Raw genomic sequence first — 56374 nt, 5'->3', positions numbered from 1 at the left:
GCAGGGCGAGGAGGAGCCCGGTGGGCAGGCCGGTGCCGACGGTGGCCGTCATCAGGGACGGCGCGAACGCGGACAGCACCAGGAACAGCACGAAGTAGCCGAGCGCGGTGAGCGTGGCCACGCGCCGCTGGCGGCGGTAGGCGCCGCGCAGGATCCGCAGGTCGCTGTGGTGCCCGAGGGGGGTGCGGTGGTCCGTCCGGCGCGGGGCGGGCGCAGGCGGGGGCGGCGGCTGCCAGGGGTAGGTCAGGTCGTGCGGATACGGGTCGTGGGACATCCCGTACTCCTTGCAGGCTCGGGTCCATGGCGCTGGACGGCAGGGAGGCTGGGGGGTGTGAGGTGACGCACGTTACTTGGCAGTAGCCGGATAGCGAAGGCTTTTCACCAAACTGGTCGGTCGGTACGTGCGGAGTCTTCACAAATGGACCTGACCTGCGGTGTCGCCCGCGCCGACGGTCCCGTTTCGGGTGCTGCCGGCCCGTCAGTCGCCCGGTTCCCGCAGCACCGGGAACCGCCGCGGGGCCACGCACAGCAGAACGACGAACGCCAGTGCGGCGGCGCCCGCAGCGCCCAGATACACGGCGTGCACGGCGCTCGCGACGGCGTGCCGGATCGCCTCGTGCGCCGTCCCCGCCTCCGCCGCCCCCGCGTCCAGCGCGCGCGTGACGGAGTCCAGGTCGCCCGCGCCGCCCAGCCGGGCCGCCAGCACCCCGTTGGCCACCGCGCCGAACACGGCGGCGCCGACGGTCTGCCCGGTCTGCCGGCAGAACAGCACCGACGCGGTCGCCGTCCCGCGCTCCGACCAGCCCACCGTCGACTGCACCCCGACGATCAGCGGCAGTTGGAACAGCCCGAGGGCCGCCCCGAATCTCGTGCCCCTTGCATCCATCTGCCGCGGGACAGCTTCGCATCCGGGGCCCGTCCCCGGGGAGGGTTGACCCTCACGCGACGGCAGGGTGGAGCCTTACGGAGCGGCGGGGTGGAGACACCCCGAGAGGATCTCCACCTGTCGGTGGAGGCCCCCTAGGGGTTCCTCCGTACTACGGCTCGGGGAGGGTTCGTACCGCCGGAGGAGGAGAACGGCCCGCCCCCGTCCATAACCTGGCATCAGGCCGCTGGGGGGCGGCCAACCCCTCCGGCGGAGGGTGGGGTTAACCCCCCGAGAAGAGGGGTCCCGGCACCAGCGCGCCGGACCCCCTCCCGCCGACAGACTCTTCGACGTAGCGCTTCCCGCTACGCACCGGCTTCCCACTGAGGAGACTTACCGTGACTTCGGCTGTGACCATTCCCAGGCACGGGGGCACTGGAGGGCGTACGGCCGTCGCCGCGCGGGCGCGGCAGGTCGTCAAGGCGTACGGGTCCGGAGAGACCCGCGTCGTCGCGCTCGACCATGTCGACGTGGACATCGCGCGGGGGCAGTTCACCGCGATCATGGGCCCCTCCGGGTCCGGAAAGTCCACCCTGATGCACTGCCTCGCCGGACTCGACACCGTCACGTCCGGGGAGATCTATCTCGACGAGACCGAGATCACCGGGCTGAAGGACAAGAAGCTCACCCGGCTGCGCCGGGACCGGATCGGGTTCATCTTCCAGGCGTTCAACCTGCTGCCGACGCTGAACGCGCTCGAGAACATCACGCTCCCCATGGACATCGCGGGCCGCAAGCCCGACAAGGAGTGGCTCGACCGGGTCGTGGAGACCGTCGGACTCGCCGGGCGGCTCAAGCACCGCCCCACCCAGCTCTCCGGCGGCCAGCAGCAGCGCGTCGCCGTGGCCCGCGCCCTGGCGGCCCGCCCCGAGATCATCTTCGGCGACGAGCCCACCGGCAACCTCGACTCCCGCGCCGGCGCCGAGGTCCTGGGCTTCCTGCGCCGTTCCGTCGACGAGCTGGGCCAGACCATCGTCATGGTCACCCACGACCCGGTGGCCGCCTCGTACGCGGACCGGGTGCTGTACCTCGCCGACGGCCGGATCGTGGACGAGATGTTCAAGCCCACCGCGGACACCGTCCTGGACCGCATGAAGGACTTCGACGCCCGGGGGCGCACGTCATGACCGTCATGAAGACCTCGATGCGCAACTTCTTCGCGCACAAGGGGCGCATGGCCCTCTCGGCCGTCGCCGTCCTGCTCTCGGTGGCGTTCGTGTGCGGGACGCTGGTGTTCACCGACACGATGAACACCACCTTCGACAAGCTCTTCGCCGCCACCTCCTCCGACGTCACGGTGAGCGCCGAGGGCGCCTCCGACACCGGTGAGACGACCTCCGGCAACGGCAAGCCGCCGGCCATGCCCGCCGCCGTCCTGGACGAGGTCCGCGGGGCGCGGGGTGTGAAGTCGGCGGAGGGCAGCGTGTTCTCCAGCGCGGTGACCGTCGTCGACGCCGACAAGGACAACCTGTCGCCGTCCAGCGGCGCGCCCACCATCGTCGGGAGCTGGAACGCCAACGAGGCCCGCACCATGAAGGTGACCTCGGGCGCGGCCCCCGAGGGCGCCGGCCAGATCATGGTCGACGCGGACACCGCCGACAAGCACGACCTCAAGATCGGCGACGAGATCGGCGTGATCACCGCGGTCGGCACCCACACCGCGAAGATCTCCGGCATCGCCACCTTCACCGTCACCAACCCCGGCGCCGCGATCTTCTACCTGGACACCCCGACCGCCCAGCGGGCGCTGGTCGGCGAGCCCGACGTCTACACCAACGTCAACGTCACCGCCGCGGCCGGCGTCAGCGACGACCAGCTCAAGAAGAACGTCACGGCCGCGATCGGCGCCGACTACAAGGTGCAGACCGCCAAGGAGACCGCCGACGCCAACCGCGAGGAGGTGGGCGACTTCCTCAACGTCATGAAGTACGCGATGCTCGGCTTCGCCGGGATCGCCTTCCTCGTCGGCATCTTCCTGATCATCAACACCTTCTCGATGCTGGTCGCCCAGCGCACCCGCGAGATCGGTCTGATGCGCGCCATCGGCTCCAGCCGCCGCCAGGTCAACCGCTCGGTCCTCGCCGAGGCCCTCCTCCTGGGCTTCGTCGGCTCGGTCCTCGGCATCGGCGCGGGCGTCGGCCTCGCGATCGGCCTCATGAAGCTCATGGGCATGACCGGCATGAACCTGTCCACCGACGATCTGACGGTGGCCTGGACGACCCCGGTGATCGGCCTGGTCCTCGGCGTCGTCGTCACGGTCCTCGCCGCCTATCTGCCTGCCCGCCGGGCCGGCAAGATCTCCCCGATGGCCGCCCTGCGCGACGCCGGTGCCCCGGCCGACGCCAAGGCGAGCGCCGTACGGGCCGTGCTCGGCCTGCTCCTCACCGGCGCCGGCGGCTTCGGCCTCTACCTGGCGGCCGCCGCGGACAAGGCGAGCGAGGGCTCGCTCTGGCTGGGCCTGGGGGTCGTCCTGACCCTGATCGGCTTCGTCGTCGTCGGCCCGCTGCTCGCCGGCGGAGTCGTCCGGGTGCTGGGCGCCGTCCTGCTGCGGGCCTTCGGCCCCGTCGGCCGGATGGCCGAGCGCAACGCCCTGCGCAACCCGCGCCGCACCGGTGCCACCGGCGCCGCCCTGATGATCGGCCTCGCGCTGGTCGCCTGCCTGTCGGTCGTCGGCTCGTCCATGGTCGCCTCCGCGACCGAGCAACTGGACAAGACCGTCGGCACCGACTTCATCATCCAGAGCGACCAGGGCAAGCCGATCAACTCGCAGGCCGTGCAGGCCGTCAAGGACGCGCCCGGGGTGGAGCGGGTCACCGAGTACAAGATCCTCGACGCCGATCTGACCACCCCCGACGGCAAGACGTCGAAGACGCAGAGCATCAGCGCCGCCGACCCGAGCTACGCCACGGACCTGCGCACCGAGACGGTCGCCGGCAAGCTCGCCGACGCCTACCGCCCCGACTCGATGTCCGTCCCCGAGGGCTTCGCCCGGGACCACGGCATCAAGGTCGGCTCGAAGGTCGACGTGGCCTTCAAGGACGGCACCACCGGCGCGCTCACCGTCCGCGCGATCACCAGTGACGACGTCGTGATCGACAAGGGCTCGATGTACGCCTCCATCGCGACGGCCGCGACGTACGTACCGGCCGACAAGATGCCGCTCGACCTGCTGGTCTTCGCCTCCGCCAAGGAGGGGCAGCAGGACGCCGCGTACACCTCCCTGAAGGCGGCGCTGCACGACTACCCGCAGTACGTCGTGCGCGACCAGACCGACTACAAGGAGGCGCTCAAGGACCAGATCGGCCAGCTCCTGAACCTGATCTACGGCCTCCTGGCCCTGGCGATCGTGGTCGCGGTCCTCGGTGTGGTGAACACGCTGGCCCTCTCGGTGGTCGAGCGCACCCGGGAGATCGGTCTGATGCGGGCCATCGGTCTCTCCCGCCGCCAGCTCCGCCGCATGATCCGCATGGAGTCGGTCGTCATCGCCCTCTTCGGCGCCCTCCTCGGCCTCGGCCTGGGCATCGGCTGGGGCGCCACCGCCCAGCAGCTCCTCGCCCTGGAGGGGCTGAAGGTCCTGGAGATCCCCTGGCCGACGATCACGGGCGTCTTCGTCGCCTCGGCCTTCGTGGGCCTGTTCGCGGCCCTGATCCCGGCGTTCCGCGCGGGCCGCATGAACGTCCTCAACGCGATCGCTACGGAGTAGCGGGGGCGCGGGGGACACGGGTTGGGGGGCACGGTCCCGGGGAGCCGGGGACCGAGCCTCCGCAACCCGGGGAACCGGCCCGGCGCCGAGAAGCCACGGGGGTGCTTCTCGGCGCCGGGCGCTTTCGTGTGTGGGCGTGTGCTGCTTTCGGGCGTCCGGGGCCCCCTTGTGCGGCCGGTGCCGCAGCCCTTCGTGCGGCCGGTGCCGTCCGGGTGTCGTGGGCGGGTGGTGCGGCGGGTCTGGGATGGACGGCCCGGCCCGGGTTCGCCGTGCCTCCGGGGCCCTGCGCGCGTCCGGGGCCGTCTGCGTGCTCGCGGGTCCGGACGCGCCCGGCCCGCCCGGTGCCGTCCGCGTGGCCGGGGCGGTGTGCCGCAGGCTCCGGGTGGCGGTGCCGTCCGGTGGCCCGGGGACTGCGAGGGCCGCTCCCCGTGCCCCGCTCGTCCCGGCGTTGTCCACAGCCCCGGCGAACCGCTCCGCCCCGTCGTACTCTGGACACCCCCGGCCCGTGACACGCGTCGGGCCCTTCGCGTTGCCCACCCAGGTCCCCGGTACGCCCGCCCCTCCCGGGCGCGCGTGCCCCGGGCCGCCGGACGGAAAGCCCCACATGAGCCTGCACGGTCTGCTCGACGCCGTCGTCGAGGACAGCGCCCTCGCGGAAGCGATCCCCGCGGCCGCGGACGGCAACCGCATGCACGTCGACCTGGTCGGACCCCCGGCGGCCCGTCCCTTCGCGATCGCCGCGCTGGCCCGCGAGACCGGCCGTACGGTCCTCGCGGTCACCGCCACCGGCCGCGAGGCGGAGGACCTGGCCGCCGCCCTGCGCTCCCTGCTGCCCGCGGACGGCGTCGTCGAGTACCCGTCCTGGGAGACGCTCCCGCACGAGCGCCTCAGCCCCCGCAGCGACACCGTCGGCCGCCGCCTCGCCGTCCTGCGCCGCCTGGCCCACCCCCGCTCCGACGACCCCGAGACCGGCCCGGTGTCGGTCGTCGTCGCGCCGGTGCGGTCCGTGCTCCAGCCGCAGGTGAAGGGCCTGGGCGACCTGGAACCCGTCGCCCTGCGCACCGGTCAGCAGGCCGACCTGAACGAGACGGTCGAGGCGCTCGCGGCGGCCGCGTACGCGCGCGTGGAGCTGGTCGAGAAGCGCGGCGAGTTCGCCGTACGCGGCGGCATCCTGGACGTGTTCCCGCCCACCGAGGAACACCCCCTGCGCGTCGAGTTCTGGGGCGACGACGTCGAGGAGATCCGCTACTTCAAGGTGGCCGACCAGCGCTCCCTGGAGGTCGCCGAACACGGCCTGTGGGCCCCGCCCTGCCGTGAACTCCTGTTGACGGAAGACGTCCGCACGCGTGCGCGTGCCCTCGCCGAGGACCACCCCGAGCTGGGCGAGCTGCTCGGCAGGATCGCCGAGGGGATCGCCGTCGAGGGCATGGAGTCCCTGGCGCCGGTCCTGGTCGACGACATGGAGCTGCTGATCGACGTCCTGCCGAAGGGCGCGATGGCCGTCGTCTGCGACCCGGAGCGGGTCCGCACGCGCGCCGCCGACCTGGTGGCCACCTCGCAGGAGTTCCTCCAGGCGTCCTGGGCGGCCACCGCGGGCGGCGGCGAGGCGCCCATCGACGTCGACGCGGCCTCCCTGTGGTCCCTCGCCGACGTCCGCGACCGCGCGCGCGAGCTGGACATGATGTGGTGGTCGGTGTCGCCGTTCGCCGCCGACCTGGAACTGGAGGCGGACACCCTCCAGTTCGGCATGCACGCCCCCGACACCTACCGCGGCGACACCGCCAAGGCCCTCGCCGACACCAAGGGCTGGCTCGCCGACGGCTGGCGCGTCGTGTTCGTCACCGAGGCCCACGGCCCGGCCGCCCGCACCGTCGAGGTGCTCGGCGGCGAGGGCGTCGCCGCCCGGCTGCACACCGACCTCACCGAGATCACCCCCGCGGTCGTGCACGTGGCGTGCGGCTCGATCGACTACGGCTTCGTCGACCCCGCGCTGCGGCTCGTCGTCCTCACCGAGACCGACCTGTCGGGCCAGAAGGCGGCCGGCAAGGACGGCGCCCGGATGCCGGCCCGCCGCAGGAAGACCATCGACCCGCTCACCCTGGAGACGGGCGACTACATCGTCCACGAACAGCACGGTGTGGGCCGCTACATCGAGATGGTGCAGCGCACGGTGCAGGGCGCCACGCGCGAGTACCTGGTCGTGGAGTACGCCCCCGCCAAGCGCGGCCAGCCGGGCGACCGGCTGTACATCCCGACCGACCAGCTCGAACAGATCACCAAGTACGTCGGCGGTGAGGCCCCCACCCTGCACCGGCTGGGCGGCGCCGACTGGACCAAGACCAAGGCCCGCGCGAAGAAGGCGGTCAAGGAGATCGCCGCCGACCTCATCAAGCTCTACAGCGCCCGGATGGCCGCCCCCGGCCACGCCTTCGGCACCGACACCCCGTGGCAGCGCGAGCTGGAGGACGCCTTCCCGTACGCCGAGACCCCGGACCAGCTCACCACCATCGCCGAGGTCAAGGACGACATGGAGAAGACGGTTCCGATGGACCGTCTGATCTGCGGCGACGTCGGCTACGGCAAGACGGAGATCGCGGTCCGCGCCGCCTTCAAGGCCGTCCAGGACGGCAAGCAGGTGGCCGTCCTGGTCCCCACCACGCTGCTCGTGCAGCAGCACTTCGGCACCTTCAGCGAGCGGTACGCGCAGTTCCCGGTCAACGTGCGCGCCCTGTCCCGTTTCCAGACCGACGCGGAGGCCAAGGCCACCCTGGAGGGCCTGCGCGAGGGCTCCGTGGACATCGTCATCGGCACCCACCGGCTGTTCTCCTCGGAGACCAAGTTCAAGGACCTCGGCCTGGTCATCGTCGACGAGGAACAGCGCTTCGGCGTCGAGCACAAGGAGCAGCTCAAGAAGCTCCGCGCCAACGTCGACGTCCTCACCATGTCCGCCACCCCGATCCCGCGCACCCTGGAGATGGCGGTGACGGGCATCCGCGAGATGTCCACGATCACCACGCCCCCGGAGGAGCGCCACCCGGTGCTCACCTTCGTCGGACCGTACGAGCAGAAGCAGATCGGTGCCGCCGTCCGCCGTGAACTGCTGCGCGAGGGCCAGGTCTTCTACATCCACAACCGGGTCGAGTCGATCGACCGGGCGGCGGCGCGGCTGCGCGAGATCGTGCCCGAGGCGCGGATCGCCACCGCCCACGGCCAGATGTCGGAGACCGCGCTCGAACAGGTCGTCGTCGACTTCTGGGAGAAGAAGTTCGACGTGCTCGTCTCGACGACGATCGTCGAGTCCGGCATCGACATCTCCAACGCCAACACCCTGATCGTGGAGCGCGGCGACACCTTCGGCCTGTCCCAGTTGCACCAGTTGCGCGGCCGGGTCGGCCGGGGCCGCGAGCGCGGCTACGCGTACTTCCTGTACCCGCCGGAGAAGCCGCTGACGGAGACCGCCCACGAACGGCTCGCGACCATCGCCCAGCACACCGAGATGGGCGCCGGCATGTACGTGGCGATGAAGGACCTGGAGATCCGCGGCGCGGGCAACCTCCTGGGCGGCGAGCAGTCCGGCCATATCGCGGGCGTCGGCTTCGACCTGTACGTCCGGATGGTCGGCGAGGCCGTCGCGGACTACCGGCGCCAGTTGGAGACCGGCGGGATCGAGGAGGAGCCGCCGCTGGAGGTCAAGATCGAGCTGCCCGTCGACGCGCACGTCCCGCACGACTACGCGCCCGGCGAGCGGCTGCGGCTCCAGGCGTACCGCTCCATCGCCTCCGCCAACTCGGAGGACGACATCAAGGCGGTGCGCGAGGAACTCGTGGACCGCTACGGCAAGTTGCCCGAGCCGGTGGAGAACCTGCTGCTGGTGGCCGGGCTGCGGATGCTGGCGCGGGCCTGCGGGGTCGGCGAGGTCGTCCTCCAGGGCACCAACATCCGCTTCGCGCCGGTGGAGTTGCGCGAGTCGCAGGAGCTGCGGCTCAAGCGGCTCTACCCCGGGTCCGTCATCAAGCCGGCGGTCCACCAGGTGCTGGTGCCCCGCCCGAAGACCGCGAAGGTCGGCGGCAAGCCGCTGGTCGGGCGGGAACTGCTGGGCTGGGTGGGGGAGTTCTTGACGTCGGTCGTGTCATAGGGGGTTCCTCAGGTTCCTCCCCCGAGGAGGGCGGAGGTCAGAGCGGCCGGAACAGCAGGCCGGTCAGGGTCTCGAAGACCTCCTCGGGGGCGCGGTCGCCCACCAGGTCGTCGAGGTTGTGGCTGAGCAGGAGCGTGGCGAAGCCGTGCGCCACGGACCAGGCAGCGATGCCGGTGAGGCGGGCGTCCCGGGCATCCCGGGCGTCCTCGGCGCCCTGGGCCTCCTGGGTGGTCTCCGTGCCCTCGGCCGTGTGGTGGCGGGCCTGCGCGACGACGGTCCGCAGGGCGTCGGCGGACAGGGCGCGGGCCGTGGTCAGTTCGAGGTCGTCGGCGCGCAGCAGGCTGGGCGTGAACATGACCTGGAAGTGGGCGGGGTGCTCGCGGGCGAAGCGGACGTAGCGCACGCCCGCCTCCTTCAGGTCCGCCGACTCCTTCGTCGCGGCCGCGAGCAGGCCGAAGCCCTCCGCCGCGATGGCCGTCAGCAGACCGGTGCGGTCCCGGAAGTGGTGGGCGGGCGCCGCGTGCGAGACACCGGCGCGGCGGGCGAGGTCGCGCAGGCTGAGCGCGGCGGGGCCGTCGGCGGCGATGACGTCGAGCGCGGCGGTGAGGATGGCGCGGCGCAGATCGCCGTGGTGGTACGGGCTCATGGCAGCAGCCTACGTCGAATCTAGGCATTGACAAGTTCGGCGTCGGCGGGCAATCTTGTCAGTGTCAAGTTGTGCGAGGCGTTCACGGAACGGAACAGGGGGAGCAGTCATGTCGGACACCGGGATCACCGGAACCGCCCGGCCCGTCGAAGCCGCTCAGGCGCGGCGCCTCTGGCATCTGCTGGAGCCGCTCCACGCGGTGCTGTACTACGCGCCGGAGGTCTTCGAGGAGGCGGGCGGGCTGGGCCTGTCGACCGAGGAGCGCTGGTGGAGCTACTTTCCGCTGCGCGCCGCGCCGTTGGGCCCGGTGGGCGCCGAGGCGGTGACGTCCGCGTTCTACAGCTTCGCGCCCGCCATGGTCGCCCGGTACGTCGACGCCGGGCGGAAGGTCACCACCCCCGAGGCCGCCCTGGAGGCCAGGCTGCGCGGCATGGACCGCGCCTACCGCAGCCTCTTCGGCGACCGCGTCGACAGTCCGGATCTGGCGGAGGCCGCCGCCCTCGCCCGGCGGGCCGCCGAGGCCGCGCGGACGGCCGGCCGCCCGCTCGCCGCGGCCAACGCCGCGCTGGACTGGCCGACCGCACCTCACCTCCAGCTCTGGCACGCGGCGACGATCCTGCGCGAGCACCGGGGGGACGGCCATCTCGCCGCCCTGCTCACCGCCGGACTCGATCCCGTCGAGGCGCTGGTGTCCTTCGCGGCGATAGGCGCCGCGCCCGTCGAGCGCTTCGAGAGCCGCGGCTGGACTCCCGCCGAGTGGGCGGCCGCCCGTGACCGCCTGGCCGCCCGGGGACTCGTCGAGGCGGATGGTACGGCGACGGAGGCGGGCCGTGAGCTGCGCCGCCGCGTCGAACAGGACACCGACCGCCTCGCCCTCGGCCCCTGGCAGGCGCTCGGCGCGGAGGGCGGCGAGCGGCTCGCCACGCTCCTCGGCGACTACTGGGTCGCGGTCCTCGGCTCCGGCCTGCTGCCCTCCGAGACGACGCTGGGCATCGGCAAGGTCTGAGCGCGGGTGCCCCTGTGCCCCTGTGTTCGGGTGCCCCTGTGCCCCTGTGTCCGGTACCCGGGCGTCCGGGCATGAGGGAAGCCGCCCGCGGGAGGTGGGCTGCGCGGACGGCTTCTCTGGTGCGGGCGTCGTTCCCGTTGAGTCTCCGACGGCTACTGCTGCTCGGGCCGATCGGGCCGTTCGCGGTCCATGCCGAGCGCACCTTCTGCCCGCTGCTGCGCGTCATCGACCTGGGACTCGTACTTGCCGCCCGTCTTCTCGTTGACCTTCTGTTCCGCGGTGTCCGACATGTCCTTGGCCTTGTCGTGGTGGCGGAACTTGTCGAAGATGCCCATCCAGAGCTCCTTCCCGAGGTGACTCACCACCGACGATATTCCTGACCTGAGGCAGATGCCCACTTCTGGGGTTTTGGTCTGGACCTCCTGTCCGCCTCCGGACGCCCCCTCGCTACGGTGTGGGGATCCGCGTCCGGTGTGGATCCCCGTCCGCCGGGGAAGCCGCCCTGGGCGGGGCGAGGAGCGGGTGGGCAAGGGGAGGGGCGCGTGAGGCGTCGACAGGGTGGGACGGCGGCGGCCGTCGCGTTGATGTGCGCCGTGGCCATGGGGTCCGTGGCCGGGTGCGACGAGCTTTCCGAATCAGGTGTGGGCTCCGGGGCCGGCACCGGGTCGGGCGGGGCCGGGCCGACGGCGGGCGGGGGAGCGGCCCTCGCGGCCGCCGAGGCGCTGACCGTGAAGGGGCGGGCGCCCAAGACGGGTTATGACCGGGCCAGGTTCGGCAGCGCCTGGGCCGACACCGACTCCAACGGCTGCGGCACCCGTGACGACATCCTCAAGCGCGATCTGAAGGAGGTGCGGTTCACCGGCGGCGACTGCAAGGTCTCCTACGGCGTGCTGGTGTCGGACCCTTACTCCGGCAAGGAGGTCACCTACCGGCGCGGCGCGAGCCAGGTCGACATCGACCATGTCGTGGCCCTCTCCGACGCCTGGCAGAAGGGCGCGAAGTACTGGGACGGCGGCAAGCGGATAGCGCTCGCCAACGACCCGCTGAACCTGCTGGCGGTCGACGCGAGCACCAACCGTTCCAAGGGCGACGGCGACACGGCGACCTGGCTGCCGCCGAACAAGTCCTACCGCTGTGCGTATGTGGCGGCCCAGGTCGCCGTGAAGAAGAAGTACGGCCTGTGGGTCACGGCGGCGGAGAAGGCCGCGATGAAGAAGGTCCTGACCGGCTGCCCCGACCAGAAGCTCCCCACCGGCGGCAACCCGACGAACGCCCCGGACCGCTTCCACGCGGACTGACCGCCCGTCGCGCCAGGGCGCGGACCGGCGGCCCGCCGCGTCAGGGCCGCCGCGTCAGGGCCGGGGCGTCCCGGCCCGCGCGGTCGGCGTCCGTACGGTCGGCGTCGGTACGGTCAACGTCCGTACGGTCAACGTCCGTACGGGTAGCCGGGCTGCTGCTGGTACGGCGGCTGTCCGTAGGCCGGTGCGAGGGCCGGGCGGGTCTTGGCGTCGAACACGGCGAACAGCAACAGCCAGCTCGCCACCAGGAACGTCACGATCACCGCGCCCCCGAAGAACGCGTCGCTGTCGTCCTCGGAGGTGATCACCGCCCAGGGCAGGGTCACGCACTCGTACAGGGCGAACGCCGCGAAGGCGCCCCAGTCCGAGGGGAGTCCGCGGCGGATCGCCACATACAGGAAGGGCACCCAGACCAGCATCCCCAGCGAGCACCACACCAGGGCCGTCCAGGCCACCCGCTGCATCCAGCCGGCCGGCAACTGTCTCGGTGCGCCCGTCGTCATGGCTGTCGTCGTCATTCTCATCGCCCCCCAAGTCGGCTGGGAGCCAGGGTAGGCCACGAACGGGCCGCGCCAGGCCGGGCGTCCTTTTGCCGGGACATCAGCGAATCTTGTGGCGTGGAGGAAGAGGTGTTTCCCGATCACGGGGACACCGCACGCTAAGGTGCGATCGCTTCGTACGTACATGACATGCGAACGCGTGAGCGAACACAGGGGTGGGGAATGGCCGAGCACCGGCAGTCGAGGAAGCGCAGATACATCACGTGGGGCGTGGCGGGGGCCGCCGTCGTCGCCGGTGCAGGCATCGCGGCGCAGACGTCCATGGCCGCGACCACCTGGCCCGCGCAGAAGACGTACACGGGCCGTGCGTTCGACACCTGCACGGCGCCGTCGCTCGCGGCGATGAAGGCGTGGAAGACCGAGGGCTTCTACGGCGCCGCGGCGGTCTACATCGGCGGCAAGAACCGCGGCTGCGCGCAGCCGAACCTGACCGCGTCCTGGGTGAAGTCGGTCAACACCGCCGGCTGGAAGCTCATCCCGCTCTACGTCGGCGCCCAGCCCCCGTGCCAGACCAGCGCCAACCCCGAGAAGTTCACCGCGGCCAACGCCGCCTCCGTGGGGGCCGCCAACGCCAACGACGCGATCGCCAAGGCGGCCGCGCTCGGGATGAAGGCCGGCTCCCCGATCTACCTGGACATGGAGCCGTACGACATCACGAACAAGGCGTGCAACGACGCCGTGCTGACCTATGTGCGCTCCTTCACCAAGACGCTGCGCGCCAAGACGTACCGCGCGGGTTACTACGGCTTCAGCAGTTCCAGCGCCAAGGCGATCGCCACCGCGACGAACAAGACGGACCTGCCGGGCAACCTCTGGTACGCGCTGTGGGACAAGAAGAACACCACCACGACCGACTGGCCGTGGGACCCCAAGCTGTTCACCGACCACAGCCGGGGCCACCAGTACATGGTGAACAGCAAGGAGACGCGCGGCGGTTACACCATCACCGTCGACCGCAACGCGTGGGACGCCCCGGTGGCCCTGATCGGCTGAGCCGGATCGCGCGGGCGCGGCGGTGCCCGAAGTCCCGGTGAATCGTTGGTCGAATGGGTTGGCCCCGGGCCCGCCACTGCCTACCATCGATCACCGCAAGACTTTGTGCACCGTCGCACAATCTCCTCGGGAGGTTTCCTTGCACCGCCGCAGTCGCCGCACCGCGCTCCTGCTGTCCGCCGCGATCGCGGCCGCCCCCCTCCTCACCGCCTGCGGCAACGACGCGCATCCGGGAGCGGCGGCGGTCGTCGGCGACCAGCGCATCACCGTCGCGCAGCTCGAGAACCGGGTGGACGAGGTCCGCGCCGCCCAGCGCGCGGCGGTCGCCGACGACACCCAGTACGCGCAGGTGGTCGCCCAGACCGGCACCCTGACCCGCGACACCCTGCACGGCATGATCCTGGACCAGGTGCTGCACCGCGCCGCCGAGGACGCCGGGGTCACCGTCAGCCGCAACGAGGTCCAGGCGATGCGCACCGGCCTGGAGCAGCAGGCGGGCGGCGCGAAGGGCCTGGAGACGGCGTGGCTCCAGCAGTACGGCATCCCGCCGCAGCGCCTCGACGACAATCTGCGGCTCCAGTTGGAGGCGCAGAAGCTTGCCTCCAAGCTCGGCACGGACACGGGTCAGCAGGCGTTCTGGGACAACCTCTCCAAGGCGTCCGAGGAACTCGACGTCGACCTCAACCCGCGCTACGGAAGCTGGGACCCGAAGAAGGTCAGCCGCGTCGATGCCAAGACGCCGTGGGTCCGGGAGGTCACCGCCACGGACAGCGGGCAGACGGCCTGACGTTCCCCGGGCTGTCCAGTCCGACGATATGACCGGGCCGGCCGGTCTGTGGACAACGCGCGGGGCGGCCGGCGGGCGTGGGTTACGTTCGAGGTGTGAACGATGTGACCGCACCCACCGGCTCCGCGACGGGCCGGGTCGTCCTGCTCACCACGAGCCACCGCGTCGCCCCCGGCCTGCTCTCCTGGCCCGCCTGGCAGGCCCTGCGCTCGGCGGACCGGGTGCTCTGCGCGGACGGCACGCACCCCCAGCTCCCGTATCTCAAGGAAGCGGGCATAGCGGTCGAGGAGCTCTCCCCGACCGCCGAGGACCTGCTCGCCGCCTGCGCCGGCGGCCGTACGGTCGTGGTCGTCGCGACCGGCGAGGGCGAACCGGCCCTCACCGACGGTCTGGCCCGGCTGGCCGGCTCCGGCCGGGTGTCGATGCCCGAACTGGAGCTGCTCCCCGCCTCCTACGACCTCCCCGGCGCCCGCCTCCTCGACCTGGTGCAGGTCATGGACCGTATCCGCGTCGAGTGCCCGTGGTCCTCCCGCCAGACCCATCAGGGCCTCGCCAAGTACGCGGTCGAGGAGTCGTACGAACTGGTCGAGGCGATCGAGGACGGCGACCGCGACGAACTCCGCGAGGAACTGGGCGACGTCCTGCTCCAGGTCGTCTTCCACGCCCGGATCGCCGAGGAGGACCCGGAGGCCCCCTTCTCGGTCGACGACGTGGCGGCCACGATCGTCTCCAAGCTCATCCACCGTCACCCCCATGTCTTCGGGAGCGCCACCGCCACCACCCCGGAGGAGGTCAGAGACCACTGGCTGCGCACCAAGGCGGCCGAGAAGCGCCGTGAGTCCGTCACCGACGGCATCCCCCTCCACCAGCCGGCGCTGGCCCTCGCCGCCAAACTGGCCTCGCGCGTCCGCTCGGCGGGCCTGGAGGTCCCCCTGCCGACGGCCGGCGGCCTCGGCTACGACCTCCTCGCCCTGGCCGCCCGCGCCGAGTCCGAGGGCATCGACCCGGAGGCGGCCCTGCGCGCGGCGTCCCGCGCCTACCGGGACGCGATCCGGGCGACCGAAGGGCTGGAAGAAGGGGAAGAAGGGACGGAAGCCGAGGGAACCGAGAAGTGAGCACCAAGCCGACCCCCGTTCCCGCACCCGATCCCGCCGCCGCCCCCGGCCCCCACCCCGAGCTGTTCTCCTGGGAGTTCGCCACCGACCCCTACCCCGCCTACGCCTGGCTGCGGGAGCACGCGCCCGTGCATCGCACCCGGCTGCCCAGCGGGGTGGAGGCATGGCTGGTCACCCGGTACGGGGAGGCCAAGCAGGCCCTCGCCGACCAGCGGCTCTCCAAGAACCCGGCGCACCACGACGAACCGGCGCACGCCAAGGGGAAGACCGGCATCCCCGGCGAGCGCAAGGCCGAGCTGATGACCCATCTGCTGAACATCGATCCGCCGGACCACACCCGGCTGCGGCGGCTGGTCAGCAAGGCGTTCACCCCGCGCCGGGTCGCCGAGTTCGCGCCCCGGGTGCAGGAACTGACGGACCGGCTCATCGACCGCTTCGCCCAGGAGGGCCGCGCCGACCTCATCCACGACTTCGCCTTCCCGCTCCCCATCTACGCCATCTGCGACCTGCTCGGCGTCCCGCGCGAGGACCAGGACGACTTCCGGGACTGGGCGGGCATGATGATCCGGCACGGCGGAGGGCCCCGGGGCGGGGTCGCGCGGTCCGTGAAGAAGATGCGCGGCTATCTCGCCGAGCTGATCCACCGCAAGCGGCAGGCCCTGCCCGCCGAACCGGGACCCGGCGAGGACCTCATCTCGGGTCTCATCCGCGCCTCCGACCACGGCGAGCACCTCACGGAGAACGAGGCCGCGGCGATGGCGTTCATCCTGCTCTTCGCCGGTTTCGAGACCACCGTCAACCTCATCGGCAACGGCACCTACGCCCTGCTCACCCACCCCGAGCAGCGCCGCCGCCTCCAGGACTCCCTGGCCGCCGGGGACCGCGGCCTGCTGGAGACCGGCGTCGAGGAACTCCTGCGCTTCGACGGCCCCGTCGAGCTGGCCACCTGGCGCTTCGCCACCGAGCCGCTCACCCTCGGCGGACAGGACATCGCGGCCGGGGACCCCGTGCTCGTCGTCCTGGCCGCCGCCGACCGCGACCCGGCCCGGTTCGCCGATCCGGACACCCTGGACCTCTCGCGCCGCGACAACCAGCACCTCGGTTACGGCCACGGCATCCACTACTGTCTGGGCGCCCCGCTGGCCCGGCTGGAGGGGCAGACCGCCCTGGCCACCCTGCTCACCCGGCTGCCGGATCTCCGGCTCGCCGCGGACCCGGCCGACTTGAGATGGCGCGGCGGACTCATCATGCGCGGACTGCGCACCTTGCCCGTCGAGTTCACCCCGGTGCGTGACGGAGTGATCTCCGCTCCGTGACTGAACGCACGTCAGCGGCAGTGTGACGGGCGTGCGGACCAAAGGTGACCGACTCTCAAGTCTGTGATCTTCACGTGATCTGCGCGGCATTAACTTGTGACAAGTGATCGTCTGCCGATACGTTCACTCGTCAGCGCGGCATCCACGGTTCCGGATGTGTCCGCACCGTCGTCGCGCCGGTCAACGCTGTCCAGAGAAAGGCCCCCGCATGCTCTCCGGGTCCGGTCGTCACCGTCGTCCTCGCCAGGCTCCGGCGCTCCTTGTCGCAGCCGGCGTGACCGGCTCCGCCATCGCGATCCCGCTGCTCGCCGCCACCGGCGCGAGCGCGGCCGAGGGCACGGTGTGGGACCAGGTGGCCCAGTGCGAGACCGGCGGCTCCTGGAGCGCCGACAAGGGCACCGGCGAGTACGGCGGCCTCAGCCTCACCCAGGAGCGGTGGGAGACCTACGGCGGGCTGGACTACGCCGCCAGCCCCGACCTGGCCAGCCGCAACCAGCAGATAGCCGTCGCGCAGAAGCTGCTCGCGGCCGAGGGGGTCGGCGCCTGGGGCACCTGCGGGCTGACGTCCGGGCTCACCAAGGAGTCCGGCGCGCTGAACGTGGACACGGGCATCGCTGACGGTTCATCCGGTTCGTCTGGTTTGTCCGACCTGTCCAAGGGGGAGTCCGGCTCCTCGGCGTCCGGCGGCTCCGCCGGCTCCGGCGCGACCTCGTCGCCCGGCGCCTCCGACTCCACCGAGGGTTCGGCGAGTTCGTCCCCTTCCTCCTCTTCTTCCCCTTCCCCCTCTTCGTCCGCTTCGTCCGCCGACGAGGAGGACGCGGCCGCCTCCGAGGGTGCCGCGAAACCGGGTGGCGCGGCGAAGGGCGGCGGCACGCCCTCCGGCAGCCCCGAAGCGGACGAGTCGGGCGAGTCGGACAAGTGGGTGCAGGACGTGGGTTCTTGGAGCCTCGTCGACACCGGCACCCTCGGCTCCGGCGGCCGTCACCGCGGCGCCACCGCCGAGGAGGGCCCGTCGGACGGCCTGGCGCCCGCCTCCGCCGGCCGGCACGCCGCCGAGGAGGTCTACACGGTCCAGGACGGCGACTCCCTCGCCTCCATCACCGACTCCCTTGGCCTGGAGGGCGGATGGCGCGCCCTGTACGAGGAGAACCTGGAGCGCATCGGTGCCGACCCGAGCGTCATCGTCCCCGGTCAGGCGCTGGACACCGGCGCCGAATAGGGCCGGAACACCCCCAAAGGCACCGGGAGTTCACGTCACACTTCGCGCCGAATGTCCGGTTTGGTGAAAGTGTGGGATGAGTCTCAGAAGCCCTGATCGTCTTTGGAATTCCGCGAATTCCGTGTCTACGGTCGAGCCGCTCGGCAACCCGGGCCCCGGTCGTCGCAACGCCGAATCCTGCCAGTGGCGCCCCGGGAACAGTCGTCGCGTCAAGCGCCGCAGGCAGGAGCGGGGGACCCAAGGTAAGTGCCGGAACCGGCGGTCGACGCCGTGACCGGCTCGGGGTGAAGCCGTGCACCGTGAGGTGCGCGGCCGGGCAACTCAACCGGCCCGAACCCGACAGCTCACCTCGCAGGCGTCGGTGAGGGGATCGTTCCATGCTGTTTTCCGGTAAGGGCAAGCACCGCCGTCCGTCCAAGACCACCCGCGCCGCCATGATCGCCGGCGTCACCGGTGTCGCCGTCGCCGCCCCGCTGATGGCCGCCGGCAACGCCTCCGCCGCCACCGCCTCCGAGTGGGACGCGGTCGCCCAGTGCGAGTCGGGCGGCAACTGGTCCATCAACACCGGCAACGGCTACTACGGCGGCCTCCAGTTCTCCGCCTCCACCTGGGCCGCGTACGGCGGCACCGCCTACGCCTCCCGCGCCGACCTGGCCTCCAAGACGCAGCAGATCACCATCGCCGAGAAGGTCCTCGCGGGCCAGGGCAAGGGTGCCTGGCCGACCTGCGGCGTCGGTCTGTCCAACACGCCGTTCAACGGCGGCGCCTCGGCCGGCTCCGACAGCGGCTCCTCCTCGGCCCAGACCCCGTCCGCCGCCCCGACCGCGGGCAGCACCGGCTCCCGCGCCGGCGAGCAGCAGGCCGCCTCCCGCTCCGCCGAGCGCCCCGCCGTCGGCAAGAGCGAGCAGAGCACCAAGACCGTCACCACCCCGACCGGCAAGAAGGTCAAGAAGGGCGACGGCGAGTACAAGGTCGTCAAGGGCGACACCCTCAGCACCATCGCCACCAAGCACAAGGTCAAGGGCGGCTGGCAGAAGCTGTTCCAGCTCAACAAGGGTGTCGTCCAGGACGCCGACCTGATCTACCCGGGCCAGCAGCTCCACCTCAAGTGAGCCGCGGCCGGGCCGTCGCTCCCCCCAGGTGACACCCGGCCCCCAGCGGGACCACAGCTTCCCCACAAGCGGGCCCCGCACACTGAGTACCTCGTGAGGGTCACCCCCCGTCCTCACGGGCCCCCGCCCCGGTGCGTCTTCCCCCGTACGCACCGGGGCGGGGTTTTTCGTGCGCCGGATTTTCGCCTCCACGCCACCCACCCTTTGTTCCGGGCGGAAACAATGGGTACGGTCTACCTGTCCACCGGACGGTCTGTCTGTCCACGGGACGGTCGGTCGGCTGCCGACGCCCCGAAGGCGGTTAGGCTCTAGTCGCAAGGCCCACACGGCCCCGCACACCCAGCGTCACATCCAAGAAGGAGATGCTCGTGCCGTCCATCGACGTCGTCGTAGCCCGGGAAATCCTGGACTCCCGAGGCAACCCCACGGTCGAGGTCGAGGTCGGCCTCGACGACGGCAGCACGGGTCGTGCCGCCGTCCCGTCCGGCGCCTCCACCGGCGCCTTCGAGGCCATCGAGCTGCGCGACGGTGACCCGAACCGCTACCAGGGCAAGGGTGTCGAGAAGGCCGTCCTCGCCGTCATCGAGCAGATCGGCCCCGAGCTGGTCGGCTACGACGCCACCGAGCAGCGCCTGATCGACCAGGCCATGTTCGACCTGGACGCCACCGACAACAAGGGCTCCCTCGGCGCCAACGCGATCCTCGGCGTCTCCCTCGCCGTCGCCCACGCCGCCTCCGAGGCCAGCGACCTCCCGCTCTTCCGCTACCTGGGCGGCCCGAACGCGCACCTGCTGCCCGTTCCGATGATGAACATCCTGAACGGCGGCTCGCACGCCGACTCCAACGTGGACATCCAGGAGTTCATGATCGCCCCGATCGGCGCGGAGTCCTTCTCCGAGGCGCTGCGCTGGGGCACCGAGGTCTACCACACCCTCAAGAAGGTGCTGAAGGCCAAGGGCCTGTCCACCGGCCTCGGCGACGAGGGCGGCTTCGCCCCGAACCTCGGCTCCAACCGCGAGGCCCTCGACCTCATCCTCGAGGCCATCAAGGAAGCCGGCTACGCGCCCGGCGAGCAGATCGCGCTCGCGCTCGACGTCGCCGCGTCCGAGTTCTACAAGGACGGCACGTACCAGTTCGAGGGCAAGTCCCGCTCGGCCGCCGAGATGACCGAGTACTACGAGGAGCTGGTGGCGGCCTACCCGCTGGTCTCCATCGAGGACCCGCTGTTCGAGGACGACTGGGCCGGCTGGAAGGTCCTCACCGACCGCCTCGGCGACAAGGTGCAGATCGTCGGCGACGACCTGTTCGTCACCAACCCCGAGCGCCTCGCCCGCGGCATCGAGGAGGGCACCGCCAACGCCCTGCTCGTCAAGGTCAACCAGATCGGCTCGCTCACCGAGACGCTGGACGCTGTCGAGCTGGCCCAGCGCAACGGCTTCAAGTGCATGATGTCCCACCGCTCCGGCGAGACCGAGGACGTCACGATCGCCGACCTCGCCGTCGCCACCAACTGCGGCCAGATCAAGACCGGCGCCCCGGCCCGCTCCGAGCGCGTCGCCAAGTACAACCAGCTCCTGCGCATCGAGGAGATCCTCGACGACGCGGCGGTCTACGCCGGGCGCAGCGCCTTCCCGCGGTTCAAGGGCTGACCTGACCCCACCTGGGTAAGGCTCAGCCAGTCGTACGTACGTCCCCGTACCCGGTCCCGTACCGTGTGCGGGGACGTACGCACGTGGAAGGGGAGGCGGAGAGCCGATGGCCGTCAAGGACCGGGACCGTTTCTCCACCACGACCAGGATCCGGCTGCTCGGCGAGCAGACCGCGGCCCGGGTCTACCGCTCCCAGACCAAGCGCCAGGCCCGCCGCTCCCGGCTCACCGGCCGCGCGGCCCTGCTGGCGCTGGTGCTGTGCACCCTGATCGTGGCCCTCGCCTACCCGATGCGGCAGTACGTCTCCCAGCGCGCCGAGATCGCCGATCTGGAGCGGGAGAAGCGGCAGGCCGCCGAGCGGGTGGAAGAGCTGCGCGACCTCAAGGCACGCTGGCAGGACGACGCGTACGCCGAGCAGCAGATCCGGCTGCGCCTGCACTATGTGCTGCCGGGGGAGACCGGATACGTCGTGATCGACCCGGAGGCGGCCAAGCAGTCCCGCGCCGGACTCGGAGCGGCCGACCGCCCCTGGTACTCGAACGTCTGGGACGGCGTCGACAAGTCCGACGCCTCCGACCAGTGAACCGACAGAGAGATTTTCGTACAGGCATGGACACTGCCCCGCCGACCACTCCGCGCACCGAGCCCACCGAGGCCGACGTCGAGGCATTCAAGCAGCAGCTCGGCCGGCCCCCGCGCGGGCTGCGCGCGATCGCGCACCGGTGCCCGTGCGGACAGCCGGACGTCGTCGAGACGGCCCCCCGCCTCCCCGACGGCACGCCCTTCCCGACGCTGTACTACCTGACGTGCCCCAAGGCCAACTCGGCCATCGGCACGCTGGAGGCGAACGGCGTGATGAAGGAGATGACGGCCCGTCTGGAGACCGACCCGGAGCTGGCCGCCGCCTACCGCGCGGCGCACGAGGACTACATCCGGCGCCGGGACGAGATCGAGGAGCTGAAGGGCTTCCCGAGCGCGGGCGGCATGCCGGACCGGGTGAAGTGCCTGCACGTCCTCGTCGCCCACTCGCTGGCCGCCGGACCCGGCGTGAACCCGCTCGGCGACGAGGCCCTCGCCATGCTGCCGGAATGGTGGCGCAAGGGCACCTGCGTCATCACCTCCGACGCGGACGCGAAGGACGGCGGACGGTGACCCGGGTCGCCGCCGTCGACTGCGGTACGAACTCCATCCGGCTCCTGGTCGCCGACTGCGACCCGGCCACCGGTGAACTGACCGAGCTGGACCGCCGGATGACGATCGTCCGGCTCGGCCAGGGCGTCGACCGCACCGGCCGGCTCGCCCCCGAGGCCCTGGAGCGCACCTTCGCCGCCTGCCGGGAGTACGCGGCCGTCATCAAGGAGCACGGCGCGCAGCGGCTGCGGTTCGTCGCCACCTCCGCCTCCCGGGACGCCGAGAACCGCGACGAGTTCGTGCGCGGGGTGCTGGACATCCTGGGCGTCGAACCCGAGGTCATCAGCGGGGACCAGGAGGCCGAGTTCTCCTTCACCGGCGCCACCCGGGAACTGGCCGGACGTCAGGACCTGACGCGGCCCTACCTGGTCGTGGACATCGGCGGCGGCTCCACGGAGTTCGTCGTCGGCGACAGCGCGGTGCGCGCCGCGCGCTCCGTGGACATCGGCTGTGTGCGTATGACCGAGCGTCACCTGGTCCGCGAGGGCGTCGTGACGGATCCGCCGGCGCCGGAGCAGATCGCGGCGATACGGGCCGACATCGAGGCGGCCCTGGACCTCGCCGAGGAGACGGTCCCGCTGCGCGAGGCCCACACCCTGGTCGGCCTGGCCGGCTCGGTCACGACGATCTCGGCGATCGCCCAGAACCTCCCCGCCTACGACTCGTCGGCCATCCACCACTCCCGTGTCTCCCGGACCCAGGTCCGCGAGATCACCGACCGCCTCCTCCGCTCCACCCACGCCGAACGCACCACGATCGGCGCCCTCCACCCCGGCCGCGTCGACGTGATCGCGGCAGGAGCCCTGATCCTCCTCGCCCTCATGGAACGCACCGACGCCCAGGAGGTAGTGGTCAGCGAACACGACATCCTGGACGGCATCGCGTGGTCGGTGGCGTAGGCGGTGGGTGAGGCGGGGCGGCGCAGGCCGCGACTAGGGCTACAGGTTGCGGTAGACGTCCCGCCGGGCGCCCACCTTCACGACGAGGACGACGAGTTCGCCGTCGTTGATCTGGTAGGCGACCCGGTAGCTGCCGACCCGGAGGCGGTAGAGCCCCGACGGGCCCGTGAGCTTCTTGATGTCGGCGTCCTCGCGGTACGGGTCGTCGCCGAGCAGGGTCAGCGCGGTGAGGATGCGCATGGCGTCGGGGCGGCTGATGGACCGGAGTTGCCGCTGCGCCGCCATAGTGAACCGGAACTTCACACCGCGCCCTCACCGCGCTCGCTGAACAGGTCCGCCAGGAGTTCGGCCATCGAGACGGTGGGCCCGCCCTCGGCCAGGACCGCCTCCGCCTCGCGGGCCAGCAGCACGTCTGCCGCCTCCTCCAGTGCCTCGAAGTCGGCGATCGGCACGACCGCGGCCACGGGGGCGCCGTTGCGCGTGATGACGGTCGGAGTGCCTTCCTCGGCCCTGTTGATGTGTTCGGCCAGGTGTGCGCGAGCTTCCCTGACGGTCACGGTGTGGTCGCTCATGGATCGAGTGTACGCACTCACGTGTACACGCCGCCAGGCGTTGCCCGCACTCTGCTGAGCAGGCCGTAAGCGCGTTTGAGCGGGCTCCAGGGGGCCTTCGGGGGGCCTTCCTGGCGACCCTCCGGGAAAGTTCGTGAAGTTCTTCACAAGGAATTCGGCCCTGTCGGAGGGTGGAGAAGGGCCGGTTGGCCCTTCCGAGGGGTCAACCCCCGTGTGAACGTGTTCAAAAGAGGCGCGCGGGGAGGTTTCGCGGGGGGCTCGCGCGGGGGTGTTCCGGGGTGCTCACGGGGGCCGTTCGGGCCCGGAGAGGCAGCTCACGGGGCATTGACAACGCCCCGCCCTACACGCTGGTTCCCGCATCGCGCCATGATGTGGATCACGCGGGCCGCGGAGGATAGCACACACCCTCCCGAAGCTTGTGAAGGGGCGCACGAGCGACCCCCCTCCGGCGGGTGGATACTCGATGGCATGAGCACCACGGAGCGTCCCAGGATCCTCGTAGTAGGCGGTGGGTACGTAGGCCTGTACGCAGCTCGGCGCATTCTCAAGAAGATGCGCTACGGCGAGGCGACCGTCACGGTCGTCGACCCCCGGTCGTACATGACCTACCAGCCCTTCCTCCCCGAAACCGCCGCCGGCAACATCTCCCCGCGCCATGTCGTCGTCCCGCTGCGACGCGTGCTGCCCAAGGCGGAGGTCCTCACCGGCCGGGTCACCACCATCGACCAGGACCGCAAGGTCGCCACGATCGCCCCGCTGGTCGGCGAGGCGTACGAGCTGCCCTTCGACTACCTGGTCATCGCGCTCGGCGCGGTCTCCCGCACCTTCCCGATCCCCGGCCTCGCCGAGCAGGGCATCGGTATGAAGGGCGTCGAGGAGGCCATCGGCCTGCGCAACCACGTCCTCGAGCAGCTCGACAAGGCCGACTCCACCACCGACGAGGAGATCCGCCGCAAGGCGCTGACCTTCGTCTTCATCGGCGGCGGCTTCGCCGGCGCGGAGACCATCGGTGAGGTCGAGGACCTGGCCCGGGACGCGGCCAAGTACTACAAGACGGTGTCCCGCGAGGACATGCGCTTCATCCTCGTCGACGCCGCGGACAAGATCCTCCCCGAGGTCGGCCCCAAGCTCGGCCAGTACGGCAAGGAGCACCTGGAGAGCCGCGGCGTGGAGATCTACCTCTCCACCTCGATGGACTCCTGCGTCGACGGCCACGTCGTGCTGAAGAACGGCCTGGAGGTCGACTCCAACACGATCGTGTGGACGGCCGGCGTCAAGCCGAACCCGGTCCTCGCCCGTTACGGCCTCCCGCTCGGCCCTCGCGGTCACGTCGACACCGCCCCGACCCTCCAGGTCCAGGGCACCGACTACATCTGGGCCGCCGGCGACAACGCCCAGGTCCCGGACCTCGCCGCCCGCAAGGCCGGTGTCGAGAACGCCTGGTGCCCGCCGAACGCCCAGCACGCGCTGCGCCAGGCCAAGGTCCTCGGCGACAACGTCGTGGCCGGCATGCGGGGCTTCCCGCAGAAGGAGTACGCGCACTCCAACAAGGGCGCGGTGGCGGGCCTCGGCCTCCACAAGGGCGTCGCGATGATCGTCATGGGCAAGATGAAGATCAAGCTCAAGGGCCGTCTCGCCTGGTACATGCACCGTGGCTACCACGGCCTGGCGATGCCGACGTGGAACCGCAAGATCCGCGTCTTCGCCGACTGGACCCTCGGCATGTTCCTCAAGCGCGAGGTGGTCGCCCTCGGCGCCCTGGAGTCCCCGCGCGAGGAGTTCTACGAGGCCGCCAAGCCGGCTCCGGCCCCGGTCGCCGCCAAGCCCGAGTCCGAGAAGGCCAAGGCGTCCTGACCTCGGGTCATCCGAGCCGGACACGCACAGCACGCCCCGAAGGGGCCGCCCGCCATCCGTGGTGCGGGCGGCCCCTTCGGCGTTCCCCCGGCCACCGTGCGGCCGCCGTCCGGCCGCCGTCCCGCCCGCCCTCCCGCCGCCGTGCCGCGGGTTTGCCCAGTCATGACGCGCGTGGGGGACTGCGAGGGCGCCCCTCAGGTGTTTACGTGGAGTCAGGACAGTCCGGGATCACCGTCACGGAGGTGTGCTCCATGGCCGATGCCGCGTCGCGGCTCCACACTCTCGCCGAACAGCTTCTGGGGGCCCCGCTCCCGGTGCGCGTCCGCGCCTGGGACGGTTCGCAGGCCGGCCCTCCCGACGCGCCCACCCTCGTCGTCCACCACCGAAGAGCCCTGCGCCGACTGCTGTTCAAGCCCGGCGAACTGGGCCTCGCCCGCGCCTGGGTCGCCGGGGAGGTCGACGTCGACGGCGACCTCTACACCGCCCTCGACCTGCTCTCCGGCCTCTTCTGGGAACGCGGCGAGGACGCCCGTACGCTCGCCCGCGCCCTGCGCGACCCGCAGTTCCGGTCGGCGGCCCGCGGTCTGCTGAGACTCGCCGGGCCCCCGGTCCCGCCCGCCCCGCCCCGCGAGGAGGTCCGCCGCCGTGGCCACCTCCACACCCGCCGCACCGACCACCGGGCCATCAGCCACCACTACGACGTCGGCAACGACTTCTACGAGATCGTCCTCGGCCCGTCGATGGTGTACTCGTGCGCCTACTGGCCGGACCCCGGCGCCGGCCTCGAACGGGCCCAGGACGACAAGCTCGAACTCGTCTGCCGCAAACTCGCCCTGACTCCCGGTCAGCGACTCCTCGACGTCGGCTGCGGCTGGGGCTCGCTGGCGATCCACGCGGCCCGCGAGCACGGCGCGTCCGTCGTCGGCATCACCCTCTCCCGCGAACAGGCCGCCTACGCCCGTAAACGCGTCGCCGACGCCGGTCTCACCGACCGGGTGGAGATCAGGGTGCAGGACTACCGGGACGTCGGCGACGGACCCTACGACGCGATCTCCTCGATCGGGATGGCCGAGCACGTCGGCGCCGAGAAGTACCTCGCCTACGCCAGCGACCTGTACGCGCTGCTCGCCCCCGGCGGCCGGCTGCTCAACCACCAGATCGCCCGCCGCCCCGAACGCGACGAGACGGCCTACCACGTCGACGAGTTCATCGACGCCTATGTCTTCCCGGACGGTGAGCTGGCCCCCCTCGGCACCACCGTCACCCTGCTCGAACGCGCCGGGTTCGAAGTGCGTGACGTCGAGGCGCTCCGCGAGCACTACGCCCTCACCCTGCGGCACTGGGTGGCCCGGCTGGAGGCCGACTGGGCCCGCGCCGTCCGTCTGACCTCGCCGGGCCGGGCCCGGGTCTGGCGGCTCTACATGGCCGCCAGCGCCGTCGCCTTCGAACGCAACCGGATCGGCGTCAACCAGGTCCTGGCCGTCCGCGCCCCGGAGTCCGGCACCTCCGGGATGCCCCTGCGGGCCCGCGCCTGGCAGGAGACGCCCTGACACGGCGAGGGGGTCCCGTCGCGTACGGCGACGGGACCCCCTCCTGCTCGACCCCCTTCTCGACGGCCGCCTACTCCGACTTGATCGCCGCCAGCATGTTCAGCCGGGCCGCCCGCCGGGCCGGCCAGAGCGCGGCCAGGACACCCACCCCGGCGGCCAGCAGCAGGAAGAGGGCCATCCGGTCCCAGGGCAGGACCAGCTCGTAGGTGGCCATCCTGGTGCCGAGCAGTTCACCGGCCGCCCAGCCGAAGAACACGCCCAGGCCGATGCCGAGCACCCCGCCGAAGAGCGAGATGACCAGTGATTCGAGCCGGACCATCCGCTTGACCGCCCGCCGGTCCAGACCGATCGCCCGCAGCATGCCGATCTCCTGCGAACGCTCGAACACGGACATCGCCAGCGTGTTGATCACGCCGAGCACGGCCACGATCACGGCCATCGCGAGCAGCCCGTAGAGCATGTTCAGCATCAGCGTGAACATCTGCGCGATCTCGTCGGACAGGTCCTGCTTGCTCTGCACCTTGATGGCCGGGTTGGAGCCGAGGGCCTTCTCCAGCCGGTCCTTGGCCGCGTCCGACGCGCCGCCGGAGGTCTTGACCATGACCTGCATGTCGGTCGGGTCCTCCTGGTGCGGGGCGAGCACCGAGGCGTCCAGCATGATGCCCCGGATCAGCTCGTTGCCCTCGTAGACCCCGGCGACCGTCAGCTTCTGCTTCTCGCCGTCCTCGTAGGCGGCGGTGAAGGCGGAACCGGCCTTCCAGCCGTGGTCCTTCGCGGTGTCCCGGTCGACGACGACCTTGGTGCCGCCGACCGCGAACGTGCCGTCCTCGACCTTCAGGTCGGTCAGCTCGCCGATCGCGGGCGTGACGCCGGTGAGGTACTCGGTCGTCCCGCCGATGCGCGCGGGTGCATTGCGCAGCGGGCTCAGGGCGGTCACCCCGTCGGTGGCCCGCAGCTTCTCCTCGACATCGGGGGAGAGCGTGTTGCCGTTGGCCATGGACACGATGTAGTCGGCGCGGATCGCGGCGGACGCCATCTTGTCGATGGACTTCTGGAGGCTGCCCGCCATCACCGTCATCCCGGTGATCAGGGTGAGGCCGATCATCAGCGCGGACGCCGTGGCGGCCGTACGGCGCGGGTTGCGCACCGAGTTCTGGCGGGCCAGCTTGCCGGAGATCCCGAAGACCCGGAGGGCGGGCGCGGCGGCCGCGATCAGCGGACGGGACAGCAGCGGGGTCAGGATGAACACACCGATGATCAGCAGGACCGCGCCGATCCCCATGGGGGCCTGGCCGTCGGAGCCGTCCATCGTCGTCGCGGCCAGGACCACGGCGACACCCGCCGCCGAGAACAGCGCGCCGAGCGTGTTGCGCAGCACCAGGGACTTGGTGGTCGCCTTGGCGTGCACGCTGTTCATCGCGGCGACCGGCGGGATCTTCGCGGCCCGGCGGCCGGGCAGCCAGGCGGCCAGCATGGTGATGACGACGCCCACCACCAGCGAGGTGGCGACCGTGCCGGGCGAGACGACCAGCGGTCCGTCGGGGACGGTCGCGCCGAGCGTGTTCATCAGCGAGCGCAGCCCGGCGCCGATGCCGATACCGGCCACCAGACCCGTGCCGCCCGCCACCGCGCCGACCACCAGCGCCTCGATCAGCACCGACCGCGTCACCTGGCGGCGCGAGGCGCCGACGGCCCGCAGCAGCGCCAGTTCCCTGGTGCGCTGGGCGACCAGCATGGTGAAGGTGTTGGCGATGATGAAGGTGCCGACGAAGAGCGCGATCCCGGCGAAGACCAGCAGGCCCTGCTTCAGCCCGCTCATCGAGGAGGAGATCATCTCCGCCTGGTCGTCGGCCAGACGCTGCGCGGTGGTGGTCTCGACCTCGCCCTTGGGCAGGGCCGCGTCCAGGGCGGACTTCAGCGCGGTCTGCGAGGTGCCGGCGGCGGCCTTGACGTCGATCTCGTCGTAGGTGCCGGTCTTGCCGAACAGCTTCTGGGCGGTCGGGGTGTCGAACAGGGCGAGGCTGCCGCCGGCCGCGACATTGCCGTCGTCCGTGCGGAAGACGCCGGTGATCCTCGGGGTGAGGACGGGGCCGTCGACCGAGATCCGGACGGTGTCGCCGACCTCGTACCCGGCCCGGCGGGCGGTCTCGGTGTCGATGGCGACCTCGTGCGCGCCGTGCGGGGCCTTGCCCTTCTCCATCGGGTACCGCGGGTCGTCGGTGCCCCAGTAGTTGCCGCCCTGGGACTGGAAGCCGCCGCCGACGAGCTTGCCGTCCCGGTCGGCGATGGCGGTGAAGCCGGTGACGACGCCGACGGCGGAGGCGGCGCCCGGCACCTTCGCGCTGCGCTCGCGCAGGGCCTCGGTCAGTTCGGGCGTCTTGACGATCCGGTCGCCGACGTCCTCCTGGGCCTTCGCGGTGACGGCGACGTCGACCTGGCCGAAGCCCTTGGCGGAGCTGTTCTGGAGGGCGTTGGAGAGGGTGTTGGTGAAGACCAGGGTCCCGGACACGAAGGCCACGCCGAGCATCACGGCGAGGACGGTCATCAGGAGCCGGGCCTTGTGCGCGGTGACATTGCGCAAGGCGGTGCGGAACATGGTGGTTTTCTCAGTCCTGTCGGTCCCGGACGGGGGTCAGCTTGTGCGGCCCTTGGAGTCGAACTGCTTCATCCGGTCGAGGACCGAGTCGGCGGTCGGCTCGTACACCTCGTCGACGATCCGGCCGTCCGCGAGGAAGATCACGCGGTCCGCGTACGCCGCCGCCACCGGGTCGTGGGTCACCATGACGACGGTCTGGCCGAGGTCGCGCACCGAGTTGCGCAGGAAGCCCAGCACCTCGGCGCCGGAGCGGGAGTCGAGGTTTCCGGTCGGCTCGTCGCCGAAGATGATGTCCGGCCGGGAGGCCAGGGCGCGGGCCACGGCGACCCGCTGCTGCTGGCCGCCGGACAACTGGGCGGGCCGGTGGCCGAGGCGTCCGGACAGCCCGATCATGGAGATCACGTCGTCCAGCCAGGCCCTGTCCGGCTTGCGGCCCGCGATGTCCATCGGGAGCGTGATGTTCTCCAGGGCGGTCAGGGTCGGCAGCAGGTTGAACGCCTGGAAGATGAAACCGATCTTGTCCCGGCGCAACTTGGTGAGCTGCTTGTCCTTGAGCGAGCCGAGTTCGGTGTCGCCGATGCGCACGGAACCGGAGGAGAAGGTGTCCAGGCCGGCGACGCAGTGCATCAGGGTGGACTTGCCGGACCCGGAGGGGCCCATGATCGCGGTGAACTCGGCCTGCCGGAAGTCGACGGAGACCCGGTCCAGGGCGACCACCTGGGTCTCGCCCTGACCGTAGATCTTCGACAGCTCCGTGGCACGGGCGGCCACGGCGGTGGACCGGTCGGAGAGGGGCATGGTGGTCACGGGTGAGGGCTCCTGTCGGGACGACTGCCCGTACGACGGTCTGTGTGCGGGACTCGAACCATCGTTCCGTCCGCGCGCCGCGTTGTAGTCAGCCGCTGTTCCGGTTCCGAAGGCAGACTCGGGTCGGACCACGGCCCCCGGGGTCATACCTGGGGATGACAGGGGCCCCTGAGGCGCGTCCGAACTGACCGTTCGTCAAGAACCGGTGGAGCACCCTCGTTCGTACGGTGAAATTCCGTCATTCCGCATACATGGGTGCCGATCGCGCGCGAGGCTACTGGCAAGTGCGGATGGCGTGTTCCAGGTGCTGATGCTCCCTCAGACGTCAATAAAATAAGACAACATCGGGCCAGTTCTTCGGCTGTTCGGGGGACGCTCCCCGATAGGCTCGGAACCTCGATGCGGAGCCCATGGCCTGCCCGGATGGTGGAATGCAGACACGGCGAGCTTAAACCTCGCTGCCCCTTCGCGGGCGTGCCGGTTCAAGTCCGGCTCCGGGCACTACCTCGGTCACATGCGGTGACCTGCGAGAACGGCCGGTCACCGAGTCCCCCTTCGCCGACGCCTTCATGATGTGAACCACGTCACCGAAATCACGTCACCCCTCACGTCGTCCCTCATGTCACCGAAGCCGTGTCACCGCTCGAAGGGAACGTCCGATGCGCACCACCGTCGGCATCATCGGGGCCGGCCCCGCAGGGCTGCTTCTCGCCAGGCTGCTGCACACCGCCGGGATCGCCTCGGTCGTGCTGGAGGGCCGGGACCGCGGCCATGTCGAGGGGCGGCAGCGCGCCGGGATCCTGGAGCAGGGCACCGTGGACGTGCTGCGGGCGGCCGGGGCCGGGGAGCGGCTGGACCGTGAGGGGCTGCGGCACGACGGGATCGAGTTACGGTTCGCCCGGCGGCGGCACCGCGTCGACTTCCCCGGGCTCACCGGCGGCCGGTCGGTGTGGGTGTACGCCCAGACGGAGGTGTGCAAGGACCTGATCGCGCTCCAGCTCGCCGAGGGCGGCCCGCTGCTCTTCGAGGCGCCGGCGCTCGCCGTCGAGGACGCCGCCACGGACCGGCCGCGCGTCCGCTTCCGGCAGGGCGGCACGGAGGACGTCCTGGAGTGCGACTACGTGGTCGGCTGCGACGGCTTCTGGGGCGTCGCCCGGCGCGCGGTCCCCGCCGGATCGGCCCGCGTCTTCGAACGGACGTACCCCTACGGCTGGCTCGGCATCCTCGCCGACGCCCCGCCCTCGCACCACGAGCTGGTCTACGCCCGCCACGACCGCGGCTTCGCCCTGCTGTCCATGCGCTCCCCCTCGGTCTCCCGCCTTTACCTCCAGGTCCCCGAGGGCACCGACGCCGGGGAGTGGGCCGACGAGGAGATCTGGGACGAGCTGACGCGGCGCTTCGAGACCGGCGACGGCTGGACGCTGGAGCGCGGCCCGGTCACGCAGAAGTCCGTCACGCCCATGCGCTCCTACGTCCACGAGCCGATGCGCCACGGCCGGCTCTTCCTGGCCGGGGACGCCGCGCACATCGTCCCGCCCACCGGCGCCAAGGGGCTCAACCTGGCCGTCGGCGACGTCGTGACGCTCGCGCGGGCACTGGTCCACGAGCGGGACACCGGCTCGGCCACCCTTCTGGACGCCTACTCCGCGACCTGTCTGCGCCGGGTCTGGCAGGCCGAGCGGTTCTCCTACGACATGACGGGCCTGCTGCACCGGGCCCCCGGCGCCACCCCCTTCGAGGACCGGATCCAGCTCGCCCGGCTGGAGCGGATCGCCTCCTGCCGGGCCGCCGAGACGGACCTCGCGGAGGCGTACACCGGCTTCCCGTTCGGATGACCGGACACCCCTTGTGCCGGCCGGTCTCCGAGCGGTTCCGGCCAGGTCGCAGGTTGGTCATGAATGCCGTACCGCCGTGGTGGGAATCACGACGCCGCGTAGCGTGTTGCGCAGCACGAAGGGAAAGATCCTCCTCAAGCACTAGGGTCAATCCTTTGCCTACCCATTACCCTTGAGGCCAAGGCCACAACGGGTGGCCATGGAGGAGTGAAATGGAGAGCAGAAACCCGGTCTTCTCGCGACGGGGGTTCAGCCGCGACAACGGCTACGCGGGCTTCAACGCGACGCCGCAGGCCGGGGGACCCGCTGTCGGCACGCAGGCCAACCCGTACGCGCAGCAGGGCGGCAACCCCTACGCGCAGAACCCTTACGCCCAGCAGGGCCTCCAGGGTGCCCCGCCGCAGGCCCCGGCCACCACCGGCGCCATGACCATGGACGACGTCGTCGCGCGCACCGCGACCACGCTCGGCACCGTGGTGCTCACGGCGGTCCTGTCCTGGGTGCTGCTGCCGGTCGACGAGGCCAACCTCGGCAAGTCCTACGGCATCGCCGTCGGCGCCGGCCTGGTCGCGATGGTGCTCGCCCTCGTCCAGTCCTTCAAGCGCCGCCCGTCGCCCGCGCTGATCCTGTCGTACGCCGCCCTCGAGGGCGTCTTCCTCGGCGTGATCTCGGCCGCGGTCTCCACCTACATCGCCAACGGCGTGGTCGCCCAGGCGGTGCTCGGCACCATGGCCGTCTTCGGCGGTGTGCTGGTGGCGTACAAGGCGGGCTGGATCCGCGTCAACCGCCGCTTCTACGGCTTCGTGATGGCGGCCGCGCTCGGCTTCGTCCTGCTGATGGCCGTGAACCTGCTGTTCACCGTCTTCGGCGGCGGTGACGGCCTCGGCTTCCGCAGCGGCGGTCTCGGCATCGTCTTCGGCATCATCGGCATCATCCTCGGCGCGTGCTTCCTCGCCCTCGACTTCAAGCAGGTCGAGGACGGCATCGCCTACGGCGCCCCGCGCGAGGAGGCCTGGCTCGCCGCCTTCGGCCTCACGCTGACGCTGGTGTGGATCTACATGGAGTTCCTGCGGCTCCTGTCGATCCTGAACAGCGACTGAGCGACGGCCGCCGGACCGTGTCCGGCGTGACAGGGCCCCGGGGTTCTTCCCGGGGCCCTTCGTCGTGTGCGCGCTAGAGGAGTTTGCGCGCGGCCCTCCTCAGGTCGTACTCGTGGATGAGCGCCTTCGCGTGGCCGTAGGCGAGGTTGTGTTCGTGGCGGAGCCAACTGACCTTCTCCTCGAAGCGGAGAGCGGGGCCGTCGCCGATGGTGCGCAGCCAGTCGGAGACTTCACGACCGGTGCAGTGCGGGATGCGGGCGAGCAGGTTGCGATGGGTCTCCTCGGAGAGGACATGGGACATCGGCGCCTCCGGTGGCAAAGGGGATGTAAGCCGGTCCTTCAGGTCACCGTGCCTGAGTGTTCGTCCGTTGGCAACAGTGCGGGTACGGCGCGTACGCTCACCGCGTGGCTGATACGACGTCCCTGACCCGTGCGGTGGATCACTTCGCCGATCGTCTGAGAGCGGCCCCGCAGAGCCGCCTCCAGCGGGGCGCCGCCGCCGAGGCGCTGGCGCTGGCCCGGCAGTTGGCCCGGTGGGCGCAGTCCATCGAGGAACCGGCGGCGGAGCCGCGCGAGATGCCGGACGCCGGGATGTTCGCCGCCGCCGACCAAATCACCGTGGCCGCACACGACTTGGCCCTCGTGCTCGACGACGAGGGCCAGGTGGAGGAGGCGGTGCGGCTGGTGGAGGAGGCCCGCAAGCGGGCCGGGGTCTGACGCGGTCCGGCTCAGAGCGAGGCGATGACGCGGTCCGCCAGGATGTAGATGTTCTCCTCGCCGCAGGCGAAGGTCAGGGTGTAGGCACCCGAGATGCCGGAGCCGCCGAGGAGGAACGGCGTCTCGCCGGCCGACAGGGCCGCGGAGAGCCGCTCGGCGGTCTCCCGGTGCCCCGGGGTCATGCACAGGGTGGTGCCGTCGGCGAAGACATAGACGTCGAGGGTGCCGAGCGGACCCGGGCGGACGTCGGTCAGCCGGACCTGGGAGGCGGCCAGCTCCTCCAGGGTGGTCACGGTGCGCTCGTGGTCGTTCACGATCGGCGACTGGACCGGGACGAAGTCCGGGTGGGACGGGTGCCGGCGGCGGGCCGCGGCCAGTTCGGCGGACTCCCCGGCGAACTCGTCGGCGTCCGCGCCCGGCTCGGCGACCGGCTCCAGCGGCTCCATGCCCACGAAGTCGGCCTGGCGGGGCAGGAACAGCTCACTGTCCGGCAGCCCCAGCAGCGTGGGGGCGTCGGAGGCGTCACGCGCCTCCTGGGCCGCCCAGAAGGCGCGGGCCTCGGCGAGTTCCCGCTCCCGCTCCTCGGCGAGGGCCTCGGTCACGGCCGCGCGTATCTCGGCGGTGTCGCTCGTGGCCCGGGCCGCCGGAACGAATCCGCGCGTCTGCGCGGCGTGGTTCTCGGCGAGCTGGGTGTGCAGGGCGGCGACCTGCCGGCGCAACTGCAACAGGGTGCGCAGGACGGCGACTCCCACGGCGCCCGTCGCGGCCGTGGTGACCAGCAAGGCGATCTGCATGGCGCTCACTGACGTACTCCCGGTTCAAAGTCGACCCCCGACTTCCTACATCAGCTTGAAGGGCGGACTATCCCTCTGTCAGTGCGTAACGTCACGAAACGGACAGGTCCTTGGGTCTGGGGTTAGGTGCTGAACGGCGCTGAGCTGCGTAAATCCCCTTCCGAGGGAGATAGGTCACATCCTGGGGGAGATTGGATCACGGAACGGCCCGGAGTTCAGGTGCTTCCCGAACTCCGGGCCGTTGCGTGACGGATGGTGCTGAAACGGTTACGCAGAGGGCCTGTTCAGCTCAGGCGCTCGATCACCATCGCCATGCCCTGGCCGCCGCCCACGCACATCGTCTCCAGACCGAACTGCTTGTCGTGGAACTGGAGGGAGTTGATGAGCGTGCCGGTGATGCGGGCGCCCGTCATGCCGAAGGGGTGGCCGACGGCGATGGCGCCGCCGTTGACGTTCAGCTTGTCGAGGTCGATGCCGAGGTCGCGGTAGGAGGGGATCACCTGCGCGGCGAACGCCTCGTTGATCTCGACCAGGTCGATGTCGTCGATGGTGAGACCGGCGCGGCGCAGCGCCTGCTGGGACGCCTCGACCGGGCCGAGGCCCATGATCTCGGGGGAGAGGCCGGAGACACCGGTCGACACGATCCGGGCGAGCGGGGTGAGGCCCAGCTCGCGGGCCTTGGTGTCGGACATGACGACGACCGCGGCGGCGCCGTCGTTCAGCGGGCAGCAGTTGCCGGCGGTCACGAGGCCGTCGGGGCGGAAGACCGGCTTGAGGCCCTGCACGGCCTCCAGGGTGACGCCGGCGCGCGGGCCGTCGTCCTTGGCGACGACCGTGCCGTCCGGGAGGGTCACCGGGGTGATCTCGCGCTCCCAGAAGCCGTTCTTGATGGCTTCCTCGGCGAGGTTCTGGGAGCGGACGGCGAACTCGTCCATGTCCTGGCGGGTGACGCCCTTGGCGCGGGCCAGGTTCTCCGCGGTCTGGCCCATCGCGATGTAGGGGTCGGGGAGCAGGCCGTCCTCGCGCGGGTCGTGCCAGGTGGAGCCCTCGGACGCGGCGGTGGCGGCGGTGCGGGCCTGGGCCTCGTCGAAGAGCGGGTTGGTGGTGTCCGGGAGGCCGTCGGAGCTGCCCTTGGCGAACCGGGAGACCGTCTCGACGCCGGCCGAGATGAAGACGTCGCCCTCGCCGGCCTTGATGGCGTGCAGCGCCATGCGGCTGGTCTGGAGGGACGAGGAACAGTAGCGGGTGATCGTGCAGCCGGGCAGATGGTCCATGCCCATCCGCACCGCGACGATCCGGCCCAGGTTGTAGCCCTGCTCGCCGCCGGGCAGACCGCAGCCGAGCATCAGGTCGTCGATCTCCCGCGGGTCCAGCTCGGGGATCTTCGCCAGGGCGGCCTGGATGATCGTGGCGGTGAGGTCGTCCGGGCGCAGGTCCTTCAGCGAGCCCTTGACGGCGCGGCCGATGGGGGAGCGGGCGGTCGAGACGATGACGGCTTCGGGCATCACGGCTCCAGTGGCTTGCGGATGTTGGCGTGCGGATGGTGGCGTCGGAGGAACTTCCGGGCAGGGCTGAGTGGGAAGTTACCGGTCCGTATGGCCAGGGTCACGGTGATGGGGGTGTGACCCTGGCCGCACTTTCCAAGCGCTTGCTTTTTTCTCGGTCGGGCTCCCGCCGGGCGGGGGCCGGTGTCAGACCCCCGACGGGCTGGTGGGGGACGCCGGCGCCGGCTCCGCCTCGGCGACCCGCCGCCTGCGCCGCCGCTTGAGCAGCGCCCAGGGACCGCGCGGGCCCGTCGGCATCGCCGCCGCGACCTCCGTACCGGCCTCCGAGGCCGCCTCCGCCGCCGCCCGGGCCACCGGCAGGAAGCCCTCCCGGCGCGCGGCGTCCGGCCGCTCCTCCTCGGCCGGCCACAGCCCCAGCGCGGCGCACAGCGTCGGCAGGACCGCCATGGCCGCCGTGGCGTAGCCCTCGGCGGACGGGTGGTAGTGGTCCGGGCCGAACAGCTCGCGCGGGTTCGCCTCGAACTCCGGCCCCAGCAGATCGCCCAGCGACACCGTGCGCCCGCCCTGCTCGACCACCCCGATCGTCTGCGCCGCCGCGAGCTGACGGGAGGCCCGGCGCGCCAGCCAGCGCAGCGGCTGCGGTACCGGCTCGATCGTGCCCAGGTCGGGACAGGTGCCCACCACCACCTCGGCACCGGCCGTGCGCAGCCGCCGTACCGCGGCCGACAGATGGCGCACCGAGCGGGTCGGCGGCATCCGGTGGGTGACGTCGTTCGCGCCGATCATGATCACGCAGATGTCGGGCACCCGGCCGCCCGGATCCCCGACGATCAGCGCCACCTGCCGGTCCAGATCGTCCGACTGGGCCCCCGGCAGGGCCACGTTGCGCAGCTCCACCGGGCGTTCCGCCACCGCCGCGAGCCCCGACGCCAGCAGCGCGCCCGGCGTCTGCCCCGAGCGGCGCACCCCCTGCCCCGCGGCCGTGGAGTCGCCCAGCAGCGCCAGCCGCAGCGGGTCCGCGCCGGGGGTGCCGGGTGCGTCGTACGTGCGGCCGTAGCGGCCCTCCGCGCGCGGGACCCGCGCCTGCTCGCCGTTGCCGTTCACATGGCGGCGGGCCAGCCGCGCCTCCGCCAGCAGCAGCCCCACGGCGGCCGCCCCGGCCAGACCGACGCCGCCACCGCCGTAGGCCGCGCCGGCCGCGATCCGCCGGGCCACCCTCGCCCTCGACATGCTCGTCATGCCTCGACGCCACCTCCTCGTGTCCGTACACCCACTCCTTGCCCCGTACGGACCGTCGGCCAATCTCGACGGCGAGTGAACCCGCACGCCGGGCCGTACCCTGGCGTAACCACTACGACCACTGTTTTTGCAAGCAACCGGAGACAACGGTGCAATTCCACGACTCGATGATCAGTCTCGTCGGCAACACCCCGCTGGTGAAGCTCAACAACGTGACCCAGGGCATCCAGGCGACCGTTCTGGCCAAGGTGGAGTACTTCAACCCGGGCGGATCCGTGAAGGACCGCATCGCCCTGCGCATGATCGAGGCCGCCGAGAAGAGCGGGGAGCTGAAGCCGGGCGGCACGATCGTCGAGCCGACCAGCGGCAACACCGGCGTGGGCCTCGCCATCGTGGCGCAGCAGAAGGGGTACAAGTGCATCTTCGTGTGCCCCGACAAGGTGAGCACCGACAAGATCAACGTGCTGCGCGCGTACGGCGCCGAGGTCGTCGTCTGCCCGACCGCCGTGGACCCCGAGCACCCGGACTCCTACTACAACGTCTCCGACCGGCTGGTCCGTGAGACGCCGGGCGCCTGGAAGCCCGACCAGTACTCCAACCCCAACAACCCGCTCTCCCACTACCACTCGACCGGCCCCGAGCTGTGGGAGCAGACGGAGGGGAAGATCACCCACTTCGTCGCGGGCGTGGGCACCGGCGGCACCATCTCCGGCACCGGCCGCTATCTGAAGGACGCCAGCGAGGGCGCCGTCCAGGTCATCGGCGCCGACCCGGAGGGCTCGGTGTACTCCGGCGGCTCCGGCCGGCCGTACCTGGTCGAGGGCGTCGGCGAGGACTTCTGGCCGACCGCCTACGACCGGACCGTCGCCGACGAGATCGTGCCGGTGTCCGACAAGGACTCCTTCCAGATGACCCGCCGCCTGGCCAAGGAGGAGGGCCTGCTGGTCGGCGGCTCCTGCGGCATGGCCGTGGTGGCGGCGCTGCGGGTCGCCGAGCGGCTCGGCCCGGACGACGTCGTCGTCGTGCTGCTGCCGGACAGCGGCCGCGGCTACCTCTCCAAGATCTTCAACGACGAGTGGATGGCCGACTACGGCTTCCTGGAGGACCAGGGCCCCAGCGCCCGCGTCGCCGACGTCCTGAACGACAAGGAGCACGGCGCGATCCCGTCCCTCGTCCACATGCACCCGGACGAGACGGTCGGCCAGGCCATCGAGGTGCTGCGCGAGTACGGCGTCTCGCAGATGCCGATCGTGAAGCCCGGCGCCGGTCACCCGGACGTGATGGCCGCCGAGGTCGTCGGGTCGGTCGTGGAGCGGGAGCTGCTGGACGCGCTCTTCACCCAGCGCGCCTCCCTCTCCGACCCGCTGGAGAAGCACATGTCGGCCCCGCTGCCGCAGGTCGGCTCCGGTGAGCCGGTCGGCGACCTGATGTCGGTGCTCGGCACCGCGGACGCGGCGATCGTCCTCGTCGAGGGCAAGCCCACCGGGGTCGTCAGCCGCCAGGACCTGCTGGCCTTCCTGGCCAAGGGCGGCAAGTAGGGGGAACGGGGTTTCCCCGGTCCGCACGGGGAAACCCCGGGGAAACCTTCGGTGAACCGCGCCGACGGGAGCGGAACTTCCGTTTGCCGACCGAAAAGGTGGACTTCGCGGAAGTGGTACGAGCGTGTCACGTCCGCGCAGCACACGCTTAACACGCGTCCGGCAGATTGGTGGATGTCGGCAGGGCGGGAGCGGCTCCCCGCCCCGGCCGGCAAACCGAACGGCGTCACGGACCTCCGGAGCGGCTCCCGGACCTCCACAGGCGCCAAGGGCGCGCAAGCCCGGCCTGACCCGGCCCGCGTCCCACGCGGGGACCGCCGTCGTCCCGCCCCCCGGCAACGGGGGTGCGGCGGTCCCCGCGACACACTTCTCCCGGCATTTCCGGCGTTCCCGGCGTTCCCGGCGGGTGTTCTCCCGCGGGAGGTCAGTCCTCCCAGTCGCTGTCCTTCGCCGCACGGCGCCGGCGCCCGAAGGCGCCCGGGTTGGCGCGGACCGCCTGCACCACGTTCACGCCGACGATGCCCAGCCAGGACACGATCAGGCCGGGCAGCTTCCCGGTGCCCGCGCCGATCGCCGACAGCGGGATCGCCAGCACCAGCGAGACGATGCCGAAGCCGAAGCGCTCGCCCCACGAGTCCCGGTCCCCGGGCGAACGGGAGTCCCGGGCCGCCACCATCTGCCGTTCGGCGAGCTGACGGCGCACCCGCCGCTCCACCGCGCCGTCGATGCGCTGGTCGACCTTCTCCAGGAACGAGTCGACCAGCGCGGACTCGTACTCCTCGCCCAGCTCCCTGCGGGCGTGCAGGGTGGCGTCGAGTTCCTTCTTCAGGTCGCTGTCCTGCCGGTCCATCGTGGTCTCCCATCCCGTCATGCCCCTCACGGTAGGGAGCGCGGACACCCGACGCACTGGGGGTAGCCCCCCAGTCGGATCCGGGCTGCATGACCCCATGCACACTCCTTGCCGAGTGAATAGGGTGGCGGGGACATCCGGAGGGGGAGCGGGGCATGAGCGCGGAGAGCGACATGAGCGTGGCGGACACACCTGCGGGGCGGCTTCAGGCGCTCTTCGAGGGGCACCGGCTGACCCCGACCCAGCGGCGCATCGCCCACAGCATGGTGCGCCGCGCCCCCGACGTGCCGTTCCTGTCCAGCGTGGAGCTGGCCGAGCTGGCCGGGGTCAGCCAGCCCTCCGTGACCCGCTTCGCGGTCGCCCTCGGCTTCGACGGCTACCCCGCCCTGCGCAGGCATCTGCGCGAGGTCGCGCCCGTCGAACAGAGCCCCGGCTCGGCGTCGTTCAACGAGTACCAGCAGGCCGTCGAGGCCGAGATCGAGAATCTGCGGCACCTCGCCGACCTGCTCGCCGACCCGCGCCCGGTGCGCCGGGCCGGCCGGCTGCTCGCCGCCTCCCGCCCGCTGCCCGTGCTGGGCCTGCGCGCCGCCGCCTCCCAGGCGTACGGGTTCGCCTACTTCGCCGCCAAGGTCCATCCGGACGTCCGGCTGCTGCACGAGGGCGGCTCGATGGTCCAGGACCGGATCGACGCCGCCGTCCGCGCGGGCGCCACCGCGCTGCTCTGCTTCGCGCTGCCCCGGCACCCCCGCGAGGTCCTGGACACCCTCGGCCACGCCAAGGAGGCCGGGCTGAGCGTGGTCACCGTCGCCGACTCGGCGTTCGCCCCGGTCGCCAAGGTCTCCGACCTGCTGCTCCCGGCCGCCGTCGGCACCGGGCTCGCCTTCGACACGGCGTGCGCGCCGATGCTGCTGGGCCGGGTGCTGCTGGAGGCGATGTGCGACGACCTGCCCGACGCGCAGGCCCGCCTGGAGGAGTTCGACGCACGGGCCGCGGCGCGCGGGCTGTTCGTCGAATAGCGGGGCTGGCGGGCCCGGTTCTCAGACTCGTCTCACCTTCGCTCGCTAGCCTGCCCGCCCGACAGGACAGGGAACACGGCGAGGAGGCGGGACAGTGGCACGTGGAAAGCGCGCGGGGCGTGAGGGGCGCGGGGGACAGGGACTGGCACGGGTGGCCGTCGTCGTACGGGCCGGAGCCGCGCCGCTGTGGTGGGCCGGGGTGTTCGCGGCCGGGGTCGGGGTGCTGCCGCCCGGGCTCACCGGCCGCCGGATCGGGGTGCTGGCCGGGGCCGCGCTGTTCCTGGTGACGGCCGCCGTGGTGGCGGTGCGCGGACAGGGCCGTTTCGCCGCGCTGGCGCGCGGGGCCGCCCGGGCCGGCCGGGGCGATGTGCTCCAGGACCGGGCGGTCACCGTCCGCGTCTGGCGGCGGGGCCACCGCTGGTGGCTGCTGCTCGCCCTGGCGGCCGCGCTGGGCAGCTCCTTCGCCGTGCCCGCGGCCGGCGGCATGCTGCTCGCCGGCTGGGGCGCCGGGCTGCGGCTGAAGGCCGCCCGGATCGGCCGGCTGGAGCGGGCCGGGGACGCGCTGCTGTGGGTGCGCGTCGACTGGCTGGACCGCCTCGGCGGACGCCCCGCGGGCAAGGCCGTCAAGGGCTACCGGACCACCGGTGTCGCCGCGGGCGACGCGGCCCCGGGAGGGGCGCGCCGCCGCACCGACGTCTACGCCTGAGGCGGCGCCCGGACGTCCTCAGACCTCCAGGTCCTCCTCGATCTTGCGGAGCTGGTGGCGGGCCATCGCCAGGTTGGCCCGCTTGGCGTCCAGCACCAGGTAGAGGAAGAGGCCGTTGCCGCCCCGGCCGCTGATCAGCCGGATCAGGTGGTACTGGTCGGACAGCGTGATCAGGATGTCCTCGATCTGCGCCTTCAGCCCGAGGTGCTCCATGGTGCGCATCTTGGCGCGCACCACATCGGTGTTGCCCGCCGCGGCGACGTTCAGGTCGAAGCTCTTGCTGCCGCCCAGGGTGCCCAGCGCCATCCCGCTGGTGTAGTCGACGAGCGCGGCCGCCGAGGCACCCTCGATGGTGGCGAGGGCCTCTTTCAGCGCGGTTTCGGTGTTGGCCATGACTGGTTGCTCCTCGGTTCTTCTCAACTATCCGTGGTGGTGCGCGCGTTGGTGCCGCGCGCCGATCTGGTCCGTACGGTGAGGGGCTTGGCGGGGGGCTGCGGGCGCGGCGGTGCGAGCGCGGGCCTCGCCGCCCGCACCCTCGCCTCCCGCGCGTCGACCAGCTCCCCGACGCGGACCGCGGCCCGGCGCCCCTCCAGGTGCAGCCGGCCGACGTTGACCCGGTCCTGCGCGAGCACGGTCAGCACCGCGCTGTGGCCGGCCGAGTAGGTGGCGACATAGCCGTAGACGCCCCGCACCAGCAGTTCGCGGAAGTCGCCCTGGCCGGTGGTGTCGGCCAGCCGCACCGCGACGGCGAGGGCGGCCGCGGTCAGCGCCGCCACCCCCTCCGGCTCCACGCCGGGGGTGTCGTGGGCGAGGACGAGACCGTCCACACCGGCCACGAGCGCACCCGTGAGCTGGGGCACCCGGGCCCGCAGCCGGCGCAGCTCGTCGAGGATGTCCGGCTCGGCCGCCATCAGTTCGTTCCTCCCGTCGCGCGGGCGCTGCCGCTCAAAGGGCCTCCAGCGCATCCCTGAGCCTCTTCAGCAGACCGATGTCGGGGTCGTTCACGCGGGGCATCGAGATGCCCGGCGGTGGATGGGCGGCCGCCGGTGCCACCGGCGGGGGCGGCGGCAGCAGCGCGGTCAGCAGACCCGCGGCGGCCAGCCGACGGACGTCCACCAAGGTGTGGAACGCCTGCCGGCCCAGCTCCCGCGCGATGTCCGACGCCGTACGCACGCCGTTGACCAGGGCCAGGACCGCTCTCTGCCGGGCGGTCGCGGGCGGCGCCGCCACCGCCTCGGTGCGCCGCAGCGGCGCGCCGTCGGCCAGCGGGTCGGGCCACACCCGGTCCAGCAGCTCACGGCGGCGCACCGTCTCGCGCTCCAGCGCGTCCACCGGCACCGGCAGCAGCGGGCCGAGCCAGTGCCCGGTGCCGTAGACGAAGCGGCCGGGGGTGCTGCTGGGGGCGAGCGCGAAGTACGCGGCGTCGTACAGCGCGCCCAGGTGGCACAGCTCCAGGGCGCCGCGCGGGATCCGGCCGGTGTCGAGCAGCAGCCGGGCGGCGCCGTACCGCTGGTCGGCGCGCTCCACGGCGGCCCGCCAGACGGTGGGGTCGAGGGTGCCGTGGGTCAGCAGGAGCACGTCGAGGCCGGGTGCGAGCGGGCTCTCGGCGTGCACCACCCGGCCCTCGGCCAGATAGAGCGAGCCGCGCTCGCGCTCCAGGACGCCGGTGGCCCGCTCGGCGGCGAGCCGGTTCAGCATCGGGGAGAGCCCGGCCCCCGCCCGGTGCCGCGCCGTCGATCTCTCGCGCACCGGGAGCCGGGGTGGTGGGGTGGTGCCCTGCGGTGTCGTCCCCACGAGCGTCATCCCAGCACCAGCCGTCCGGCCATCTCGCCCAGCCGGATCCGGGCCAGTGCGAGATTGCCGTCCGGCCGGCCCAGCCACACGTGCAGGAAGACGCTGCTGTCGAAGGACGTCGAGACGAACCGCAGCAGGTGGTAGCTGTCCCGGTTGCTGATGATGAGGTCCTCCACCGGCGGGTCCGCCCGCTCGTCGTCTCCCTGGTCGGGCGTGAACGCCCGCTGCTCCGCCGTGAGCCGGGCGACCTCGGCGGCCTCGGCGGCCGCGGCCTCGTGGTCACCGCCGGGGAAGTCCCCGACCGAGCCCAGGGCGAGCCCGCTGGTCCAGTCGACCAGTGCGGCTCCCCGGGCCCCGGGCAGCCGCATGGCCTCCAGTAGGCACTCGTCGATTCCGGGCACCGTGGCTCCCCTCCCGCCTGCGGTTCGGCTGAGTGATGAGGAGGCTACGCAACGTGTGCGCGATGAGTGAGTCTTCGGGCATTTTCCGGCGGAACATGCGCCGAGTGACTAGGGTGGGTCGGCTCGCGCCGTTTTCGGGCCCGTTCGTCATGCCTGTTCCCCGTTTGAACACCCCGCCCACCGGCGCGCGTCAAGGGCGCGCGGGCCCGCGCGGGGTGGTGAACGCGCCGCCGCCCGCCCCCTCCTCGCGCCGCTCCCGCAGCCCCTCCGGCCCACCCGGCGCTGCCCGTGTCGCGGGTCCGCCCGTATTGACTAGCTCTATTCATCACGCGAGGATGTGAATAACAGCAGTAACAATCCGCCGGGATCACCCATCCGCAAGGAGGCCGACCATGTCAGGACCCCGCCCCGTACGAGCGCCCCGCGGTACGGAACTGAGCGCCCTGGGATGGCAGCAGGAAGCCGCCCTGCGGATGCTCCAGAACAACCTCGACCCCGAGGTCGCCGAACACCCCGACAAGCTCGTCGTCTACGGCGGCACCGGCAAGGCCGCCCGCGACTGGCGCTCCTTCGACGCGATGGTCCGCACCCTGCGCACCCTCAAGCAGGACGAGACGATGCTCGTCCAGTCCGGCCGCCCCGTCGGCGTGATGCAGACCCACGAGTGGGCCCCGCGCGTCCTCATCGCCAACTCCAACCTCGTCGGCGACTGGGCCAACTGGGAGGAGTTCCGCCGCCTGGAGGCCCTCGGCCTGACCATGTACGGCCAGATGACCGCCGGCTCCTGGATCTACATCGGCACCCAGGGCATCCTCCAGGGCACCTACGAGACCTTCGCCGCCGTCGCCGCGAAGCTGCATTCAATCGGCAAGGGGGTCGGCGGCACCCTCGCCGGGACCATCACCCTCACCGCCGGCCTCGGCGGCATGGGCGGCGCCCAGCCCCTCGCCGTGACCATGAACGACGGTGTCGCGATCTGTATCGACTGCGACCCCCGCGCCATCGACCGCCGCATCGAGCACCGCTACCTCGACGTGAAGGCCGACTCCCTCGACCACGCCCTCCAGCTCGCCACCGAGGCCCGCGACGCCCGCCGCCCGCTCTCCATCGGCGTCCTCGGCAACGCCGCCGAGCTGGTCCCGCAGCTCCTCGCCCTGGGCGCGCCGATCGACATCGTCACCGACCAGACCTCCGCCCACGACCCGCTGGCCTACCTGCCCACCGGGATCGCCTTCGAGGACATGGCCGACGCCGCCGCCAAGGACCCGGCCGGCTTCACCACCCGCGCCCGCGAGTCCATGGCCCGGCACGTCGAGGCCATGGTCGGCTTCCAGGACGCCGGCGCCGAGGTCTTCGACTACGGCAACTCCATCCGCGGCGAGGCCCAGCTCGCCGGATACGACCGGGCGTTCGCCTTCCCCGGCTTCGTCCCCGCCTACATCCGCCCGCTGTTCTCCGAGGGCAAGGGCCCCTTCCGCTGGGCCGCCCTGTCCGGCGAGGCGTCCGACATCGCCAAGACCGACAAGGCGATCCTCGACCTCTTCCCCGAGAACGAGTCCCTGCACCGCTGGATCAAGCTGGCCGGCGAGCGCGTCCACTTCCAGGGCCTGCCCGCCCGCATCTGCTGGCTCGGCTACGGCGAGCGCGACAAGGCGGGCGAGCGGTTCAACGACATGGTCGCGAGCGGCGAGCTGGCCGCCCCCCTCGCCATCGGCCGCGACCACCTCGACTGCGGCTCCGTCGCCTCCCCCTACCGCGAGACCGAGGCCATGCTCGACGGCTCCGACGCCATCGCCGACTGGCCGCTGCTGAACGCCATGGTCAACGTCGCCTCGGGCGCCTCCTGGGTCTCCCTCCACCACGGCGGCGGCGTCGGCATGGGCCGCTCCATCCACGCCGGCCAGGTCACCGTCGCCGACGGCACCCCGCTCGCCGGCGAGAAGATCCGCCGGGTCCTCACCAACGACCCCGGCATGGGCGTCATCCGGCACGTCGACGCCGGATACGACATCGCGGAGAACGTCGCCGCCGAGCGCGGCGTGCGGGTGCCCATGCGTGAAGGTGACGACGCGTGACCTTCCACAGCATGTGGGCGGAGCTGCTGCCGATCGGCCGCAGCTCCGCCTCCGGGGGCTACCGCCGCTACGCCTGGACCGGCGCCGACACCGACTGCCGGGCCTGGTTCAAGGACCAGGCCGAGGCCCGCGGCCTCACCTACGAGACCGACCGCAACGGCAACCAGTGGGCCTGGCTCGGCGACCCCACCGCCGGTGACGCCGTCGTCACCGGCTCCCACCTCGACTCCGTGCCCGACGGCGGCGCCTTCGACGGCCCCCTCGGCGTGGTGTCCTCCTTCGCCGCGCTGGACGAACTGCGCGCCCGGCAGGCGCACTTCGCCAAGCCCCTCGCGATCGTCAACTTCGGCGACGAGGAGGGCGCCCGCTTCGGCCTGGCCTGCGTCGGCTCCCGGCTCACCGCCGGAGCCCTGACCGCCGAGCAGGCGCACCGGCTCACCGACGCCGACGGCGTCACCCTATCGCGCGCCATGGAGGCCGCCGGGTACGACCCCGACGCCATCGGCGCGGACCCGGAACGGCTGGCCCGCATCGGCGCCTTCGTCGAACTCCACGTCGAACAGGGCCGCGCCCTGGACCTGTCCGGCGACCGGGTCGGCGTCGCCAGCGCCATCTGGCCGCACGGCCGCTGGCGCTTCGACTTCCGCGGCGAGGCCAACCACGCGGGCACCACCCGGCTCGTCGACCGCCGCGACCCGATGCTGTCGTACGCCGAGACGGTGCTCGCCGCCCGCCGCGAGGCCGAACTCGCCGGTGCCGTCGCCACCTTCGGCAAGATCTCCGTCGAGCCGAACGGCGTCAACGCCGTGCCCTCCCTGGTGCGCGGCTGGCTCGACTCCCGCGCCGAGGACCAGAGCACCCTCGACACCGTCGTCGGCGGCATCGAGCGGGCGGCCCGCGCCCACGCCGACGCGCACGGCATCGACCTCGACGTGGTCCGGGAGTCCTTCACCCCCGTGGTCGAGTTCGACCACGCCCTGCGCGACGAACTGGCCCGCATCCTGGGCACCGGCACCGGCCTCAAGGTGCCCGTCCTCGGCACCGGCGCCGGACACGACGCCGGAATCCTCTCCGGACGCGTCCCGACCGCCATGCTGTTCGTGCGCAACCCCACGGGCGTCTCGCACTCCCCGGCCGAGTTCGCGGCCGAGGACGACTGCGTGGCCGGAGTGCACGCCCTCGCCGACGTACTGGAAGGACTGGCCTGCGCGTGACCAAGCGGACCTACTGGGCGGAGCACGCCTGGCTCGACGACACCGTCGAGCCGGGCGTCGCGCTCGACGTCGCCGACGGCCGCATCACCGCCGTCCACAAGGAGACACCCGCACCGCCGCCCGGCGCGGAGGTGCTGCGCGGGCTCACCCTCCCCGGCCTGGCCAACGCCCACAGCCATGCTTTTCACCGGGCGCTGCGCGGCACCGTCCAGATCGGTTCCGGGACTTTCTGGACCTGGCGCGACCTCATGTACCGCTTCGCCGACCGGCTGACCCCGGACACCTACCACGCCCTCGCCCGCGCGGTGTACGCCGAGATGGCCCTCGCCGGCATCACCGCCGTCGGCGAGTTCCACTACGTCCACCACGCCCCCGGCGGCACCCCCTACGCCGACCCCAACGCGATGGGCGAGGCCCTGATCGAGGCCGCCGTCGCAGCAGGCATCCGCATCACCCTCCTCGACACCGCCTACTTCTCCGCCGGCTTCGGACAGCCCCCCAACACGCACCAGCTCCGCTTCTCTGACGGCACCGCGGACGCCTGGGCCGAACGCTGTTCACTTCTCAAGGAACGGGATCACGCGAGGATCGGTGCGGCGATCCACTCCGTACGGGCCGTGCCCGCCGACCAGTTGGCGACCGTCGCCCGCTGGGCCGCCGAGCGCGGGGCGCCGCTGCATGTGCACCTGTCCGAGCAGACCGCCGAGAACGACGCCTGCCACGCCGCCCACGGCCGCACCCCGACCCGGCTGCTCGCCGACCACGGGGTCCTCGGCCCGCGCACCACCGGCGTCCACAACACCCACCTCACCGACGAGGACATCGCCCTGCTCGGCGGCACCGGCACCGGCACCTGCATGTGCCCGACGACGGAACGGGACCTCGCCGACGGCATCGGCCCGGCCGTCGCCCTCCAGGCCGCGGGCTCACCGCTCTCCCTCGGCTCGGACAGCCACGCCGTCATCGACCTCTTCGAAGAGGCCCGCGCGATGGAGCTGAACGAGCGCCTGCGCACCCGCACCCGGGGCCACTGGACGGCCGCCGCCCTGCTGCGCGCCGCCTCCGCAGACGGTCACGCCGCGCTCGGCCGCCCCGAGGCGGGCACCCTGGAGACCGGCGCGCCCGCCGACTTCACCACGATCGCCCTCGACACCGTCAGGACAGCGGGCCCGCTGCCCCGGCTCGGCGCCGAGACCGCCGTATTCGCGGCGACCGGGGCGGACGTACGGCACACGGTCGTCGCGGGCCGGCACGTCGTACGCGACGGGGCCCATACGCTCGTACCGGATGTGCCATCGGCGCTGGCGGGCGCGATCCAAGCCCTGCGCGGCTGAACCCCATCACCCCTGAGGACACGATGAGCAGCACCGTCATCACCAACATCGCCACGCTGGTCACCAACGACCCCTCCCTCGGTGACAACTCCCCTCTCGGTCTGGTCCGGGACGCGGCCGTCGTCCTCGACGGCGACCGCGTCGCGTGGACCGGTGAATCCAGCAAAGCACCCGCCACTGACAATCGGGTCGACGCCGGCGGCCGGGCGGTGATCCCGGGCTTCGTCGACTCCCACTCCCACCTGGTCTTCGCAGGCGACCGCACCGAGGAGTTCAACGCCCGGATGTCCGGCCGCGGCTACACGGCGGGCGGCATCCGCACCACGGTCGCCGCCACCCGCGCCGCGACCGACCGGGAACTGGAGGCCAACCTCACGCGTTTCCTGGACGAGGCGCTGCGCCAGGGGACGACCACGTTCGAGACCAAGTCGGGTTACGGCCTGACCGTCGCCGACGAGGCCCGCGCCCTGCGCCTGGCCGCCGCCCACACCGACGAGGTCACCTACCTCGGCGCCCACATCGTCTCCCCCGACTACGCCGACGACCCGGCCGCGTACGTCGCCCTGGTCACCGGCGAGATGCTCGACGCCTGCGCGCCGTACGCCCGCTGGATCGACGTCTTCTGCGAGAAGGGCGCCTTCGACGGCGACCAGGCCCGGGCGATCCTCACGGCCGGAAAGGCCAAGGGGCTGCACCCCCGCGTCCACGCCAACCAGCTCTCCTACGGCCCCGGCGTGCAGCTCGCCGTCGAACTGGACGCGGCCAGCGCCGACCACTGCACCCACCTCACCGACGCCGACGTGGACGCGCTGGCGAGCGGGAACACCGTCGCCACGCTGCTGCCGGGCGCCGAGTTCTCCACCCGGGCCGCGTGGCCCGACGCCCGCCGGCTGCTGGACGCGGGCGTCACCGTCGCGCTCTCCACGGACTGCAACCCCGGCTCGTCCTTCACGTCCTCCGTCCCCTTCTGCGTCGCCCTCGCGGTGCGGGACATGGGGATGACGCCGGACGAGGCGGTGTGGTCGGCGACGGCCGGCGGCGCGGCGGCCCTGCGCCGCGCCGACATCGGCCGCCTCGCTCCGGGCGCCCGGGCCGACCTGGTCCTGCTGGACGCCCCGAGCCATGTCCACCTGGCCTACCGGCCGGGCGTCCCGCTGGTCTCCCAGGTGTGGCGCCGGGGCGTACAGGTGGTCTGAGGAGAGCCGAGGGAAGCCCGGGTAAGCCCTACTCCTCGGCCGTCAGTCCCTCGCGCAGACGGCTCAGCGTGCGCGAGAGCAGCCGGGAGACATGCATCTGGGAGATGCCGAGCTCCTCGCCGATCTCCGACTGGGTCAGCCCCGCGACGAAGCGCAGGGAGAGGATCTGGCGGTCGCGGGGCGCGAGCCCGGCGATCATCGGCTTGAGGGACTCGATGTACTCGATGCCCTCGATCCCGTGGTCCTCGTACCCGATGCGGTCGGCGAGGGCGCCCTCCGCGTCGTCGTCCTCCGGCTGGGCGTCCAGGGAGGAGGCGGTGTAGGCGTTGGACGCCGCCATGCCCTCCAGGACCTCCTCCGGGCTGCGGCCGAGGCGCTCCGCCAGTTCCGCGACGGTGGGCGCGCGGTCCAGCTTCTGGGCCAGTTCGTCGCCCGCCTTGGCCAGGTCGATGCGCAGCTCCTGGAGCCGGCGCGGGACCCGGACCGACCAGGACGTGTCACGGAAGAAGCGCTTGATCTCGCCGATGATGGTCGGCATCGCGAAGGTGGGGAACTCGACGCCCCGGGACAGCTCGAAGCGGTCGATCGCCTTGATCAGACCGATCGTGCCGACCTGGACGATGTCCTCCATCGGTTCACTGCGCGAGCGGAAGCGGGAGGCGGCGAACTTGACCAGCGTGAGGTTCAGCTCGACGAGCGTGTTGCGGACGTACGCGTGCGCGTGGGTGCCCTCTTCGAGGGACTCCAGCCGCTCGAAGAGCGTCTTCGAGAGAGCGCGCGCGTCGACGGCGCCGATCTCGTCGTACGGAGGGATCTCGGGGAGGTCCTCCATGAGGGGGTCAAGATGTTCCGGTGGGGGTGCCGACGTCGCTGTGGGGGTGTGCGATGCGTCGAGCCGGGGTGACATGATGCCTCCATCGTTCTCGGCATAGGCTGCCGAAGCCAGTGAGCGCACTACGGTGTGCGGCGCCTCCAAAGCCGGCCGTGTCGGTTGGGTGTTCCTCCTAGCCCTACCCGCTCCACCGAACCGATCGCAAGTTCGTTTTGTTGGTTTATGTCCGTTTGTGGATGATTGTTCGGCTGTTGGAGTGCGTGGAGAAGGCGTAGTGTTCGAGGGCGCGGCACGCCGTGCGATGAGCAGTTCCACAAGCAGTGAGCGAACCCCGGGAGATACACGCATGGACCGCGGGACGGTCGGCAGCGCACAGTCGGGCCGGCTTCTGGTCGAGGTGCGGCAGGAAGGCTCCAACGCCGTGGTGACCCCGGCGGGTGAGTTGGACCACCACACCGCCGATCTGTTGCGTGACCCCTTGGAGGACTGCCTCGCCAAGGGGCTCAGCCGTCTGGTCGTGGACTGCTCACGGCTGGAGTTCTGCGACTCCACGGGGCTGAACGTGCTGCTCGGGGCCCGTCTGAAGGCCGAGGCGGCCGGGGGCGGGGTGCATCTCGCGGGCATGCAGCCGGTGGTGGCGCGCGTCTTCGAGATCACCGGTGCGGACGCGGTCTTCACCGTGCACGACTCCCTGGAAGCGGCGCTCGCCGCCGACGACGCCGGCTGACTCGTGAGCCGGGGGTGTTCCGGCCCGTCCCTCGGGCAGGAGACACCTGAACATGTCGACGGCAACGACGGCAACGACGGCCGTGAAGGTGACGGAAACGCCGTCCGGCCACGTAATGACCTACGAGTGATGACGTTCGAGTGATGACTTCTGAATCGTGCAGCTTGCGGAATCGGTGAGGTGAAGCGCTGATGAGCACCACCCGGCCCTACTCGCCGGGCGACCGCGGTCCGGAGCAGGAGCCGGAGGCCGACGGCGCTTCCGGGGCGTCGACGGGCCCCGAGGTCCGCCGGCTGAGCTTCGACGGGGCCAGCGGGGTCGTCCCGCTCGCCCGCGACTTCGCCCGGCAGGCGCTGTACGCGTGGGGCTGGCTGCCCGCGGCCACCGCCGACCGGCGCGCGGCCGCCGAGGACGTCCTGCTCGTCGTCTCCGAACTGGTCACCAACGCCTGCCTGCACGCCGAGGGGCCCGAACAGATGGTCATCGGCTGCGACCGGAAGGTGATCCGCGTCGAGGTCTCCGACCGGGGCACGGGCCAGCCGGCGCCGCGCACCCCGCACCGCGCGGGACGCCCCGGCGGTCACGGCATGTTCATCGTCCAGCGCCTCTGCCTGGACTGGGGCGTCGTCCGCGCCCCCGGCGTCACCGGAAAGACGGTCTGGGCCGAACTGGGCGCCCCGGCCTGACGTTTTCCGCGCCCCTTTTCTCACCGTCTCTTCTTTCTCACCGTCTCTTCCCTCCTCAAGGTGCCGGGCGTACCTTGACGGCTCGATCTGATGCCTCGTCAGTAGGGATGGGACCGTGTCGAACCGGAAGCGAACCGCCGCGCTCGTGACCGTCGCGGCCCTGGCCGGCTCGGTGGTCTGGACGGCCGCCCCGGTGGCCACGGCCCAGGTCGTCGACGTGAACTACGCCTGCAAGACCCCCATCGGCGACAAGAGCGCCGTGTCGCCCATCGACATCAAGGGCGTCAAGAGCGGCAGCGGTTACAGGATCACCATGTCGTGGCAGAAAGGCGTCTCCTCCAGCCCCGTCGAACTCGGCAAGGGCTCGATGAACCCCAGTGCCACGATCACGCTCGGCGGCGCGGACAGCGGCACCGTGGCCGTGACCGGACCGGCGAACCAGGCCGCGATCCCCGAGAACACCCCCATCAAGATCAACGACCTGAGCGGCACGTACACCCCGAGGAAGAGCGGGAAGGTCACCTTCACCGCGGGGACCCTCACCATCAAGGCCCTCGGTACGACGACCACGTGCACGCCCGCCAACAGCCCCGGCCCGTCGCTCACCCTGGACGTGACGGCGGCGGGCGGGACGGGCGGGACCGGCGGCTCGGCAAGTGGAGGCAGCGGCGGCTCGGGCGGGGCGGCGTTGCCCCGGACCGGCCCCGAGGACTCCGCCGTCGCCCTCGGCACCCTCGGCGGCACCGTCCTGCTCCTCGGCGCGGCCGGCACGCTCTGGCTGACCCGGCGCAACCAGCCCCGCTGATGTCGTACGCCCGCGCCGCCCTGCTGCTCTCCCTGCCCCTGCTGCTGGGCGCCACGCCCGCCCCCGGCGGCTGGTCGGCCGTGCCCTCCGGCGGCGGACGGCCCGCCTTCTACGCGGAGGGCGTCCCGGGGACGGTGCTCCAGGACACCGTCTCCGTGGTCAACCGCGGCACCCGGACGCTCACCGTCCGGCTGACCGGCACCGGGCTCCCCGTACGGTTCGCGCGCACGGCCGTCGACGTCCCCGCCCGCACCCGCGCCGAGGTGCCGTTCACGGTGAGCGTGCCGGGGGACGCGGGCCCGGGGGAGCGGACCGGGGAGATCGTCGTACGGGAGTCCGCGGGGCGCCGGACCGCCGTGCCGCTGCTGGTACGGGTCGAGGGCCCCGAACTGGCCGCGCTGACCGTGGAGCACGTGGCGGTGCGCGGCGACCGGATCACGTACGAGCTGGTCAACCGGGGGACGACCGAACTGGCACCGAGGCTCGCGGTGCGCGCGGAGGGCGTGTTCGGCACCGTACTGGACCGTCCGCCGCACCCCCTGCCCGTCCACCTGCCCCCGGGCCGCCGCCTACGGCTCACCGAACCCTGGCCCGGCCGCCCGGCCCTGGACGCGGTGACCGTCCACCTGACCGCCACGGCCCCCGGCACCCCACCGGCCACCGCCCGCACCACAACCCGCTTCGTGCCCTGGGGACCCCTGGCGGCAGGCACGGCAACGGCCTTGGCCGCGGCCGCGGCGGCTCTGACGGTCGTACGGCGGCGTGGGAAGGGGGTGGTGACGGCGTGAAGCGGACCGTACTGCGGGGTCTCGTGGCGCTGCTCGCCCTGGCGGCGGTGCTTCTCGGGCTGCCGGTGGGTGGGGTGGCTTCCGCCGCCGAGCGGCCCGTCGTCACCCTCTCCGACTCCCAGGCGGGGACCGGGGGCACGGTCACCGTCAGCGGGAAGGGATGGCCCGCGCGGACCCTGCTGATGGTGCTGGTCTGTGGCCGGGCCACGCCCGCCCGGGGTGTGCTCGGGGGGACCAACTCCTGTGCCAACGCCGACGGCCGGGCCGTCACCACCGACGCCGACGGGCGCTTCAGCCGGCGGCTCCCCGTGACCGAGCCGCCCGTGCCCTGCCCGTGTGTCGTGCACGTGGCCACCGCGACCGGCGCGAAGGAGAAGGCCGACGCGGTGTTCCAGGTGGCCGGGCACCCGGTGGAGGCGTTGCCCGAGGAGACGGCCGGCGGTCGGCTGTCCGTGCTCAGCGACCTCCGGCTGGAGGGCTCGGGCGGTCTGCTCACCTGGTTCGGCGCGCCGCCCCGCCGCACGCTCGTCCTCACCGTCGGCAATGCCGGCACCGGCCCCGTCCGCGACCCCGTCTTCCAGGTCGGCACCGCCCACGGCGTGTTCGCCCCGCAGTGGGACGAGCACCGGTGGCGCGGCACGATCGCCCCCGGCCAAAAGGCCCGGATCGAGCTGCCCGTCGAACTCGCCGCCGGTGCCCACGGCGACTACACCGTCTCCCTCAAGTACGGCGGGAAGGTCGTCGCCGAGCAGCCGTGGCGGGTGGGCCGCCCCTGGGGCGTGACCCTGTTCTGGCTCCTGCTGTGCGTGGTCGTGCCGACCGCCGTGTTCCGGATCGGGATGGCGGTGGTGGACCGGACACGGCCCCCGGGACAGCGGCCGCGACGGAGACCACGACAGGGGCGGCGCCCGCGCCACGGACGCCTGACGCGGCCCGGCGCCACCGAGCGGCCGCCGCGACCGGCCTCCACCCCGGCGGTCCTCCCCTGGTTCTCCCCGGACACCGGTCCGGGCCCCGCACCGCACGACGACCGTCCGACGAGTCCCACGACTCCGACAGGGAAGGGAACCCCGTGAGCGAGAGGGAGAGCGAGAGAGCCGCACCGCCCCGGGCCGGACGGCGGAGAGGGGCCGCCGCGGCCGGCGCCGTCGTCCTGTTCACCGGGGCCGCCGCCCTGCTGGGCGTGACCGCCGGACCGGCCCAGGCCGCCGAGGTCTCCTACGCCACCAAGTGCGTCCCGCCCTCGGGCGTCGGTCTCCCCGACGTCGACGGGACGACCAAGGTGGAGATCACCGCGCCCGCGACGGCGAAGGTCGGCGACACCGTCGACGTCGTCTGGAAGTTCACGCAGGCCGCGTCCAAGAACCCCGACATCATCGACCTGCCCGCGAACTCGGTGCAGCCCTCCGGCACCCTCAAGGCGGCCGGCGCGCAGAGCGCGGCCGTCGCGATGAGCGGGCCGCGCCAGAACCCGGCGATCCCCAAGGGCGCCGCGATGGTGCTGTCCGACATGAAGGGCACGCTGAAGCTGACGACGGCGGGCCAGGTGACGCTCACCCCGGACGCGTACGTCGTCAACGCGTTGTCGACGGACACCAAGTGCGCGCCCACGGAGGCGGTCCAGCCCGCGGCGACCATCAACGTCACGGCGGGGGAGGGGAGTTCGGAACCACCCAGCTCAAGCCCCAGCCCCAGCCCGAGCCAGAGTCCGAGCCCCAGCACCAGCACCAGTCCCAGCGCCTCGCCGAGCCAGTCGCCGTCCCCCTCCGGCGACGCCCCCACCGACTTCACCGGCAAGGTCGTCGACGTCCCCTACACCTGCCAGTCGCCCATCGGGGAGAAGAAGGCCACCTCGCCGGTGCAGATCAACGCGAAGAGGAACGGCGGGAGTTACGACCTCACCGTGCAGTTCAAGAAGTCGGTGATGGACAGCCCGGTCGCCATCCCGGCCGACTCGGTGAAGCCGTCGATGCGGATCGTGCTGGGCGGTTCGGACCAGGGCTCGGTGACGGTGACCGGTCCGACGAACGCCTCCCCGATCGCGCAGGGCGCCCCGATCGAGATCCCCGATCTGACCGGCACGTACAAGCCGGGCGCGACCGGTGAGTCCACGCTCTCCCCGGGTGTGCTGATCGTCGAGGCCCTCGGCACGACCACGACCTGTACCCCGGACAGCACGTCGGTCTCGCTCACCCTGGACACCGAGGAGCAGGCGAGCGGCGCGTCCGGCGGGAGTGCGTCCGGGAGTTCATCCGGTAGTGCATCCGGGGGTGTGTCCGGAAGCGGGAGCACGTCGACCGGCGGCGGCCTCGCCGAGACCGGTGCCGGTGACCACGGCACCCTGAAGGCCCTCGGCCTGGTTGCGGGCACGGCCGTCCTGCTGGGCGCGGCGGTGTTCACGTTCCTGCCGGGACGCAGATGGCTGCGCTGAGAGCCGGGTGACGCGCGAAGGGCCGCCCCGGTGACCACCGGGACGGCCCTTCAACAAGACCGGGAAGTACGTCAGTTGACGTTGCCCATCAGTTCCTTGACGCGCTTGCGGTACATCCACACCGCCGCACCCGCGGCGACGGCCAGGACGGCCTGGAAGGCCACGATGCCCGTCTTGTTGAGGTCGACGCCGGCGATGGAGAGCAGACCGGTGGTGGCGTCACCGGCGGTGACGGCCAGGAACCAGACGCCCATCATCTGGGAGGCGTACTTCGCGGGCGCCATCTTCGTGGTGACCGACAGGCCGACCGGGGAGAGCGTCAGCTCACCGACGGTCTGCACGAAGTAGATGCCGACCAGCCACATCGCGGCCGCCTTGTGACCGCCGTCGGCGATCGCCAGCGGGGCGAGGAAGAGGAAGAAGGACGCGCCGATCAGGACCAGGCCCATCGCGAACTTCGTCGCGGTGCTCGGCTCCTTGCCGCGGCGGGCCAGCGCCAGCCACGCCCAGGCGAAGACCGGCGCCAGCGCCATGATCATGACCGGGTTGACCGACTGGTACCAGGAGACCGGGAACTCCCAGCCGAAGACGGTGTTGTCGGCGGAGGAGTCCGCGAACAGGGACACGGTCGAGCCGCCCTGGTCGTAGATCATCCAGAAGACGGCGGCGGCGACGAAGAACCAGATGTACGCGGACATCTTCGACTGCTCGGCGCGGTCCAGGTCCTTGTCGCGCTTGATGCGGGCGATGACCAGGACCGGGATGAGCAGACCGGCGATGGTGATCGGGACCAGCAGCCAGTTCAGGGTGTAGTGGCCGGAGACGCCGACGACCGTGTAGAAGACGGCGGCGACGGCG

Annotated in this window: 52 protein-coding genes, 1 tRNA gene, 1 pseudogene and 1 riboswitch (2 of these 55 cut by a window edge); of the genes and pseudogenes, 34 read left to right on the top strand and 20 right to left on the bottom strand. The window is 71.9% G+C overall.

Going from position 1 to position 56374, the window contains the following annotated elements:
• Together AFM16_RS16290 and AFM16_RS16285 are read right to left on the bottom strand one after the other, a co-directional pair.
• Positions 1-274, bottom strand: the 5' portion of a protein-coding gene (locus tag AFM16_RS16290) for a DUF485 domain-containing protein (RefSeq protein WP_030792606.1). The gene continues 128 nt to the left of window position 1, outside the view; 274 of the gene's 402 nt are visible here — the first part of the coding sequence; the start codon lies at positions 272-274; the stop codon falls past the left edge of the window.
• Positions 275-378: 104 nt separating this feature from the next.
• A pseudogene (locus AFM16_RS16285) lies at positions 379-862 on the bottom strand (hypothetical protein); the annotation flags it as partial.
• A 401-nt stretch (positions 863-1263) separates the two neighbouring features.
• Between AFM16_RS16285 and AFM16_RS16280 the strand changes: the two are divergent.
• From AFM16_RS16280 to mfd, 3 genes are all read left to right on the top strand, one after another.
• Positions 1264-2052, top strand: coding sequence for an ABC transporter ATP-binding protein (locus AFM16_RS16280; RefSeq protein ID WP_030792612.1), 789 nt, complete (start codon positions 1264-1266; stop codon positions 2050-2052).
• Positions 2049-4628: an ABC transporter permease gene (locus AFM16_RS16275; protein ID WP_078633733.1), complete on the top strand. Its 2580-nt coding sequence runs from the start codon at positions 2049-2051 to the stop codon at positions 4626-4628. The genes AFM16_RS16280 and AFM16_RS16275 overlap by 4 nt, the downstream gene beginning before the upstream one ends.
• Positions 4629-5232: 604 nt before the next feature.
• Positions 5233-8763 (top strand): transcription-repair coupling factor, encoded by a 3531-nt coding sequence (gene mfd / locus AFM16_RS16270; RefSeq protein WP_030792618.1) that lies wholly within the window; start codon positions 5233-5235, stop codon positions 8761-8763.
• Between the two features lie 37 nt (positions 8764-8800).
• On the opposite strand, the gene AFM16_RS16265 is transcribed toward mfd, so the two are convergent.
• Positions 8801-9409: a TetR/AcrR family transcriptional regulator gene (locus AFM16_RS16265; protein ID WP_078633732.1), complete on the bottom strand. Its 609-nt coding sequence runs from the start codon at positions 9407-9409 to the stop codon at positions 8801-8803.
• A 109-nt stretch (positions 9410-9518) separates the two neighbouring features.
• On the opposite strand from AFM16_RS16265, the gene AFM16_RS16260 reads away from it, so the two are divergent.
• Positions 9519-10415, top strand: coding sequence for an SCO6745 family protein (locus AFM16_RS16260; RefSeq protein WP_078633731.1), 897 nt, complete (start codon positions 9519-9521; stop codon positions 10413-10415).
• Between the two features lie 152 nt (positions 10416-10567).
• On the opposite strand, the gene AFM16_RS16255 is transcribed toward AFM16_RS16260, so the two are convergent.
• On the bottom strand, positions 10568-10750 hold the full coding sequence (locus tag AFM16_RS16255) for an antitoxin (RefSeq protein ID WP_030792626.1): 183 nt from the start codon (positions 10748-10750) through the stop codon (positions 10568-10570).
• Positions 10751-10957: 207 nt separating this feature from the next.
• On the opposite strand from AFM16_RS16255, the gene AFM16_RS16250 reads away from it, so the two are divergent.
• On the top strand, positions 10958-11713 hold the full coding sequence (locus tag AFM16_RS16250) for an HNH endonuclease family protein (RefSeq protein ID WP_078633730.1): 756 nt from the start codon (positions 10958-10960) through the stop codon (positions 11711-11713).
• Positions 11714-11841: 128 nt separating this feature from the next.
• Here the strand turns inward: AFM16_RS16250 and AFM16_RS16245 are convergent, their stop codons facing one another.
• Positions 11842-12231 carry a hypothetical protein gene (locus AFM16_RS16245; RefSeq protein ID WP_030792630.1) on the bottom strand — a complete coding sequence of 130 codons (390 nt, stop codon included), beginning with the start codon at positions 12229-12231 and terminating at the stop codon, positions 11842-11844.
• 204 nt (positions 12232-12435) lie between these two features.
• On the opposite strand from AFM16_RS16245, the gene AFM16_RS16240 reads away from it, so the two are divergent.
• From AFM16_RS16240 to AFM16_RS16195, 10 genes are all read left to right on the top strand, one after another.
• The gene (locus tag AFM16_RS16240) at positions 12436-13266 is read left to right on the top strand and encodes a glycoside hydrolase domain-containing protein (RefSeq protein WP_030792631.1); all 831 of its coding nucleotides are present in this window, start codon (positions 12436-12438) and stop codon (positions 13264-13266) included.
• A gap of 139 nt (positions 13267-13405) precedes the next feature.
• Positions 13406-14053 (top strand): SurA N-terminal domain-containing protein, encoded by a 648-nt coding sequence (locus AFM16_RS16235; protein WP_078633729.1) that lies wholly within the window; start codon positions 13406-13408, stop codon positions 14051-14053.
• Between the two features lie 95 nt (positions 14054-14148).
• Positions 14149-15168: a nucleoside triphosphate pyrophosphohydrolase gene (locus tag AFM16_RS16230; RefSeq protein WP_078633728.1), complete on the top strand. Its 1020-nt coding sequence runs from the start codon at positions 14149-14151 to the stop codon at positions 15166-15168.
• Entirely contained in the window at positions 15165-16484 is a 1320-nt protein-coding gene (locus AFM16_RS16225; RefSeq protein WP_078633727.1) for a cytochrome P450 family protein, read from the top strand. The genes AFM16_RS16230 and AFM16_RS16225 overlap by 4 nt, the downstream gene beginning before the upstream one ends.
• Positions 16485-16692: 208 nt before the next feature.
• Positions 16693-17703 (top strand): LysM peptidoglycan-binding domain-containing protein, encoded by a 1011-nt coding sequence (locus tag AFM16_RS16220; protein WP_078633726.1) that lies wholly within the window; start codon positions 16693-16695, stop codon positions 17701-17703.
• Positions 17704-17907: 204 nt separating this feature from the next.
• A riboswitch (cyclic di-AMP (ydaO/yuaA leader) is annotated at positions 17908-18076 on the top strand.
• Between the two features lie 4 nt (positions 18077-18080).
• Positions 18081-18815, top strand: a complete 735-nt coding sequence (locus AFM16_RS16215; RefSeq protein ID WP_078633725.1) for a LysM peptidoglycan-binding domain-containing protein — start codon at positions 18081-18083, stop codon at positions 18813-18815.
• A gap of 362 nt (positions 18816-19177) precedes the next feature.
• Entirely contained in the window at positions 19178-20464 is a 1287-nt protein-coding gene (gene eno / locus AFM16_RS16210) for a phosphopyruvate hydratase (protein WP_030792644.1), read from the top strand.
• A 106-nt stretch (positions 20465-20570) separates the two neighbouring features.
• A complete protein-coding gene (locus AFM16_RS16205; protein WP_030792646.1) occupies positions 20571-21047 on the top strand; it encodes an FtsB family cell division protein in 477 nt (158 codons plus the stop codon).
• A gap of 26 nt (positions 21048-21073) precedes the next feature.
• Positions 21074-21616 (top strand): DUF501 domain-containing protein, encoded by a 543-nt coding sequence (locus AFM16_RS16200; protein ID WP_030792648.1) that lies wholly within the window; start codon positions 21074-21076, stop codon positions 21614-21616.
• Positions 21613-22554, top strand: coding sequence for a Ppx/GppA phosphatase family protein (locus AFM16_RS16195; RefSeq protein ID WP_078633724.1), 942 nt, complete (start codon positions 21613-21615; stop codon positions 22552-22554). The genes AFM16_RS16200 and AFM16_RS16195 overlap by 4 nt, the downstream gene beginning before the upstream one ends.
• Positions 22555-22593: 39 nt before the next feature.
• Here the strand turns inward: AFM16_RS16195 and AFM16_RS16190 are convergent, their stop codons facing one another.
• Together AFM16_RS16190 and AFM16_RS16185 are read right to left on the bottom strand one after the other, a co-directional pair.
• Positions 22594-22839, bottom strand: a complete 246-nt coding sequence (locus AFM16_RS16190; RefSeq protein WP_030792654.1) for a type II toxin-antitoxin system RelE family toxin — start codon at positions 22837-22839, stop codon at positions 22594-22596.
• Positions 22840-22853: 14 nt separating this feature from the next.
• On the bottom strand, positions 22854-23126 hold the full coding sequence (locus AFM16_RS16185; protein WP_030792657.1) for a type II toxin-antitoxin system Phd/YefM family antitoxin: 273 nt from the start codon (positions 23124-23126) through the stop codon (positions 22854-22856).
• Between the two features lie 468 nt (positions 23127-23594).
• On the opposite strand from AFM16_RS16185, the gene AFM16_RS16180 reads away from it, so the two are divergent.
• On the top strand, positions 23595-24980 hold the full coding sequence (locus AFM16_RS16180; protein ID WP_078633723.1) for an NAD(P)/FAD-dependent oxidoreductase: 1386 nt from the start codon (positions 23595-23597) through the stop codon (positions 24978-24980).
• A gap of 251 nt (positions 24981-25231) precedes the next feature.
• On the top strand, positions 25232-26530 hold the full coding sequence (locus AFM16_RS16175; protein WP_030792663.1) for a class I SAM-dependent methyltransferase: 1299 nt from the start codon (positions 25232-25234) through the stop codon (positions 26528-26530).
• A 70-nt stretch (positions 26531-26600) separates the two neighbouring features.
• Here the strand turns inward: AFM16_RS16175 and AFM16_RS16170 are convergent, their stop codons facing one another.
• Complete coding sequence (locus tag AFM16_RS16170; RefSeq protein WP_078633722.1) at positions 26601-29126, bottom strand: ABC transporter permease; 2526 nt, start codon at positions 29124-29126, stop codon at positions 26601-26603.
• Between the two features lie 36 nt (positions 29127-29162).
• A complete protein-coding gene (locus tag AFM16_RS16165; RefSeq protein WP_078633721.1) occupies positions 29163-29933 on the bottom strand; it encodes an ABC transporter ATP-binding protein in 771 nt (256 codons plus the stop codon).
• Between the two features lie 417 nt (positions 29934-30350).
• Between AFM16_RS16165 and AFM16_RS16160 the strand changes: the two genes are divergently transcribed.
• The 3 genes from AFM16_RS16160 to AFM16_RS16150 all read left to right on the top strand — a co-directional run bounded on the left by AFM16_RS16160 (position 30351) and on the right by AFM16_RS16150 (position 32868).
• A tRNA-Leu gene (locus AFM16_RS16160) sits at positions 30351-30434 on the top strand.
• A gap of 158 nt (positions 30435-30592) precedes the next feature.
• Positions 30593-31768, top strand: coding sequence for a 4-hydroxybenzoate 3-monooxygenase (locus AFM16_RS16155; protein WP_030792672.1), 1176 nt, complete (start codon positions 30593-30595; stop codon positions 31766-31768).
• A 212-nt stretch (positions 31769-31980) separates the two neighbouring features.
• Positions 31981-32868 carry a Bax inhibitor-1/YccA family protein gene (locus AFM16_RS16150; RefSeq protein WP_030792675.1) on the top strand — a complete coding sequence of 296 codons (888 nt, stop codon included), beginning with the start codon at positions 31981-31983 and terminating at the stop codon, positions 32866-32868.
• 73 nt (positions 32869-32941) lie between these two features.
• Here AFM16_RS16150 and AFM16_RS16145 read toward each other — a convergent pair whose 3' ends face one another.
• The gene (locus tag AFM16_RS16145) at positions 32942-33169 is read right to left on the bottom strand and encodes a DUF4287 domain-containing protein (protein ID WP_030792678.1); all 228 of its coding nucleotides are present in this window, start codon (positions 33167-33169) and stop codon (positions 32942-32944) included.
• Between the two features lie 134 nt (positions 33170-33303).
• Between AFM16_RS16145 and AFM16_RS16140 the strand changes: the two genes are divergently transcribed.
• Entirely contained in the window at positions 33304-33585 is a 282-nt protein-coding gene (locus tag AFM16_RS16140; RefSeq protein ID WP_030792681.1) for a hypothetical protein, read from the top strand.
• Positions 33586-33596: 11 nt separating this feature from the next.
• On the opposite strand, the gene AFM16_RS16135 is transcribed toward AFM16_RS16140, so the two are convergent.
• The 3 genes from AFM16_RS16135 to AFM16_RS16125 all read right to left on the bottom strand — a co-directional run bounded on the left by AFM16_RS16135 (position 33597) and on the right by AFM16_RS16125 (position 37123).
• On the bottom strand, positions 33597-34379 hold the full coding sequence (locus AFM16_RS16135) for a hypothetical protein (RefSeq protein ID WP_179123377.1): 783 nt from the start codon (positions 34377-34379) through the stop codon (positions 33597-33599).
• Positions 34380-34663: 284 nt separating this feature from the next.
• A complete protein-coding gene (locus tag AFM16_RS16130) occupies positions 34664-35884 on the bottom strand; it encodes an acetyl-CoA C-acetyltransferase (RefSeq protein ID WP_030792685.1) in 1221 nt (406 codons plus the stop codon).
• A 186-nt stretch (positions 35885-36070) separates the two neighbouring features.
• Positions 36071-37123 carry an SGNH/GDSL hydrolase family protein gene (locus AFM16_RS16125; protein WP_078633720.1) on the bottom strand — a complete coding sequence of 351 codons (1053 nt, stop codon included), beginning with the start codon at positions 37121-37123 and terminating at the stop codon, positions 36071-36073.
• Between the two features lie 149 nt (positions 37124-37272).
• Between AFM16_RS16125 and AFM16_RS16120 the strand changes: the two genes are divergently transcribed.
• Positions 37273-38661, top strand: a complete 1389-nt coding sequence (locus AFM16_RS16120; RefSeq protein ID WP_030792691.1) for a cystathionine beta-synthase — start codon at positions 37273-37275, stop codon at positions 38659-38661.
• Positions 38662-39085: 424 nt separating this feature from the next.
• Here AFM16_RS16120 and AFM16_RS16115 read toward each other — a convergent pair whose 3' ends face one another.
• The gene (locus tag AFM16_RS16115) at positions 39086-39511 is read right to left on the bottom strand and encodes a hypothetical protein (RefSeq protein ID WP_030792695.1); all 426 of its coding nucleotides are present in this window, start codon (positions 39509-39511) and stop codon (positions 39086-39088) included.
• A gap of 155 nt (positions 39512-39666) precedes the next feature.
• On the opposite strand from AFM16_RS16115, the gene AFM16_RS16110 reads away from it, so the two are divergent.
• Positions 39667-40527: a MurR/RpiR family transcriptional regulator gene (locus tag AFM16_RS16110; RefSeq protein WP_030792698.1), complete on the top strand. Its 861-nt coding sequence runs from the start codon at positions 39667-39669 to the stop codon at positions 40525-40527.
• Between the two features lie 94 nt (positions 40528-40621).
• Positions 40622-41233 carry a hypothetical protein gene (locus tag AFM16_RS16105; RefSeq protein ID WP_078633719.1) on the top strand — a complete coding sequence of 204 codons (612 nt, stop codon included), beginning with the start codon at positions 40622-40624 and terminating at the stop codon, positions 41231-41233.
• A gap of 18 nt (positions 41234-41251) precedes the next feature.
• On the opposite strand, the gene AFM16_RS16100 is transcribed toward AFM16_RS16105, so the two are convergent.
• From AFM16_RS16100 to AFM16_RS16085, 4 genes are read right to left on the bottom strand one after another with little or no spacing between them, the layout of a single operon-like run.
• A complete protein-coding gene (locus AFM16_RS16100) occupies positions 41252-41626 on the bottom strand; it encodes a roadblock/LC7 domain-containing protein (RefSeq protein ID WP_030792704.1) in 375 nt (124 codons plus the stop codon).
• A gap of 23 nt (positions 41627-41649) precedes the next feature.
• Positions 41650-42144 (bottom strand): roadblock/LC7 domain-containing protein, encoded by a 495-nt coding sequence (locus AFM16_RS16095; protein WP_078633718.1) that lies wholly within the window; start codon positions 42142-42144, stop codon positions 41650-41652.
• A gap of 34 nt (positions 42145-42178) precedes the next feature.
• Entirely contained in the window at positions 42179-43036 is an 858-nt protein-coding gene (locus tag AFM16_RS16090; RefSeq protein WP_030792710.1) for a hypothetical protein, read from the bottom strand.
• Complete coding sequence (locus AFM16_RS16085) at positions 43033-43428, bottom strand: hypothetical protein (protein WP_030792713.1); 396 nt, start codon at positions 43426-43428, stop codon at positions 43033-43035. Before AFM16_RS16085 ends, AFM16_RS16090 begins: the two co-directional genes overlap by 4 nt.
• Positions 43429-43820: 392 nt before the next feature.
• On the opposite strand from AFM16_RS16085, the gene hutU reads away from it, so the two are divergent.
• The 4 genes from hutU to hutI are packed head-to-tail and all read left to right on the top strand — an operon-like array spanning position 43821 to position 49247.
• Entirely contained in the window at positions 43821-45503 is a 1683-nt protein-coding gene (gene hutU, locus AFM16_RS16080) for a urocanate hydratase (protein ID WP_078633717.1), read from the top strand.
• Entirely contained in the window at positions 45500-46717 is a 1218-nt protein-coding gene (locus tag AFM16_RS16075) for an allantoate amidohydrolase (protein WP_078633716.1), read from the top strand. The genes hutU and AFM16_RS16075 overlap by 4 nt, the downstream gene beginning before the upstream one ends.
• Positions 46714-48051, top strand: a complete 1338-nt coding sequence (locus AFM16_RS16070; protein WP_078633715.1) for a formimidoylglutamate deiminase — start codon at positions 46714-46716, stop codon at positions 48049-48051. Before AFM16_RS16075 ends, AFM16_RS16070 begins: the two co-directional genes overlap by 4 nt.
• Positions 48052-48074: 23 nt before the next feature.
• A complete protein-coding gene (hutI, locus tag AFM16_RS16065) occupies positions 48075-49247 on the top strand; it encodes an imidazolonepropionase (protein ID WP_078633714.1) in 1173 nt (390 codons plus the stop codon).
• 28 nt (positions 49248-49275) lie between these two features.
• Here hutI and AFM16_RS16060 read toward each other — a convergent pair whose 3' ends face one another.
• Complete coding sequence (locus AFM16_RS16060; RefSeq protein WP_078633713.1) at positions 49276-50154, bottom strand: RNA polymerase sigma factor SigF; 879 nt, start codon at positions 50152-50154, stop codon at positions 49276-49278.
• 271 nt (positions 50155-50425) lie between these two features.
• On the opposite strand from AFM16_RS16060, the gene AFM16_RS16055 reads away from it, so the two are divergent.
• The 6 genes from AFM16_RS16055 (at position 50426) to AFM16_RS39370 (ending at position 55516) form a co-directional block, all read left to right on the top strand.
• Positions 50426-50806, top strand: coding sequence for an STAS domain-containing protein (locus tag AFM16_RS16055; RefSeq protein WP_030792737.1), 381 nt, complete (start codon positions 50426-50428; stop codon positions 50804-50806).
• A gap of 191 nt (positions 50807-50997) precedes the next feature.
• The gene (locus tag AFM16_RS16050; RefSeq protein ID WP_030792740.1) at positions 50998-51492 is read left to right on the top strand and encodes an ATP-binding protein; all 495 of its coding nucleotides are present in this window, start codon (positions 50998-51000) and stop codon (positions 51490-51492) included.
• A 115-nt stretch (positions 51493-51607) separates the two neighbouring features.
• Positions 51608-52297, top strand: a complete 690-nt coding sequence (locus AFM16_RS16045) for a peptidase (RefSeq protein ID WP_078633712.1) — start codon at positions 51608-51610, stop codon at positions 52295-52297.
• Positions 52297-53085, top strand: a complete 789-nt coding sequence (locus tag AFM16_RS16040) for a COG1361 family protein (RefSeq protein ID WP_078633711.1) — start codon at positions 52297-52299, stop codon at positions 53083-53085. The genes AFM16_RS16045 and AFM16_RS16040 overlap by 1 nt, the downstream gene beginning before the upstream one ends.
• Positions 53082-54161: a hypothetical protein gene (locus AFM16_RS16035; RefSeq protein ID WP_245177708.1), complete on the top strand. Its 1080-nt coding sequence runs from the start codon at positions 53082-53084 to the stop codon at positions 54159-54161. The genes AFM16_RS16040 and AFM16_RS16035 overlap by 4 nt, the downstream gene beginning before the upstream one ends.
• 77 nt (positions 54162-54238) lie before the next feature.
• Positions 54239-55516, top strand: a complete 1278-nt coding sequence (locus tag AFM16_RS39370; RefSeq protein ID WP_167797370.1) for a hypothetical protein — start codon at positions 54239-54241, stop codon at positions 55514-55516.
• Between the two features lie 71 nt (positions 55517-55587).
• Here the strand turns inward: AFM16_RS39370 and AFM16_RS16025 are convergent, their stop codons facing one another.
• Positions 55588-56374, bottom strand: the 3' portion of a protein-coding gene (locus AFM16_RS16025) for an oligopeptide:H+ symporter (protein ID WP_030792755.1). The gene runs 710 nt beyond the window's last position; only the last 787 of its 1497 coding nucleotides appear in the window; its start codon lies beyond the right edge, outside the window; its stop codon occupies positions 55588-55590.

Source organism: Streptomyces antibioticus (assembly GCF_002019855.1).
Lineage (GTDB): Bacteria > Actinomycetota > Actinomycetes > Streptomycetales > Streptomycetaceae > Streptomyces > Streptomyces antibioticus_B.
The sequence above is the reverse complement of the archived record's forward strand: the minus strand, read 5'-3'. Positions and strand labels throughout refer to the sequence as shown.

Excerpts from the sequence above, each read along its gene's own strand:
- AFM16_RS16275 (WP_078633733.1), top strand. The coding sequence starts at position 2,049 with ATGACCGTCATGAAGACCTCGATGCGCAACTTCTTCGCGCACAAGGGG.
- mfd (WP_030792618.1), top strand. The coding sequence starts at position 5,233 with ATGAGCCTGCACGGTCTGCTCGACGCCGTCGTCGAGGACAGCGCCCTC.
- AFM16_RS16265 (WP_078633732.1), bottom strand. The coding sequence starts at position 9,409 with ATGAGCCCGTACCACCACGGCGATCTGCGCCGCGCCATCCTCACCGCC.
- AFM16_RS16260 (WP_078633731.1), top strand. The coding sequence starts at position 9,519 with ATGTCGGACACCGGGATCACCGGAACCGCCCGGCCCGTCGAAGCCGCT.
- AFM16_RS16255 (WP_030792626.1), bottom strand. The coding sequence starts at position 10,750 with ATGGGCATCTTCGACAAGTTCCGCCACCACGACAAGGCCAAGGACATG.
- AFM16_RS16245 (WP_030792630.1), bottom strand. The coding sequence starts at position 12,231 with ATGACGACGACAGCCATGACGACGGGCGCACCGAGACAGTTGCCGGCC.
- AFM16_RS16240 (WP_030792631.1), top strand. The coding sequence starts at position 12,436 with ATGGCCGAGCACCGGCAGTCGAGGAAGCGCAGATACATCACGTGGGGC.
- AFM16_RS16220 (WP_078633726.1), top strand. The coding sequence starts at position 16,693 with ATGCTCTCCGGGTCCGGTCGTCACCGTCGTCCTCGCCAGGCTCCGGCG.
- AFM16_RS16215 (WP_078633725.1), top strand. The coding sequence starts at position 18,081 with ATGCTGTTTTCCGGTAAGGGCAAGCACCGCCGTCCGTCCAAGACCACC.
- eno (WP_030792644.1), top strand. The coding sequence starts at position 19,178 with ATGCTCGTGCCGTCCATCGACGTCGTCGTAGCCCGGGAAATCCTGGAC.
- AFM16_RS16205 (WP_030792646.1), top strand. The coding sequence starts at position 20,571 with ATGGCCGTCAAGGACCGGGACCGTTTCTCCACCACGACCAGGATCCGG.
- AFM16_RS16200 (WP_030792648.1), top strand. The coding sequence starts at position 21,074 with ATGGACACTGCCCCGCCGACCACTCCGCGCACCGAGCCCACCGAGGCC.
- AFM16_RS16190 (WP_030792654.1), bottom strand. The coding sequence starts at position 22,839 with ATGGCGGCGCAGCGGCAACTCCGGTCCATCAGCCGCCCCGACGCCATG.
- AFM16_RS16185 (WP_030792657.1), bottom strand. The coding sequence starts at position 23,126 with ATGAGCGACCACACCGTGACCGTCAGGGAAGCTCGCGCACACCTGGCC.
- AFM16_RS16180 (WP_078633723.1), top strand. The coding sequence starts at position 23,595 with ATGAGCACCACGGAGCGTCCCAGGATCCTCGTAGTAGGCGGTGGGTAC.
- AFM16_RS16175 (WP_030792663.1), top strand. The coding sequence starts at position 25,232 with ATGGCCGATGCCGCGTCGCGGCTCCACACTCTCGCCGAACAGCTTCTG.
- AFM16_RS16170 (WP_078633722.1), bottom strand. The coding sequence starts at position 29,126 with ATGTTCCGCACCGCCTTGCGCAATGTCACCGCGCACAAGGCCCGGCTC.
- AFM16_RS16155 (WP_030792672.1), top strand. The coding sequence starts at position 30,593 with ATGCGCACCACCGTCGGCATCATCGGGGCCGGCCCCGCAGGGCTGCTT.
- AFM16_RS16150 (WP_030792675.1), top strand. The coding sequence starts at position 31,981 with ATGGAGAGCAGAAACCCGGTCTTCTCGCGACGGGGGTTCAGCCGCGAC.
- AFM16_RS16145 (WP_030792678.1), bottom strand. The coding sequence starts at position 33,169 with ATGTCCCATGTCCTCTCCGAGGAGACCCATCGCAACCTGCTCGCCCGC.
- AFM16_RS16135 (WP_179123377.1), bottom strand. The coding sequence starts at position 34,379 with ATGCAGATCGCCTTGCTGGTCACCACGGCCGCGACGGGCGCCGTGGGA.
- AFM16_RS16130 (WP_030792685.1), bottom strand. The coding sequence starts at position 35,884 with ATGCCCGAAGCCGTCATCGTCTCGACCGCCCGCTCCCCCATCGGCCGC.
- AFM16_RS16125 (WP_078633720.1), bottom strand. The coding sequence starts at position 37,123 with ATGACGAGCATGTCGAGGGCGAGGGTGGCCCGGCGGATCGCGGCCGGC.
- AFM16_RS16115 (WP_030792695.1), bottom strand. The coding sequence starts at position 39,511 with ATGGACCGGCAGGACAGCGACCTGAAGAAGGAACTCGACGCCACCCTG.
- AFM16_RS16110 (WP_030792698.1), top strand. The coding sequence starts at position 39,667 with ATGAGCGCGGAGAGCGACATGAGCGTGGCGGACACACCTGCGGGGCGG.
- AFM16_RS16100 (WP_030792704.1), bottom strand. The coding sequence starts at position 41,626 with ATGGCCAACACCGAAACCGCGCTGAAAGAGGCCCTCGCCACCATCGAG.
- AFM16_RS16095 (WP_078633718.1), bottom strand. The coding sequence starts at position 42,144 with ATGGCGGCCGAGCCGGACATCCTCGACGAGCTGCGCCGGCTGCGGGCC.
- AFM16_RS16090 (WP_030792710.1), bottom strand. The coding sequence starts at position 43,036 with ATGACGCTCGTGGGGACGACACCGCAGGGCACCACCCCACCACCCCGG.
- hutU (WP_078633717.1), top strand. The coding sequence starts at position 43,821 with ATGTCAGGACCCCGCCCCGTACGAGCGCCCCGCGGTACGGAACTGAGC.
- hutI (WP_078633714.1), top strand. The coding sequence starts at position 48,075 with ATGAGCAGCACCGTCATCACCAACATCGCCACGCTGGTCACCAACGAC.
- AFM16_RS16060 (WP_078633713.1), bottom strand. The coding sequence starts at position 50,154 with ATGTCACCCCGGCTCGACGCATCGCACACCCCCACAGCGACGTCGGCA.
- AFM16_RS16055 (WP_030792737.1), top strand. The coding sequence starts at position 50,426 with ATGGACCGCGGGACGGTCGGCAGCGCACAGTCGGGCCGGCTTCTGGTC.
- AFM16_RS16050 (WP_030792740.1), top strand. The coding sequence starts at position 50,998 with ATGAGCACCACCCGGCCCTACTCGCCGGGCGACCGCGGTCCGGAGCAG.
- AFM16_RS16040 (WP_078633711.1), top strand. The coding sequence starts at position 52,297 with ATGTCGTACGCCCGCGCCGCCCTGCTGCTCTCCCTGCCCCTGCTGCTG.